The 57,671-nt window shown below is 35.1% G+C and carries 56 protein-coding genes (2 of these 56 cut by a window edge); 15 read left to right on the top strand and 41 right to left on the bottom strand.

Features of this window, described 5'->3' with window-relative positions; translation table 11 throughout:
- Together ACFSJT_RS04650 and ACFSJT_RS04645 are read right to left on the bottom strand one after the other, a co-directional pair.
- Nucleotides 1–286, bottom strand: the start of a protein-coding gene (locus ACFSJT_RS04650) for a hypothetical protein (RefSeq protein ID WP_378319055.1). Its footprint begins 413 nt before the window's first position; only the first 286 of its 699 coding nucleotides appear in the window; the start codon lies at nucleotides 284–286; its stop codon lies off the left edge, out of view.
- Nucleotides 287–393: 107 nt separating this feature from the next.
- Complete coding sequence (locus tag ACFSJT_RS04645; RefSeq protein ID WP_378319054.1) at nucleotides 394–1,062, bottom strand: NAD(P)H-binding protein; 669 nt, start codon at nucleotides 1,060–1,062, stop codon at nucleotides 394–396.
- A 65-nt stretch (nucleotides 1,063–1,127) separates the two neighbouring features.
- Here ACFSJT_RS04645 and dinB point away from each other — a divergent pair, with 65 nt between their 5' ends.
- Nucleotides 1,128–2,234: a DNA polymerase IV gene (gene dinB / locus ACFSJT_RS04640; protein WP_378319053.1), complete on the top strand. Its 1,107-nt coding sequence runs from the start codon at nucleotides 1,128–1,130 to the stop codon at nucleotides 2,232–2,234.
- A gap of 93 nt (nucleotides 2,235–2,327) precedes the next feature.
- Here the strand turns inward: dinB and ACFSJT_RS04635 are convergent, their stop codons facing one another.
- Complete coding sequence (locus ACFSJT_RS04635; protein WP_378319052.1) at nucleotides 2,328–3,473, bottom strand: methionine aminotransferase; 1,146 nt, start codon at nucleotides 3,471–3,473, stop codon at nucleotides 2,328–2,330.
- A gap of 206 nt (nucleotides 3,474–3,679) precedes the next feature.
- Here ACFSJT_RS04635 and ACFSJT_RS04630 point away from each other — a divergent pair, with 206 nt between their 5' ends.
- From ACFSJT_RS04630 to ACFSJT_RS04620, 3 genes are all read left to right on the top strand, one after another.
- Nucleotides 3,680–4,339 carry a succinate dehydrogenase cytochrome b subunit gene (locus ACFSJT_RS04630; RefSeq protein WP_378319051.1) on the top strand — a complete coding sequence of 220 codons (660 nt, stop codon included), beginning with the start codon at nucleotides 3,680–3,682 and terminating at the stop codon, nucleotides 4,337–4,339.
- A gap of 13 nt (nucleotides 4,340–4,352) precedes the next feature.
- The gene (locus tag ACFSJT_RS04625; protein WP_378319050.1) at nucleotides 4,353–6,356 is read left to right on the top strand and encodes a fumarate reductase/succinate dehydrogenase flavoprotein subunit; all 2,004 of its coding nucleotides are present in this window, start codon (nucleotides 4,353–4,355) and stop codon (nucleotides 6,354–6,356) included.
- An 82-nt stretch (nucleotides 6,357–6,438) separates the two neighbouring features.
- Nucleotides 6,439–7,185 (top strand): succinate dehydrogenase/fumarate reductase iron-sulfur subunit, encoded by a 747-nt coding sequence (locus tag ACFSJT_RS04620; protein ID WP_378319049.1) that lies wholly within the window; start codon nucleotides 6,439–6,441, stop codon nucleotides 7,183–7,185.
- A 58-nt stretch (nucleotides 7,186–7,243) separates the two neighbouring features.
- Here the strand turns inward: ACFSJT_RS04620 and ACFSJT_RS04615 are convergent, their stop codons facing one another.
- Nucleotides 7,244–8,053 carry an NAD-dependent epimerase/dehydratase family protein gene (locus ACFSJT_RS04615; protein ID WP_378319048.1) on the bottom strand — a complete coding sequence of 270 codons (810 nt, stop codon included), beginning with the start codon at nucleotides 8,051–8,053 and terminating at the stop codon, nucleotides 7,244–7,246.
- Complete coding sequence (locus ACFSJT_RS04610; protein ID WP_378319047.1) at nucleotides 8,046–10,457, bottom strand: M28 family peptidase; 2,412 nt, start codon at nucleotides 10,455–10,457, stop codon at nucleotides 8,046–8,048. Before ACFSJT_RS04610 ends, ACFSJT_RS04615 begins: the two co-directional genes overlap by 8 nt.
- Before the next feature lie 213 nt (nucleotides 10,458–10,670).
- Here ACFSJT_RS04610 and ACFSJT_RS04605 point away from each other — a divergent pair, with 213 nt between their 5' ends.
- The gene (locus tag ACFSJT_RS04605) at nucleotides 10,671–11,141 is read left to right on the top strand and encodes a CBS domain-containing protein (RefSeq protein ID WP_378319046.1); all 471 of its coding nucleotides are present in this window, start codon (nucleotides 10,671–10,673) and stop codon (nucleotides 11,139–11,141) included.
- Between the two features lie 65 nt (nucleotides 11,142–11,206).
- On the opposite strand, the gene ACFSJT_RS04600 is transcribed toward ACFSJT_RS04605, so the two are convergent.
- From ACFSJT_RS04600 to ACFSJT_RS04580, 5 genes are all read right to left on the bottom strand, one after another.
- The gene (locus ACFSJT_RS04600) at nucleotides 11,207–11,554 is read right to left on the bottom strand and encodes a DUF2116 family Zn-ribbon domain-containing protein (RefSeq protein WP_378319045.1); all 348 of its coding nucleotides are present in this window, start codon (nucleotides 11,552–11,554) and stop codon (nucleotides 11,207–11,209) included.
- Between the two features lie 62 nt (nucleotides 11,555–11,616).
- Nucleotides 11,617–12,519 (bottom strand): histone deacetylase family protein, encoded by a 903-nt coding sequence (locus ACFSJT_RS04595; RefSeq protein ID WP_378319043.1) that lies wholly within the window; start codon nucleotides 12,517–12,519, stop codon nucleotides 11,617–11,619.
- A gap of 5 nt (nucleotides 12,520–12,524) precedes the next feature.
- Nucleotides 12,525–14,591, bottom strand: coding sequence for a methionine--tRNA ligase (gene metG, locus ACFSJT_RS04590; protein WP_378319042.1), 2,067 nt, complete (start codon nucleotides 14,589–14,591; stop codon nucleotides 12,525–12,527).
- A gap of 105 nt (nucleotides 14,592–14,696) precedes the next feature.
- A complete protein-coding gene (locus tag ACFSJT_RS04585; protein WP_378319041.1) occupies nucleotides 14,697–16,343 on the bottom strand; it encodes a DUF1501 domain-containing protein in 1,647 nt (548 codons plus the stop codon).
- A gap of 7 nt (nucleotides 16,344–16,350) precedes the next feature.
- Entirely contained in the window at nucleotides 16,351–17,886 is a 1,536-nt protein-coding gene (locus tag ACFSJT_RS04580; protein WP_378319040.1) for a DUF1800 domain-containing protein, read from the bottom strand.
- Nucleotides 17,887–17,985: 99 nt separating this feature from the next.
- Here ACFSJT_RS04580 and ACFSJT_RS04575 point away from each other — a divergent pair, with 99 nt between their 5' ends.
- The 4 genes from ACFSJT_RS04575 to ACFSJT_RS04560 all read left to right on the top strand — a co-directional run bounded on the left by ACFSJT_RS04575 (nucleotide 17,986) and on the right by ACFSJT_RS04560 (nucleotide 21,456).
- Entirely contained in the window at nucleotides 17,986–18,882 is an 897-nt protein-coding gene (locus ACFSJT_RS04575; protein ID WP_378319039.1) for a S66 peptidase family protein, read from the top strand.
- 2 nt (nucleotides 18,883–18,884) lie between these two features.
- Nucleotides 18,885–19,244 carry a YraN family protein gene (locus ACFSJT_RS04570; protein ID WP_378319038.1) on the top strand — a complete coding sequence of 120 codons (360 nt, stop codon included), beginning with the start codon at nucleotides 18,885–18,887 and terminating at the stop codon, nucleotides 19,242–19,244.
- A gap of 94 nt (nucleotides 19,245–19,338) precedes the next feature.
- Nucleotides 19,339–20,463, top strand: coding sequence for a helix-turn-helix domain-containing protein (locus ACFSJT_RS04565; RefSeq protein WP_378319037.1), 1,125 nt, complete (start codon nucleotides 19,339–19,341; stop codon nucleotides 20,461–20,463).
- A gap of 78 nt (nucleotides 20,464–20,541) precedes the next feature.
- Nucleotides 20,542–21,456 (top strand): NHL repeat-containing protein, encoded by a 915-nt coding sequence (locus ACFSJT_RS04560; RefSeq protein WP_378319036.1) that lies wholly within the window; start codon nucleotides 20,542–20,544, stop codon nucleotides 21,454–21,456.
- A 568-nt stretch (nucleotides 21,457–22,024) separates the two neighbouring features.
- Here the strand turns inward: ACFSJT_RS04560 and ACFSJT_RS04555 are convergent.
- Both ACFSJT_RS04555 and mfd read right to left on the bottom strand, forming a co-directional pair.
- Nucleotides 22,025–22,867: a helix-turn-helix domain-containing protein gene (locus ACFSJT_RS04555; RefSeq protein ID WP_378319035.1), complete on the bottom strand. Its 843-nt coding sequence runs from the start codon at nucleotides 22,865–22,867 to the stop codon at nucleotides 22,025–22,027.
- Between the two features lie 172 nt (nucleotides 22,868–23,039).
- Nucleotides 23,040–26,405, bottom strand: a complete 3,366-nt coding sequence (gene mfd / locus ACFSJT_RS04550; RefSeq protein WP_378319034.1) for a transcription-repair coupling factor — start codon at nucleotides 26,403–26,405, stop codon at nucleotides 23,040–23,042.
- A gap of 154 nt (nucleotides 26,406–26,559) precedes the next feature.
- On the opposite strand from mfd, the gene ACFSJT_RS04545 reads away from it, so the two are divergent.
- Nucleotides 26,560–27,909, top strand: a complete 1,350-nt coding sequence (locus ACFSJT_RS04545) for a dihydrolipoyl dehydrogenase family protein (protein ID WP_378319033.1) — start codon at nucleotides 26,560–26,562, stop codon at nucleotides 27,907–27,909.
- A 24-nt stretch (nucleotides 27,910–27,933) separates the two neighbouring features.
- On the opposite strand, the gene ACFSJT_RS04540 is transcribed toward ACFSJT_RS04545, so the two are convergent.
- Complete coding sequence (locus ACFSJT_RS04540; protein WP_378319032.1) at nucleotides 27,934–28,728, bottom strand: tryptophan-rich sensory protein; 795 nt, start codon at nucleotides 28,726–28,728, stop codon at nucleotides 27,934–27,936.
- Nucleotides 28,729–28,801: 73 nt separating this feature from the next.
- A complete protein-coding gene (locus tag ACFSJT_RS04535) occupies nucleotides 28,802–29,944 on the bottom strand; it encodes an aminotransferase class V-fold PLP-dependent enzyme (RefSeq protein WP_378319031.1) in 1,143 nt (380 codons plus the stop codon).
- Nucleotides 29,945–30,100: 156 nt separating this feature from the next.
- On the opposite strand from ACFSJT_RS04535, the gene ACFSJT_RS04530 reads away from it, so the two are divergent.
- Complete coding sequence (locus ACFSJT_RS04530) at nucleotides 30,101–30,532, top strand: TerB family tellurite resistance protein (protein WP_378319538.1); 432 nt, start codon at nucleotides 30,101–30,103, stop codon at nucleotides 30,530–30,532.
- Between the two features lie 29 nt (nucleotides 30,533–30,561).
- Here the strand turns inward: ACFSJT_RS04530 and ACFSJT_RS04525 are convergent, their stop codons facing one another.
- The 5 genes from ACFSJT_RS04525 to fbp all read right to left on the bottom strand — a co-directional run bounded on the left by ACFSJT_RS04525 (nucleotide 30,562) and on the right by fbp (nucleotide 35,006).
- Nucleotides 30,562–32,100 carry an ATP-binding response regulator gene (locus tag ACFSJT_RS04525; protein ID WP_378319030.1) on the bottom strand — a complete coding sequence of 513 codons (1,539 nt, stop codon included), beginning with the start codon at nucleotides 32,098–32,100 and terminating at the stop codon, nucleotides 30,562–30,564.
- A gap of 4 nt (nucleotides 32,101–32,104) precedes the next feature.
- Nucleotides 32,105–32,599, bottom strand: a complete 495-nt coding sequence (locus tag ACFSJT_RS04520) for a Rab family GTPase (protein WP_378319029.1) — start codon at nucleotides 32,597–32,599, stop codon at nucleotides 32,105–32,107.
- The gene (locus ACFSJT_RS04515) at nucleotides 32,586–33,410 is read right to left on the bottom strand and encodes a cell envelope biogenesis protein OmpA (RefSeq protein WP_378319028.1); all 825 of its coding nucleotides are present in this window, start codon (nucleotides 33,408–33,410) and stop codon (nucleotides 32,586–32,588) included. Before ACFSJT_RS04515 ends, ACFSJT_RS04520 begins: the two co-directional genes overlap by 14 nt.
- A gap of 18 nt (nucleotides 33,411–33,428) precedes the next feature.
- On the bottom strand, nucleotides 33,429–33,782 hold the full coding sequence (locus ACFSJT_RS04510) for a fructose 1,6-bisphosphatase (protein ID WP_378319537.1): 354 nt from the start codon (nucleotides 33,780–33,782) through the stop codon (nucleotides 33,429–33,431).
- A gap of 219 nt (nucleotides 33,783–34,001) precedes the next feature.
- Nucleotides 34,002–35,006, bottom strand: coding sequence for a class 1 fructose-bisphosphatase (gene fbp / locus ACFSJT_RS04505; protein ID WP_378319027.1), 1,005 nt, complete (start codon nucleotides 35,004–35,006; stop codon nucleotides 34,002–34,004).
- A 181-nt stretch (nucleotides 35,007–35,187) separates the two neighbouring features.
- Here fbp and ACFSJT_RS04500 point away from each other — a divergent pair, with 181 nt between their 5' ends.
- The 4 genes from ACFSJT_RS04500 to ACFSJT_RS04485 all read left to right on the top strand — a co-directional run bounded on the left by ACFSJT_RS04500 (nucleotide 35,188) and on the right by ACFSJT_RS04485 (nucleotide 40,002).
- Nucleotides 35,188–35,667, top strand: coding sequence for a GNAT family N-acetyltransferase (locus tag ACFSJT_RS04500; protein WP_378319026.1), 480 nt, complete (start codon nucleotides 35,188–35,190; stop codon nucleotides 35,665–35,667).
- Nucleotides 35,668–35,685: 18 nt separating this feature from the next.
- On the top strand, nucleotides 35,686–36,939 hold the full coding sequence (locus tag ACFSJT_RS04495) for an aspartate kinase (protein WP_378319025.1): 1,254 nt from the start codon (nucleotides 35,686–35,688) through the stop codon (nucleotides 36,937–36,939).
- 52 nt (nucleotides 36,940–36,991) lie between these two features.
- Nucleotides 36,992–38,797, top strand: coding sequence for a GNAT family N-acyltransferase (locus tag ACFSJT_RS04490; protein WP_378319024.1), 1,806 nt, complete (start codon nucleotides 36,992–36,994; stop codon nucleotides 38,795–38,797).
- A 161-nt stretch (nucleotides 38,798–38,958) separates the two neighbouring features.
- Entirely contained in the window at nucleotides 38,959–40,002 is a 1,044-nt protein-coding gene (locus ACFSJT_RS04485; protein ID WP_378319023.1) for a carboxypeptidase-like regulatory domain-containing protein, read from the top strand.
- Between the two features lie 72 nt (nucleotides 40,003–40,074).
- On the opposite strand, the gene ACFSJT_RS04480 is transcribed toward ACFSJT_RS04485, so the two are convergent.
- The 22 genes from ACFSJT_RS04480 to ACFSJT_RS04375 form a co-directional block, all read right to left on the bottom strand.
- The gene (locus ACFSJT_RS04480) at nucleotides 40,075–40,515 is read right to left on the bottom strand and encodes an arsenate reductase ArsC (protein WP_378319022.1); all 441 of its coding nucleotides are present in this window, start codon (nucleotides 40,513–40,515) and stop codon (nucleotides 40,075–40,077) included.
- Nucleotides 40,516–40,533: 18 nt separating this feature from the next.
- Nucleotides 40,534–41,031 (bottom strand): GNAT family N-acetyltransferase, encoded by a 498-nt coding sequence (locus tag ACFSJT_RS04475; protein ID WP_378319021.1) that lies wholly within the window; start codon nucleotides 41,029–41,031, stop codon nucleotides 40,534–40,536.
- 5 nt (nucleotides 41,032–41,036) lie between these two features.
- Entirely contained in the window at nucleotides 41,037–41,522 is a 486-nt protein-coding gene (locus ACFSJT_RS04470; protein WP_378319020.1) for a DUF6428 family protein, read from the bottom strand.
- Between the two features lie 27 nt (nucleotides 41,523–41,549).
- Nucleotides 41,550–41,873 (bottom strand): ArsR/SmtB family transcription factor, encoded by a 324-nt coding sequence (locus ACFSJT_RS04465; protein WP_378319019.1) that lies wholly within the window; start codon nucleotides 41,871–41,873, stop codon nucleotides 41,550–41,552.
- An 81-nt stretch (nucleotides 41,874–41,954) separates the two neighbouring features.
- Complete coding sequence (locus tag ACFSJT_RS04460) at nucleotides 41,955–42,326, bottom strand: TM2 domain-containing protein (protein ID WP_378319018.1); 372 nt, start codon at nucleotides 42,324–42,326, stop codon at nucleotides 41,955–41,957.
- Between the two features lie 65 nt (nucleotides 42,327–42,391).
- A complete protein-coding gene (locus tag ACFSJT_RS04455) occupies nucleotides 42,392–42,778 on the bottom strand; it encodes a VOC family protein (protein WP_378319017.1) in 387 nt (128 codons plus the stop codon).
- A gap of 15 nt (nucleotides 42,779–42,793) precedes the next feature.
- Nucleotides 42,794–43,252, bottom strand: a complete 459-nt coding sequence (locus tag ACFSJT_RS04450) for a DUF1801 domain-containing protein (RefSeq protein ID WP_378319016.1) — start codon at nucleotides 43,250–43,252, stop codon at nucleotides 42,794–42,796.
- A gap of 19 nt (nucleotides 43,253–43,271) precedes the next feature.
- Nucleotides 43,272–43,787, bottom strand: coding sequence for a DUF4199 domain-containing protein (locus ACFSJT_RS04445; RefSeq protein WP_378319015.1), 516 nt, complete (start codon nucleotides 43,785–43,787; stop codon nucleotides 43,272–43,274).
- Nucleotides 43,788–43,968: 181 nt separating this feature from the next.
- Nucleotides 43,969–44,385, bottom strand: a complete 417-nt coding sequence (locus tag ACFSJT_RS04440) for a response regulator transcription factor (protein WP_378319014.1) — start codon at nucleotides 44,383–44,385, stop codon at nucleotides 43,969–43,971.
- A 25-nt stretch (nucleotides 44,386–44,410) separates the two neighbouring features.
- Nucleotides 44,411–45,028 (bottom strand): HD domain-containing protein, encoded by a 618-nt coding sequence (locus ACFSJT_RS04435; protein WP_378319013.1) that lies wholly within the window; start codon nucleotides 45,026–45,028, stop codon nucleotides 44,411–44,413.
- Nucleotides 45,025–45,966, bottom strand: a complete 942-nt coding sequence (locus ACFSJT_RS04430) for a 2-hydroxyacid dehydrogenase (protein WP_378319012.1) — start codon at nucleotides 45,964–45,966, stop codon at nucleotides 45,025–45,027. Before ACFSJT_RS04430 ends, ACFSJT_RS04435 begins: the two co-directional genes overlap by 4 nt.
- Before the next feature lie 97 nt (nucleotides 45,967–46,063).
- The gene (locus ACFSJT_RS04425; protein WP_378319011.1) at nucleotides 46,064–47,293 is read right to left on the bottom strand and encodes a hypothetical protein; all 1,230 of its coding nucleotides are present in this window, start codon (nucleotides 47,291–47,293) and stop codon (nucleotides 46,064–46,066) included.
- Nucleotides 47,290–48,585, bottom strand: a complete 1,296-nt coding sequence (locus ACFSJT_RS04420; RefSeq protein WP_378319010.1) for a WD40 repeat domain-containing protein — start codon at nucleotides 48,583–48,585, stop codon at nucleotides 47,290–47,292. Before ACFSJT_RS04420 ends, ACFSJT_RS04425 begins: the two co-directional genes overlap by 4 nt.
- Before the next feature lie 79 nt (nucleotides 48,586–48,664).
- Complete coding sequence (locus ACFSJT_RS04415) at nucleotides 48,665–49,753, bottom strand: Gfo/Idh/MocA family protein (protein ID WP_378319009.1); 1,089 nt, start codon at nucleotides 49,751–49,753, stop codon at nucleotides 48,665–48,667.
- Between the two features lie 70 nt (nucleotides 49,754–49,823).
- Nucleotides 49,824–50,189: a cupin domain-containing protein gene (locus tag ACFSJT_RS04410; RefSeq protein WP_378319008.1), complete on the bottom strand. Its 366-nt coding sequence runs from the start codon at nucleotides 50,187–50,189 to the stop codon at nucleotides 49,824–49,826.
- 16 nt (nucleotides 50,190–50,205) lie between these two features.
- A complete protein-coding gene (locus tag ACFSJT_RS04405; RefSeq protein WP_378319007.1) occupies nucleotides 50,206–50,601 on the bottom strand; it encodes an acyl-CoA thioesterase in 396 nt (131 codons plus the stop codon).
- A 176-nt stretch (nucleotides 50,602–50,777) separates the two neighbouring features.
- Nucleotides 50,778–52,127: a magnesium transporter gene (mgtE, locus tag ACFSJT_RS04400; protein ID WP_378319006.1), complete on the bottom strand. Its 1,350-nt coding sequence runs from the start codon at nucleotides 52,125–52,127 to the stop codon at nucleotides 50,778–50,780.
- A 61-nt stretch (nucleotides 52,128–52,188) separates the two neighbouring features.
- Nucleotides 52,189–53,055: a 16S rRNA (adenine(1518)-N(6)/adenine(1519)-N(6))-dimethyltransferase RsmA gene (gene rsmA, locus ACFSJT_RS04395; RefSeq protein WP_378319005.1), complete on the bottom strand. Its 867-nt coding sequence runs from the start codon at nucleotides 53,053–53,055 to the stop codon at nucleotides 52,189–52,191.
- Entirely contained in the window at nucleotides 53,048–53,362 is a 315-nt protein-coding gene (locus ACFSJT_RS04390; protein ID WP_378319004.1) for a DUF4286 family protein, read from the bottom strand. The genes rsmA and ACFSJT_RS04390 overlap by 8 nt, the downstream gene beginning before the upstream one ends.
- A gap of 62 nt (nucleotides 53,363–53,424) precedes the next feature.
- Nucleotides 53,425–55,212: a tetratricopeptide repeat protein gene (locus ACFSJT_RS04385; protein WP_378319003.1), complete on the bottom strand. Its 1,788-nt coding sequence runs from the start codon at nucleotides 55,210–55,212 to the stop codon at nucleotides 53,425–53,427.
- A gap of 187 nt (nucleotides 55,213–55,399) precedes the next feature.
- Nucleotides 55,400–56,671, bottom strand: coding sequence for a serine--tRNA ligase (serS, locus tag ACFSJT_RS04380; RefSeq protein WP_378319002.1), 1,272 nt, complete (start codon nucleotides 56,669–56,671; stop codon nucleotides 55,400–55,402).
- Between the two features lie 247 nt (nucleotides 56,672–56,918).
- Nucleotides 56,919–57,671, bottom strand: partial view of an Ig-like domain-containing protein gene (locus ACFSJT_RS04375; RefSeq protein WP_378319001.1) — the final stretch only. Its footprint extends 1,395 nt past the window's final position; only the last 753 of its 2,148 coding nucleotides appear in the window; the start codon falls outside the window, past its right edge; its stop codon occupies nucleotides 56,919–56,921.

Genomic DNA, 57,671 nt, shown 5'->3' with positions numbered 1-57,671 from the left:
CATTCCATTTGCCTACTATAAAGCTTGTAGGTTGAATATTTCCTTGTAGGGTTTGTTCAATTTTAAAGCCAGGTAGCGGTTGATAAGTTCTTTTAGAGGCTATTGGAAAAGCAGTTTCTCTGTATTTTTTAAAGGCTTTTTCACTTTCTGGTTTTGTAGTCAGTAATAGAATATCCAATATTTCTCCTTTTTTTAGGTTGTAGGATTTGATATTGGATTGTGCAATAAGACTTGTTGTTAATAGACAGGTCAAGAAGAATAAGATGAGATTTTTTAATAACTTCATTGTTTGATTTTTTAATGATTAATAATTTTCAAACAAATGTAGAAGCTGTTATGGAAATTCATTAATTATGGAAGCTTAGAAAGATACGGATACGGTATATGAACCAATTAGACACCATTTTCCGCATAAATTCCTTTGATTTCATCAGAAGTTATTCTTTTTCCGTTGAATTCATGATTAGCTAACCATATCATAGCTGAAACGATCGTTTCAGGACGTATGGATCGATATTTTTTTAATCCACCGATTAATACTGGATTTATGAATTTCATAAACTGTTTAAAAACATATTCGCCTAATCTCTTTTCATCTCTATCACCACCGATCAAAGATGGTTGAAGTATATGAGTTTTGGGAATATCAAATTCTAAAACGGCTTCCTCCATTTCTCCTTTAGTTCGATTGTAAAAAATAGTACTATTAGAATTTGCGCCCAATGATGAAATTACAATAAAGGTGTTGATTTTATTTGTTTTACATAACCTAGCTGCACTAACCGGGATTCCATAATCGACATTATGATATAATTCTTTATCAGGAGTTTTGGCGTTGGTTGTTCCTACACAGCAATAAACTTCGTCCGCGGTAAATTTATCAGCGTGATCTCTTAATTGAAGCATATCAATAAGATGTTCTTCAATTTTCGGGTGTTCAATACCAATACTCGACCTGGAAAACAATTTGATTTTATGGTATCGATCATCGTCCAGTAATTTCCGTAATAAAATTCCACCTGTTAGCCCAGTGGCTCCTAAAATAATTGCTGTTTTGGACATAGTGAATTGATTTATATGTAAAGGTATGTAAAGAAGCTATAAATTTGTAATCAATTTTATTTTCTTTGGAAGAATCAGTAGCACATAGAAAGATTATACACGTAGATATGGATGCATTCTATGCTTCTGTAGAGCAATTGGACAATCCTGATTTAAAAGGAAAACCACTTGCCGTTGGAGGAGGGGGAAAACGTGGTGTAGTCAGTGCTGCCAGTTATGAAGCTCGAGTTTACGGAGTTAGATCAGCGATGCCTGGTTTTACGGCAAGAAAATTATGTCCTGATATTATATTTGTAAAACCGAGATTTGACCGTTACAAAGAGATTTCTTCCAAGATCAGAAAGATATTTTTTGACTATACCGATTTAGTAGAGCCATTATCGCTGGATGAAGCATATCTGGACGTTACTCAAAATAAAAAAGGAAATCCAAGCGCTACGTTGATAGCACAACAAATAAGACAACGAATTTTTGATGAAGTAGGTTTAACAGCTTCAGCCGGAATATCGATTAATAAGTTTGTAGCCAAAATTGCTAGTGATTATAATAAACCCAATGGTCAAAAAACCGTAAATCCCGAAGAGGTAATTGAGTTTTTAGAAGATTTGGATGTCAAAAAATTTTATGGAGTTGGAAAGGTGACTCAAGCCAAAATGTATGCCATGGGAATTTATACAGGTAAAGATCTTAAAGCAAAATCAGAAGAATTTTTGACTCAACATTTCGGTAAAGCCGGGAGGCACTATTATCGTATCGTTCGAGGCATTCATCTTAGCGAAGTTAAACCTAATCGAGAGCGTAAGTCCCTGGCGGCAGAACGAACATTTAGTAAAAATATCGCTTCAGAAATTTATATGCTTGAGCGATTAGAAAGCATTGCTGAGGAGTTGCAGAAACGCTTAAAAAATAATAAAGTCGCGGGAAGAACGGTAACACTGAAGATAAAATATAGTGATTTCACATTGCAAACCCGAAGTAAAACGCTGCCTTATTTTGTAAATGATGCAGACATATTGCTGGAGACAGCAAAAGAATTGTTGTATCAAGAGAAAATGAAGAACTCTGTACGACTACTCGGGATTTCACTTTCTAATCTTAACACGGGTCAGGAAAAGAAAAAGGAAAAAGAAGAAAAAGAGTTTGAAGTAGTACAGTTGAGGTTTGATTTTTAGAAAGAAGAATTTCTCAGTCATCCCGAATAGAGTCGATGGGTTTTCAGGTAATTTATATTTTGATTTGGCTCGTTTTGCCGGTATGCCATAGAATTATACACGACATAATATATCTCCCGCCCGTCTCAACGTATCATCAGTCTTGGCAAAACAAAATCGAAGCACCTTATTATCTTGCCGATTCAAATTAAAAACCGATACAGGAATCGAAGCAATGTTATGTTCTTTGGTTAACCTTTCGGCGAAAGCTACGTCTCCTTCATTGGTAATTTCAGCATAATTCAACAACTGGAAATAAGTGCCAGCAGCTGGTGTAAAGGTAAAACGGGAATCCTTAATACAGGACAAGAACAAATCACGCTTTTCCTGATAAAAATTAGATAATGACAGATAGTTTTCTGGAGTTTTTAGATATTCAGCAAGCGCATATTGCATAGGATGATTGCTGCAAAAGACATTAAACTGATGTACTTTTCTAAATTCTGCCATTAATTCTTTAGGCGCCAGGCAATACCCCATTTTCCATCCTGTGGTATGAAATGTTTTCCCAAAAGAAGCTGTAATAAAAGCACGTTCTACTAACCCTGGGAACCTCGCAGCACTTTGATGTTCTACATTATCAAAGATAATATGTTCATACACTTCGTCACTCAACAAAATAATGTCGGTATCCTTCAATAATGTTTCTAATTGCAGCATATCTTCTTTAGAGAAAACTGAGCCACTGGGATTGTGAGGAGTGTTGATAATTACCATTTTGGTTTTGGGCGTGATTTTTTCCTGAACTTCTTTCCAGTTGACTGTAAAATCAGCAGTTTTAAGCTGTATCGGAACGATCGTTCCTCCAAATAATTCGACAGAAGGTTCATAACAATCATAGGCCGGTTTAAAGATAATTACTTCGTCACCTGGATGAATACATGTTGCAATAATTGTAAAAATAGCCTGTGTAGCACCAGAGGTGATGGTTACTTCAGTTTCTGGATGATAGTCTGAAGCATGAATTGAATTCGTTTTTTCGGCAATAATGTCTCTAAGCGATAACAGACCTGGCATTGGCGCGTATTGATTATACCCCTTATGCATGGCATAAGTTACCAAATTGATCAATTCTGGACTGGCTTCAAAGTTGGGGAATCCCTGTGACAGGTTCATAGCATTGTATTCATTTGCCATTTTACTCATCACTGTAAATATGGTAGTAGAAACCTCTGGAAGTTTAGAATTGATATTTTGCATGGCTTAAAATTAGGATATTTATAAAAAACGGCATCATTTTTTGTTTAAAGTTACCTGCTGATTTCAAACGATTTCGCATTAAATAATAAACAAACCGGTTTCTCTTTTTTAAATTCATTATAAATACGAGATAAACAGATCAAAATGTTGGTAAAAAGTTACATGAGCCTTACTTTTGTTCTGCAAAATTTTAAACATTTTAAATAATGGGTGGATTGATAAAATCTTCAATAGCTAGAAAAGTTGCCATGGCACTTTCGGGACTTTTCTTAGTATTTTTCTTATTACAGCACTTTAGTATCAATTTTACATCAGTTTTTAGCCCCGATTTATTTAATGAGATATCTCATTTTATGGGTACAAATCCTGTGGTTCAGTTTTTACTGCAGCCTATTCTAATATTTGCTGTTGTGTTTCATTTTGTAATGGGATTTGTATTAGAAGTTCAGAATAACAAGGCACGAGCAGTCAAGTATGCAAAATATAAAGGCAGCGCTAATGCTCCTTGGGTATCAAGAAATATGATATACTCAGGTTTGGTAGTCTTGGCTTTTCTTGGGTTACATTTTTACGATTTTTGGGTTCCGGAGATAGTATATAAATACGTTGAAACGAATCCAGAGGTTCCTACGAGATATTATGAAGAGTTGGTGCACAAATTTGAAAACCCTGTGCGTACATGGTTATATGTACTTTCCTTTGTGTTTTTAGCATTACACTTATGGCATGGCTTTGCTTCATCATTCCAGTCTGTAGGGTTTAATAATAAATATTCGGTGGGAGCAACGAAATTTGCCAAAGCATTTGCAGTAATCATTCCTTTGGGTTTTGTTTTTATTGCAATTGTTCATCATTTTAATCATTAAAATACCACATATTATGTCAATTTTAGATTCTAAAATACCTGAAGGGCCACTGGCAGATAAGTGGACAAAACATAAAAATACAATCAATCTTGTGAATCCAGCCAACAAACGAAACATCGATGTTATCGTTGTGGGAACTGGATTGGCAGGAGGTAGCGCAGCAGCAACATTGGCAGAGCTTGGATATAATGTAAAAACATTTTGTTATCAGGATTCTCCACGTAGAGCACATTCTATTGCAGCGCAAGGAGGAATCAATGCTTCTAAAAACTATCAAGGAGATGGTGATTCTGATTATCGTCTATTCTACGATACCGTTAAAGGAGGAGATTATAGATCCCGTGAGGCAAATGTGTACCGTTTGGCTGAGGTTTCTGGTAACATTATAGATCAATGTGTAGCTCAAGGAGTTCCTTTTGCTCGCGAATACGGAGGATTACTTGATAATCGTTCGTTTGGGGGAGTATTAGTATCCAGAACTTTTTATGCAAAAGGACAAACAGGACAGCAATTATTGCTGGGAGCTTATTCTGCAATGAACCGCCAGATCAATCGCGGGAAAATACAAGCTTTTAATCGTCATGAAATGTTGGATTTGGTAAAGATTGACGGGAAAGCACGTGGAATTATAGCTCGTGATCTGGTTACGGGTGAAATTGAAAGACATTCTGCTCATGCGGTCGTGTTGGCTACTGGTGGTTATGGAAATGTATTTTTCTTAAGTACCAATGCTATGGGGAGTAATGTAATGGCAGCCTGGAGAGCACACCGAAGAGGAGCTTTCTTTGCGAATCCATGTTTCACTCAGATTCACCCTACTTGTATTCCTGTCTCTGGAGAAAGCCAGTCGAAACTAACGTTGATGTCTGAGTCCCTAAGAAACGATGGTCGTATTTGGGTACCAAAAAGGAAAGAAGATGCAGAAGCTATACGTGCTGGTAAATTGAAACCAACGCAGTTATCAGAAGAAGAGAGAGATTATTACTTAGAACGTCGTTATCCTGCTTTTGGTAACCTAGTGCCTCGTGATGTTGCGTCAAGAGCAGCAAAAGAAAGATGTGATGCCGGTTTTGGAGTCAATAAAACAGGCGAAGCAGTATATTTAGATTTTGCTGCGGCCATAGAGCGCTACGGAAAAGAAAAGGCATTAACTTCTGGCATCCAGAACCCAACCAAAGAACAAATTACCAAGTTAGGAGAAGAGGTTGTAGAGGCTAAGTATGGTAACCTGTTTCAGATGTATGAAAAGATCGTAGATGAGAATCCGTACAAAACTCCTATGATGATTTATCCTGCAGTACATTATACTATGGGTGGACTATGGGTAGACTATAATCTACAAACAACAGTTCCGGGGTGCTATGCTGCCGGTGAAGCTAATTTCTCTGATCACGGTGCTAACCGATTGGGTGCTTCTGCTTTGATGCAAGGTCTTGCAGATGGATATTTTGTACTTCCATATACGATAGGAGATTACCTGGCAAATGACATTCGTACCGGAGAGATTCCTACAGACACCCCTGAGTTCGAACAGGCAGAAAAAGAGGCAAAAGAGCGAATCGAGAAGTTAATGAATGCTTCGGGAATTAATTCTGTTGATTATTATCATAAGAAATTAGGTAAAATCATGTGGAATAAATGCGGAATGTCTCGTAATGAAAAGGAATTGAAAGAGGCAATCGAAGAAATTGCAGCTTTAAGAGAAGATTTCTGGAAAAATGTCAAAATTCCGGGTGATGCTAATGGCGTTAACCAAGAGTTAGAAAAAGCAGGAAGAGTTGCTGATTTCTTAGAACTTGGAGAGTTATTTGCTAAAGATGCATTAACAAGAAATGAATCTTGTGGTGGACATTTTAGAGAAGAATACCAGACCAAAGATGGTGAGGCATTGCGAGACGATGAAAACTTTAAGTTTGTGTCTGCCTGGGAATACAAAGGTGAGCCAAAAGATGCAGTGCTGCATAAAGAGCAATTGGTATATGAAAACATTGAATTAAAAACACGTAGTTATAAATAGTTGATGGTCGATAGTTGATAGTTTACAAGGATCCATGAGATTTTGAACTAGCAACGCAACCGACAACTAAAAACTAAAATATATGAATCTTACACTAAAAATATGGCGTCAAAAAGATGCTGAGTCAAAAGGGAAGATGGTAGATTACCCTATTTCTGGAATTGAGGGAGATATGTCTTTTTTAGAAATGTTAGACGTGTTAAACGAAGAGCTGATCAGTAAAGGAGAGGAACCTGTTGTATTTGACCATGACTGTAGAGAAGGGATTTGTGGTTCTTGTTCATTGCAAATTAATGGAGAGCCCCATGGGCCTGATCGCCTGGTTACTACTTGTCAATTACATATGCGTAAATTTAATGACGGAGATACTATTTATATTGAGCCATTCAGGGCGAAAGCTTTTCCGGTAGTTAAAGATTTAATGATTGACAGGAGTGCCTTTGATAGAATCCAACAAGTTGGAGGATATATTTCTGTAAATACTTCGGGAAATACAATTGATGCTAACGCGATTCCTATTCGTAAAGAAGACGCAGATGAGGCAATGGATGCGGCAACTTGTATTGGTTGTGGAGCCTGTGTTGCAGCTTGTAAAAACGCCTCGGCCATGTTATTTACATCAGCAAAGGTATCTCAGTTTGCCTTATTACCTCAAGGTAAGGTAGAGGCTACAGAGCGTGTTATGGCTATGGTAAATCAAATGGACGCAGAAGGTTTTGGTAACTGTACCAATACCGGTGCCTGTGAGATTGAATGTCCTAAGGGAATATCTCTAGAGAACATTGCACGTATGAATCGTGAATATTTAAAAGCTGGCTTGAAAGGATAAATATCAAGTTTTTCAATAGTATAAAAACCGAAGTATTGATACACTTCGGTTTTTCTAGTTATAATTTGTGAATAAACTTGTAATTCAAACTTTCAACAATTTGTCTTGATTCAATAATTTTCCCTTTAGAGGGAGTTTCAAAATCATAATCAGGCGCCGGCAATCCCATTTGCTTGCAAACCTTACTATAGTATACAGCTTTTTCTGGATGATCAGGATAGGATGCATTAAAAACATGAGCCCAGCTTTTTGTTTCAATGATTTTTTTGATAATACCAATACAGTCGGTGAGATGAATAAGATTTACAGGTGCTTCTGGATTTTTGATATTATTTCGCTTAGACAACATGGTTGCTGGATGCCTGTTGGGACCAAATAATCCTGCAAAGCGAAGAACGGTAGTTTTAAATTTTTTTTGATTTTGTAGTAATTGTTCTACTTCCATTAGCTGTTTTCCGGCATTAGAAGTAGCATTAGGCAACATTTCTTCTGAAATTAAAGGAAATCCTTCCAGATCAACAAAAACCGACGTAGAGCTTACAAAAATCACTTTTTTTATTATTGAATTTTCGATATATGGAATAAGTTTTTCTATTTTGGCTACAAAATTAACCTCTGGATTGCGTCGAACTCCTGGTGGAATATTAATGATCAAGGTATCACTTTCAGACAAAAAAGAGTCTACGTTTCCTAATGGTCCCTCTTCGGTTACAACAATTTGGTAGGCGATTATACCATTTTCAGAAAGATTTTTTAATTTATTCTTAGAAGTTGTAGATCCTTTTATCGTATAATTATCTTCAAGAAAAGCTTTGGCCAAAGGTAGTCCTAACCATCCAGTGCCTAGAATGCTAATTGGTTTATTCATTAATAGTTGTGGTTTCAAAGGATGTTGTATCTGTCACTTTTTCCTGATATTTTTGCAAAACAAAACTTTTTTTAACGATAACAGCGTCATTTACAACAAAAGGTCTGGGTATCATCTTCTCATCCCTTTTAGGAATAGAGAAATGTTTACTTTTTAATAGGTCATATGAGGATTCATACATAACAAATTTAGGTAGAGAATCCTTATGCAACTTCATGCGTAGCTCTAAAGGCTCATTATCTGTAGTTAGATAGGTAAGCAAGTTTTGGTTCCACCTTTTGGTGTAGGCATTATATAGATTGCCGTCCTTATGTTTAAAATTTGTAGCGGTCTCCCCGTTTACTTCTAATTGATCAAAATTAAATAAGGTCTCTGTATACAGATCAATTCTATTAATTTCTCTTTGCGGTACAACACAGAGATCAATATATCTTGAATTATTAATTATAGTATCATTACTCCATTCTATTTTTGGTTGTTTTATATCTTTAACAGGGGCCTGATTGGCATAGGTATATGACTTTCCGTATTTACTTTGTAATGTATAAGCAAATGTCTTACCAGACCTGTTTTTGGATATTTCAGCATTATAAGCCGCCACAATATTTTCCTTTTTGTCAATATAATTTTGAGACCAGGGATCAAGTATTTTATCGTAAGTGGCCCAAATTGCTTTATTTTGATCTGTATCTAGAATATACACCAAACTATTTGGTTTCTGTCTTTTTTTGGTAAAATCTGATTTTGCATGCGCCGAAACGAGGAAAACTAATGTAAGTACTAAAGCGATGTTTCCCAATAAGTTTTTTCTCTTATAAAAACCAAATACTGGTAATAAAGCTCCGAATAGTAGTACTGATAATACCGCTGAAACGAAAAGTATTTTAAGACCTAATGCTACAGGAAAAGAAGTAATAAAAGGAGATAAAATAAAAATACCAGGTAACCCCAAAAAGGTCATGAGATAAGGATTTGGTTTTTTTTGCCGAATTAATACAAACAAAGAAAGTAATCCAAAAAACAATATGATAATAAAATAACTAGCTCCTTTTAAGTATAAAGCAGCCAGAATTGAAATCATGAGCCACATGAACAGGGGTGCAATTAGAAGGCTAGGCAAATTTTCACTTTTTTCAAACCTCGCATAAACTTTTAAACAAATGGCAAATGATAACATTATGAAAGTAGTAATATACTCATAGCCATTATAGGTGAACCCTTGTTGGATTTCATTATATTGAGGATAAATGATTTTAAGAAGTTCCCATAAACCAAAGGTTAGAAACCCTGCCAGATTTATAGCAAGTAAGAAAACTCCAAAACCTTTAATGACTTGCTTAAAATCAATTCGATAAGCAGTTCTTCCATAAAGTAGGAGACCTATAAATAAAATAGTCGCAATAATGAGTAAGGGAAATATCCAACTAAATGGATATTTAAACAGCTTAAAAATTGGAGTACTGAAGTAAATGTAATCTCGATCCGATTTCAGATCTGCAAGATCTACCTCAGAAAAGTAGGAGAGCAGCGGCATCAGGTAGCTTCCTTGATGTTGTAATGTCTTAAGGTCTAAATTTTGCCAGGTATCGTTTGCAGTGTGGTAATCAAAATGATCATCAATAAAAGCAAAATTAAAGCCCTCGATATTTCCTTGTTCTCTAAATACGGTAAGATCAGTATCATTAGGAAGCATTTTATAGATACTGTAAGCTAAAGAATTAGTGTTGGGATATGGTACCCTTGCGTTAACAAATTCGTTGATCATTTTTCCATTCTTGCCATTCGTTTCTATAAACATGTATGAATTGCCACCACTTCCTCTAGCTTCAAAATTAAGTGCTAAGCCTACGTTTTTAGCAAAAGGATGCTTTTTTATAAAAAAATCCGCTCCGTTAAGCCCTAATTCTTCACCATCGGTAATCAAAATAATGATATCATTCTTTGGTGTTTTATGGGTTGCTAAATATGCTCTTATCCCTTCTAAAATAGTTGCAACGCCACTGCCCGCATCACTAGCACCAAAAGAAGAATGAGGTGAACTGTCATAGTGAGACATTAATACCAAAGACTTTCTGGATGTACTTCCTTTAATTAAGGAGATGATGTTTTCTGGTTGACTTACTCTTCCTGCTTTAGAGATAGAGGTGCCTTTCTGGATTTGTGGTTCCAGCCCCATTTTTTTTAACTCATCTACGATGTACTTTTGTACTTTTTTATGGGCCGTGCTACCCAAATAATGGGGCTCTTTGGAAATATTTTTTACATGTTCTAATGCACGTAAGGTAGAAAACTCTTGAGCAGGCGTATCAAGATCACTAATTCGATGTGATTTGGTGCTGTAAAAAGTATAGAATAAGAAGAAAATTATGAGGAGAAATGTTAGTAATGAGGGAAACTTTCGCATATATGTGTATTGGTTTAGGATAAAGGTAAGAAATAAGCCACAATTATTAAATCTATCCTAACCGAAATGAATTTTCTTTGCCAAACCTTTTACAAATCTTTTGATCGGAAGAAAATAATTATGAGTGTCGTAAAAATTCTATAAAGCAAAAAGCTTCCTTGAATAAGTTATTGAAATTCACTATATTTAAGATTCACTAAATCAATACATATTATGGGAATAATGAGTTTTCAGGGGGCTCGCTCTAAGACGAAGAAGCAGGATGAGACTCCTATTAAGGTTTCAGATTACATGACAAGAGATTTGATTACATTTACTCCTAACCAATCGGTAATGGAAGTCATTGAGGCGTTGGTAAAGCATAAAATATCTGGCGGTCCGGTAGTAGATCATAGCAATAAGTTGTTAGGAATTATCTCTGAAGGAGATTGTATAAAACAACTTAATGAAAGTCGATATTACAATATGCCAATAGACGATGCCACAGTTGAGAAATTCATGGTGAAGGATGTTGAGACCATCGATGGTAATCTCAATATTTTTGATGCTGCAAATAAGTTTTTACAGACCAAAAGAAGACGTTTTCCCATCATTGAAGATGGCAAGCTTGTAGGTCAGATTAGTCAAAAGGATGTCATGAAAGCAGCTTTAAAAATGAAAGGCCAAAATTGGTATGGTAAATAACGATAGAAATAGTATTAATACAAAAAGAAACGTATGATGCTCATAGATTCATACTTTTTTTTATTTCAATTTCTTTTCACAAGGGCATAGAAGTCATTTTCTAGCGGTAAATATCCCTGATCGTATATAAAATAATAGATATTCCCAGTTTTGGTAGTATATATACTGGTAAAATGTTGAAAATCGAATCCTTTTGCGATAAGCTTTGTTTTGGTAGTTTTGGTTTTATCCTTTGGGTTTAATTCTTCAAGAATACGGTAATTCTTACGCAGCAAATTGTTGATGTTTCGGACCAGATTTTTACTGTCTTTATTTAGTTGATTATTGAAAGCATTGCGACAATAATCACTACAAAATTTTTTATCTACCCGCCCAATAATTTTGTTACCACAAACAGGACACTCTTTTTGCATAAAAATGTGTATTTAGATTCGAATATACAATAAATATCCGTTTACAAACGATTAAAGATAGATTAGAAGAAAATATCTTGTGCCAACCTAAAGGTATTAGCATGAGCATCTACAATAGTTTTGATGTCTGGCGAATATCCACCGCCCATAGAGCACATTACTGGAATTTTCTGATCTTTACATGTTTGTAGTACAAACCGATCCCGCTCTTTACAACCAGATACGGTACAGCCTAATTTTCCTAATTTATCAGTGCTTAGGATATCAACACCACATAGATAATAGACAAAATCGGGTTGTTGATCTTCGATAAGCCTGGGAAGTGTATTTTTTAATATTTTTAGATATTCCTGATCATTAGTTTGGTTTGGCAGTTCAATATCCAGATCTGATGTTTCTTTCTTGAAAGGGTAATTGTTGGCTCCATGCATAGAAAAAGTGAAGACTGCAGGATCATTCTCAAATATTTCAGCAGTTCCATTACCCTGATGCACGTCCAGATCTACGATGAGAACCTTACCGGCCAATTTTTTTGCGAATAGATAGCGAGCTCCAATGGCCTGATCATTAAGTAGACAAAATGCTTCACCCCGATTAGTATATGCATGATGCGTACCCCCGGCAATATTCATGGCTATACCATATTTTAGCGCATATTCTGAGGCCTTTATAGTTCCGTCGGCAATAATAACTTCACGATCAATCAATTGTTTAGACAAAGGGAATCCAATTTTTCGAGCAGCTTTTTTTTCTAGAGAAAGATGGGTAAGACTATTATAATATTCCTTGGTATGTACTGCCAGAATATAGCTTGTATCAGGGATACGAGGAGTAAAGAAATTTTCATCTGTGCAAGTACCCTCATGCATGAGTTGTTGCGGCAGTAGTTCATATTTGATCATCGGAAATCTATGGCCTTTTGGCAAAGGATGCGCATAGATTTCATGATGGGCTATTTTGAGCATCTCAATTAACTAATAATTGAACCAGAATTCACGCCCTCTTCATCCGGATTTAAAAAGACCAGTTTGCCTTCTGGTGTTTCTGTCATAAGGATCATGCCTTCGCTTTCTACACCGCGTAGTTTTCGCGGAGCAAGATTAACTAAGACAGTTACTTTTTTGCCTATTACTTCTTCTGGAGCAAAATGTTCTGCAATACCTGAAACGATCGTTCTGATATTGATTCCCGTATCTACTTTAAGCACCAATAGTTTTTTGGCTTTCGGCATTTTTTCTGCTTCAATGATCGTCCCCACACGAATATCAAGCTTGGTAAAATCTTCAAAACTTGCGGTTTCTTTTTGTGGATCTATAGTTTTGTTTTCGGCCTCATTAGCTTTTTTGGTAGCTTCCAACTTATCTAATTGTTTTTGAATTTCAGCATCTTCTATTTTAGAGAACAATAATTCTCCTTTTTCGATTTGATGTCCTGCCGGAAGTAATACTTCTTTATTAGCAATATCATTCCATTTTGTCTCAACTGAGCTTGACTTGATCGACAGGCTATTTTTCAGCTTTTCTGAGGTAAATGGTAAAAACGGCTCTGATAGGGTAGCCAAAGCAGCAGCGATTTGCAAAGCCACATACAAAACAGTATTTGTACGTTCTTCGTCGGTTTTTATGGTTTTCCAGGGTTCTTCGTCTGCCAGGTACTTATTTCCTAACCGAGCAACATTTAGTAATTCCTGGCTTGCTTCTCTAAATCTGTATCGCTCGATAGCACTAGAAATGACTGCCGGGTATGCTTTAAGTTCTGTCAAGGTCTTTTTATCTATTTCAGATAAGTTACCTGGAGTAGGTACAACACCGTTATAATATTTATGAGTAAGTACCACAACTCTATTAATAAAATTACCAAAGATAGCAACCAACTCATTATTATTGCGTGCCTGAAAATCTTTCCATGTAAAATCATTATCCTTGGTTTCTGGGGCATTGGCTGTAAGAACATAGCGCAAAACATCTTGCTTTTTGGGAAAATCTTCCAGGTATTCATGTAACCAAACCGCCCAGTTTTTTGAGGTGGATAATTTATTACCTTCGAGGTTGAGAAACTCATTGGCTGGTACGTTTTCCGGCAAGATATAACTTCCTTCAGCCTTTAGCATACTTGGGAAGATGATACAATGAAAGACTATATTATCTTTACCTATAAAGTGTATCAATTTGGTGTTTTCGTCCTTCCAATAGGGTTTCCAGTCTTTTCCTTCTCTTGCTGCCCATTCTTTGGTTGAAGAAATATATCCAATAGGCGCATCAAACCAGACATACAAGACTTTTCCTTCTGCTCCTTCTACAGGAACGGGAATTCCCCAATCTAAATCTCTTGTTACTGCTCGTGGGCGTAATCCATCATCCACCCACGATTTGATCTGACCATAGACATTAGTTTTCCAGTCTTTTTTATGTCCTTTAAGCACCCATTCTCTTAAAAAATCCTCGTATTGGTCCAAAGGTAAAAACCAGTGTTTTGTTTGTTTAAGAGTAGGCTCTGCCCCTGAAATTGTAGATTTAGGATGTATTAGATCTGTGGCATTAAGTGAGCTACCGCATTTTTCACATTGATCGCCGTAGGCTTCTTCATTTCCACACTTAGGACAAGTACCTACTACAAATCGATCAGCAAGAAATTGCTCAGCTTCCGGATCATATAATTGTTCTGAGGTTTCCTCGATAAACTTACCGTCTTCATAGAGTTTTTTAAAAAACTCTGAGGCAGTCTCGTGATGAATAGGAGCAGAGGTTCTTGAATAATTATCAAAAGAAATTCCGAAGTCCTCAAACGACTTTTTGATAATCGTATGATACTTATCAATAATTACTTGCGGTGATACTCCTTCTTTTTTTGCACGCATAGGGATCGCAGCACCATGCTCATCACTTCCACAGATAAAAGCAACATCATTACCAATGATTCTAAGATAACGTGAATAAATATCTGCTGGAACATAAACTCCGGCCAAATGACCTATGTGTATAGGACCATTGGTATAAGGCAATGCCGCTGTAATTGTATATCTCCCCTTTGTGCTCATAACTTCTAAAAATAAGGCACAAAGGTAATAAAAACAGCTACAAAACATAACCACTAGTTCACCCAAATATTTTAAGGTTGTCTAGTGGTTATATGATTAACTAATCTAAGAGATTATAATTGATTTGCTGTAATCGCCATTATTGGTTTTGATCTGATACACATAAGGCCCTGTACTTAACCGGGTGTTCGCAGAATCTTTTACATTAATGACCATATTTACTCCTTCCATCAACATTTCGTTTGCCAAAGTGGCTACTTTTTGGCCGACAATATTATATAAAGAAACGTCAATATGTGTTGTTTGCGGAGTAACAATGTTGATAAAAGTCTGGCTATCGCTATAGGTTGGGATATGACTTAAACTTTCTCCATCACTAGGAATATTGGAGGTTGTGCCAGAACAGTTAAATCCTAAATCAAGAGATTCAAAAGGACCCCCATCTGTATCTAATAGTGACCTGCCTACTAATCCTTCGTCTACACATAACCAATCTTTCATTACGGTAGCATATACCTGTCTGAAATCTACGGTATTGGTAACATTTCCACCACGTGTTAAATTATTTAAATCAGGATGCTCACCTACAAAACCACTTCCGTTAAGAGCAGGTCCAAAAAACATAGTGGGTGCTGCAGTACCGTGGTCGGTTCCCAAAGAACCATTTTCCCTAAATCTTCTGCCAAACTCAGACATGGTCATGGTGAGTACTCTACCAGCCCAATCCTCAGATTGGTCTGCTGCCAGATCTTTGTAAAATGTGCTTACGGCTTCAGAAAAAGAAGTGAGCAATTGCTGGTGTCTTTGTATTTGGTTATTATGCGTATCAAATCCTCCTAAGGTCACTAAATATACTTTGGTGCCTAAACCACCTCTTATTAATCGAGAGATAATACGAAATTGTCTTCCTAAACTATCATCTTGATAACTACTATCGGTATATTCTGGAGATCTCTCATAGGCAGCACTAATCACCTCGGCATAATCGAAGGTAGTATTGGTTGCTTCTCTTAAGAATCTAAGTTTCTCTCCGTACGTACAGTTTTCATCGACTCCGTCAAGGTTATAGAACGTTTCGTTTTCTATGATTTGTAATAATCTCCTGGGATCGGAAACGGCAAAAGAATAATCACTTTCTGGTCCTTTAAAGATTAAATTACCAATACTCCCGATCTGAAGAGAAGGAGGACTTGGTGGCGGATTAAAGAAGTAGTCTGGATAAATTTCCCCAAAATATCTTCCCATAAAACCAGTACGGTCGTCTTCCTGAAGATTGGTATTGGCATAAATATCGGATCCCTTGAAATGTGACAACGAAGAATTTTCGTATCCCACACCATGAACAACCTTCATTTGTCCTTCACCCCAAACACTTTCCAGCTTATTCATGGGTTTGGGCATAGCATAATCATCGCTAAGATTAATAAATTCACTTGGAGGTATTCGTATTAAAGGTCTTGCATTGGCATAAACATCATAGTCGTATACAGGTATAATCGTATTGAAACCATCATTACCACCCTGTAATCTCACAAGAACAAGAATATTTTCATTAGTAGATTGACTAAGTGCAATCGACAAAGGAGAAGGTCTTGATACAGATAATGGTGTATTTGCCAACATCATAGATCCACCTCCTACAAGACCTAGTGCTTGTAGAAAGGATCTTCTGTTCCACGTTTTATGCTCATCGGTATTACAATTACCGTTTTTATCTAGTTTTATATTATGATTGTGATTTGTTTCGCACATAGCAGTATTATTTAAGTTGAAATTCAGGGATGTCTACGATATAGTTCAGAAATGCAAAAAATTGTTCTGATACTTCAGTACGATCTAGTCTCCAGATAGCAGGATCTACTGCATCTGGTTCGTAATATGTAGGCGGAAAGGCATCAATATCCTTAAAAACACCTGAAATTTCGTTATAAATCACATCATCATCGATTCCTCTCGGGAAAAAGTAGTTCACTAGAGCCCTTACGACAATATCAACTTCTGGACCACTTAAACTTGGATCAAGATTTCCATCAGCATTAGTGCCTATTGGTAATCCTACGACAAAATCTCTAAACTGCTGTTGGTTCTGCATCCAGGCACGGTTGATAAGAAAACGTGCACTTTCCCAACGACCTATAAGTAAATCCGGACTAATCCAATCCTCATCACCTTGCCAACCTTCAACATCTATAGGATTTAAAACATCTTGTCCTAAAACACGAACTGTATTTCTGATGTAATCATTAACATCCATAGCCGGAAGGGTAAACCCTAATTCATTGTAAAAACAAATCATTAGATCACAAGGACTTTTGATAATAGCACCAATAGCTTCTTGATTAAAAAAGTGTTCGCTTTTAAAAAGTTGACGCAATACAGGGGCGATTTGAAAGTTGTTATCAATAAATGTTTGCGCCATTTGAGCGACAATAGTTTCACTACAAGTAGGACTTACAAAATATGCATATAGTTTAGAGCATATAAAAGTGGCTACCAAGTTAGCCCTCTGTTGGAATAGTATGTTGATTACATCATCATAAGTCCAGTTTCCCGATTGTCCAAAAATAGTTTTGCTTTCATTGTTAAATTGTGCCGGGTTAAACAAAATGTCACCCCAGGGGATGTCGTTGGTATCCACATAACCCGTTAAGGCTTTTGCGGTCTCCTGTATGTCATCTTCGGTATATCCATTATCAACACCAAGTGTAAATAACTCATAAAGTTCTCGAGCATAATTTTCATTGGGCCTATTTCTAACATTTTCGTCACCGTTAAGATAGACCAGCATAGCATTACAGATGCCAATGTCATATACAAAGTCCCTAAAATTTCCTCCGGCATGCATTTGAAGAAGATTATAGTATTGCGATTGATAGGCAGGGCTTCTGTAAGTTCGATCTTCAGTAACAAAATGATTACTCCAGAACAACGTAAGGCGTTCTCTAACCTTATTTTGGATAAGATCGTTAATCATTTGCTTTTTTCCTTCTCGTCTGTAAAATCCGGTATCATTATCAGGGTTAGCCTCTTCGGCGGCCTCGAATTGATCCCTGTTCCAAAAACCCCAAACCGGCGGTGGTGTGGTGTTAAGGGCGAGTGCTTCATCAATGAGAGCATCAACAAGCGCAGCAGGATTATTTTGAGATAAGGCATTAAGAACTTCGGTTTTAGACGCACCAAAACCGATTCTGCGATATAGATGATTTATCTTAGTAACATTCCAAGGATTTTCTGGAGAAGGTACATAAACATCCAAAGAATCTAGATTACACGAAGTATCAGATATCATAGGCATAATAGTTTTATTGTAGATTGAGGGACAATTTCATCACAATATAATAGTTTATAACGAAAGTCTTTGTTAATTAGTATTACAATTTTGAAATTTTAAGATATGTTTACCCCTGATTTTGTTAAAGCTGGAGATAAAATAGCTATAGTTTCTACTGCTAGAAAGGTTGATTTTAAAGAGATTGGAGAGGCTATTCACTTACTCGAATTATGGGGTTTGAAGGTGGTAAAAGGTTCAACAATAGGCATAAAAAAGAAACAGTTTGCAGGGTCTGATAAGGAACGAAGAGACGATTTTCAGCGAATGTTGGAGGATGATGAGATTAAGGCTATTTGGTGTGCTAGGGGTGGGTATGGTACGGTTAGAATTATTGATGATATCGATTTTTCTCGTTTTCAAAAGAAGCCAAAATGGATCATCGGGTACTCAGATATAACTGTGTTGCACTCACATATTCATAATTTTGAGATCAAGACTATACATGCACCAATGCCTATTGATATTCATAAAGGCACCAAATCGTCTATTGATTCTTTAAAAGAAGTTATTTTCGGAAATAAAATCGAATATACAATCCCTGCTTCAAAAAAGAACATTTTGGGAAGTTGCACTGGACAACTTGTTGGTGGAAACTTATCAATGTTGTATTCATTATGTGGATCAAAATCATCCTTGGATACCACGGATAAGATTTTATGTATTGAAGATCTTGATGAATATTTATATCATATCGATCGTATGCTCCAAAATTTAAAACGGAATAGATATTTTGATAATTTACAGGGATTAATTGTTGGTGGGATGACCAAAATGCATGATAATACTATTCCGTTTGGCAAAAAGGCAAAAAAAATAATTCTGGATAGTGTTCAAGAATATAATTTTCCGGTAGCATTTAATTTTCCAATGGGGCATATTGAAGATAACCGTGCACTCATTTTTGGTGCAGAAGTTTCTTTGAAAGTTACCAAAAACGAGGTAAAATTTGAGTATATATAAATATGGCAGAACATAATACACTTGGAAAAAAAGGAGAGAAACTGGCAGTTGATTTTCTTAGTAAAAAAGGATACGATATTTTAGAAAAAAATTATAGATACTTAAAGTCTGAAATTGATATCATTGCCCGGTTAAAAGATACAGTGGTTGTTGTCGAAGTAAAGACTAGAAGTACACCAGAATTTGGTAACCCGCAGGACTTTGTAAAACCTAAACAAATACAATCTTTGGTAAGGGCTATTAATCACTATATCGAGGATAATGATCTCGATGTCGAGGTACGTTTTGATATCATAGCAATTATCCAGAATACGTTGGGAACCAATATTGAACATCTTGAGGATGCCTTTTATCATTTTTAATAAAAACAATCATTATAAGTGTATGATTGTATACGTTCACACTAAAAATAACTCGTAAAACAATAGCTTTGTATAAATAAACGAACTCTTTGTAATGCAATCATTTGATTTTATAGATTTAATCCTATTCCTAGGGATAAGTCAAGGTGTTTTTTTAGCAATTACCATACAGATTCTTAAAAATAAAAATAGAGCCGCCAATAGAGTATTATCTTTAATTTTGTTAATAGCATCATTAATGCTTACCGGAAGACTTATATACCCGAGACATTATGATAGTGAATGGTTTTTTAGAATTGCAATTTTTGTAGATACCTTGATTTTTGTATTTGGCCCACTGTTATATTTATATTTTAGGAGATTGGCATTCAAAGAAACCCCTAATTATCGTTTACACTTTTCACATTTTGTTTTTGCCATAGCGATGCTGTTCTATTATTTCTGGACATTAAGCTATAGTCATGAAGAGTTTATCATATTAGGGCGACAAGGCAAGCTTAATATCATATTTTTCTGTATTGAAACATTAGGTATATTGTTTAACTTCTTTTATAGTTATCGGTGCTATCAATTAGTCCAGGTTTATCGGAAAGAAGAAAGGCAAAATCTGTCGTATTCACAAAATCTAACACCTTTTTTAGTAAGTTTTTTAGTTACCGTTACAGTATTTGTGGCATTATGGCTTCTAAGTTATATTATGGTCTATTTTCTAAAAATTTATACACCTATCATAAGTTACAATTTGGTATGGATTTCTATTCCTGTATTTATTTATGTTGTTGGATTTTACAGTTTAAAGCAGCCAGATATTTTTAGAATGCCATTAGCCAAAAAAGAAATCACAAAAAATAAAGAAAGACTTGACAGAAAAAGTATTCAAGAGTTGAACGACAAACTGGAAGAACTAATGGTCAATGAAAAAGTATATTTAGATCATAACCTCACTTTGGTAAATTTGGCCAAAGAATTGAATACTTCTACAAATAATGTTTCTTGGTTGTTGAATAACATTCATCATAACACCTTCTATGATTACGTAAATAAATATCGTGTGCAAGCCTTTGTTGAAAAAATACACAAAGGAGAGCATCATCGCCATACCCTTTTGGCATTATCCATGGATTCAGGGTTCAATTCGAAATCAACTTTCAATAAAGCCTTTAAAATGGTGAAGAACGTTACCCCTAGCAATTATATTAAGCAGCTAAAAGTTTCCTAAAAGAGTTTTAGAGTATACATACGGTCGATTATAGCATTGGGGTATTTGATATTTGGTGAAACTTTAAAATGAATATCAATGAATCAATTATCAAATTATTTAATCAAAATTTCAAAAGGCATGCTATTGACATTAAGCATTTTTTTGTCTCTTTTTGTATTAGTTTCTTGCCAACCAGGTGAAGTACCTGAAATAGTCACAACTGTAGAAACTGTAATAGAAGGTTCTTTTTATGACGGACTCGCGTTGGATAAACAAGGAAACTTATATGGTTCTGACTTTGTAGGAAACACCGTTTACAAGATGACACCATCTAGAGAGGTTACAGTTTTTGCCAATGGATTTGTTACTCCAAACGGAATAGGCGTTAATAAAAACAACGAAATCTATATTTGTGATCATTTTGGAAATACCATCTACAAATATACCAATGACGGAACGCGCTTGGATAGTATTCCTGCTACCACACCCGCTGGAATTAAGAAAGTTCCTGGAAGTGAAGATATGTTGTTTGTAGAGTATAATACAAACACTATCAATTTGCTAAAAAACGATGGTAGTATAGAAAAACTATTTGAAGGAGTGCCTATTAACGGACCTGCGGGTATTGCTTTTGACAAAAAAGGAAATACATATATCGGAAATTTCCTTGACAGAAAAATCTACAAATATAAAGATGGTGCCGTTACTTTTATTGCCCAATTACCAGAGGGAGCCTCTGGAGGAAATTTTTTAGGTTTTCTTACTTTCGCAAAGGGAAACCTGTTTGCTACTCAATTAGGCGAGCATAAGATCTATAAAATTAATCCTAATCAAGAGAATGACTTTGAAGTATTTGCAGGGAGTATACAAGGAAACACAGATGGAGAACTCTCAGAAGCTACTTTTAATTTTCCTAATGGAATTTTGGCAAGTCCAAATGGTAAGGTTTTATACGTGTCAGATGCGGGAACTAGTAATTTAAGGATTATAGAAAGTAAAGTGAAATATTGATAATCTTTAAACCCGGATTATGCATTAAAACTTCGTTATGAAGGTTGAAAACGCAATAAAACCTAGTATTTTACAAGTTTTTGCATAGCATCGCTCTGGTTAAACTTGAAAATGAAGCGGAGCGTTATGTTTTGAAGCGGTTTCAAGCTGTAATACCTGCCTGCCGGCAAAGGCAGGGACTTTTTAATGCAAAATCCGGGTTAAACAACTAACAACACTAAGTTCATCAATCAGAAAGTAGAATACGGCGTATGATATGTTTTATTGGCTAATTTTTAAGGGAATTTAGTTGGATAATCCGGGTAATTTTTTAACCCGGATTTTTTTGATTAGCGTTTTATTTTTTGATAGTTTTCAACAACAAGGAGCTCTGCCAAGGCATAGGCGAATTTAAATAGTGCTGATATCGAATCACTTTTATTCATTGGTACAGATATTGAGATATTGAGATATTGTATTCAGGTAACAAAATAAATACAAATGTGCTTCTGGTGGCAGTACTTACAGTTATCAGGTCGTTAAATAAGATTTAATATCATCCTTGTTGAATAAGCAGGTATAAAAATGGCTATTGTTGCTCGATTTCCTTCTGCTTTGCTTTCACCATCTGAGCAACTTTATAAAGCAAAATGATTTCTAAGATAATTGTTGGGGTCAACAAAACAAAGCCAACAATTGCCAGAATTATGGTCACCATAAAAGCATAGGTAATGATTTCAAAAACACCTGTTATCGTGGCAAGATTTCCTATTCTCTCTTTAAGACGTAATACAGATATTCCAAAAAGTATTCCGATAACTCCATAGGTTACCGCTTCTGCTCCCAGTACAATTTCTAAATCAAACTCTGCAACGTATAAAGAGAGAATATCATAAGTGTAAAACAAGACCCCAATGATTATAAAAATAAAAGAAGTAATGCGCAACAAATAATTTTTGAAGATTTTTCCGGTTAGAACGAATCCTCGTGTAAACAAAATAATTGATGCCAGCATGATAAGTTTTAAAGTAATGTACACCCACTGACTAGTAATCATACGATCTTCAAAATAGCGATAATATTCTACGGCAAATTCTGCAAATCCCAACACAAAATAAACAATACCACTAACCCAGGCTAAGGTTAATTGCTTCGTTAAAAAACTTGCCTCTTTGGTATCATCAACTTCTAATAGAAAGAGTTTTTTGAATTCCTGGCTTACTTTTGTGCCTTGCGTTTGGATTTCTTCCAGATCATAATCCAAAGCCGATAAAATAGTTTTGATGGTATAACTTCGAGGAGTTACCTCACCAGCTTCAATTCTTTGAATGGTTCTAACACTTATATTACATTGCTCTACGAGTTCTTCTTGTGTAAGTCCTTTTGATTTTCTGAGTTCAGAAATTTTCTGACCTAATTCTGGCTGTTTCATGATTTTCGAGTTTTTAGTTTCATTCTGGTGATCACTAGAACTTGTTTTCATTTTCTTCAGCAATATTAGTTTTCAGAAATAGGTTCTCAAATATTTTTACTCGTCTTTAACCCGCCATTTACCCGTCACATCAGTAAATACAGATGTTTTCAAAGATTGAGTTACATTTAATCTACGTCTCTGTTTCAATCTTTTTTGTTGGTTTTAATGGTGCTAAAGCGTTCAAAGCTTTATCTACCGAGTCGATCTTTTCGAAAGTTAATAATAATCTTAAACCATTTCTGGTTTGTTTTTCTTTCATTTTACATGTGCCCGGATGTTGTTGTACGAATTGAAGTACTTTAGAAAAAGCAGGACTTTGATAAAAAGCGGATTGTTGATCACTTATAAAATAACCAATTAGTTTGTTTTGCTTGAGTATAATTCTTTCTAATCCAATTGAAGTGGCAATCCATTTGATACGAACAGAATTGAGCAAATCAACAGCTTGATCAGGCAATTCTCCAAAGCGGTCTGTGAGTCGTTTTTCATATCCCTGCAATCCTTCTTCGTCTTTTATGTTATTGAGTTCGGTATATAGATTTAATCGCTCTGTAATGTTATTGATATAGTCATCTGGAAACAATAATTCAAAATCTGTATCGATCTGGGTATCTTTAAGAAATACCTTTTCTTTCGAATCATCCTCATAAAGTGTTGCAAACTCATTTTCTTTAAGCTCTTCGATAGCTTCATTTAAGATTTTTTGATAGGTATCAAAACCAATTTCATTAATGAAACCACTTTGCTCTCCGCCCAAAAGATCTCCTGCACCTCGTATTTCGAGATCTTTCATCGCAATATTAAAACCACTACCTAGTTCTGAGAATTGCTCAAGAGCAGTAATACGTTTACGGGCATCTTCGGTCATTGCAGAATAAGGCGGAGTAATAAAATAACAAAAGGCTTTTTTATTGCTTCGTCCAACACGGCCACGCATTTGATGTAGATCAGAAAGTCCAAAGTTATTGGCATTATTGATAAAAATGGTATTTGCATTTGGTACATCTAATCCACTCTCCACAATGGTTGTAGAAATCAAAACATCAAATTCTCCATTCATAAACGAAAGCATAAGGCTCTCTAATTTTTTTCCTTCCATTTGCCCATGACCAATTCCTATTTTGGCATCAGGAACAAGTCGTTGTACCATGCCTGCCACTTCTTTGATATTTTCAATTCTATTATGAATAAAAAACACCTGTCCGCCGCGTTGAATCTCATAACTTATTGCATCTCGAATCGTTTCTTCGCTAAACCGTATCACATTGGTCTCAATAGGATATCGATTTGGAGGGGGAGTGGTAATCGTAGATAAATCACGTGCCGCCATCAAACTGAATTGTAAAGTTCGAGGGATTGGTGTTGCAGTTAAGGTGAGTGTATCCACATTTTCTTTTATGGTTTTGAGTTTATCTTTTACAGAAACTCCAAATTTTTGTTCTTCATCGATTACCAACAGCCCAAGATCTTTAAATTTTACATTTTTATTGACCAATTGATGTGTGCCAATAATAATATCTACTTTACCCTTTTCTAAATCTTCAAGCGTTTCTCTTTTTTGTTTTGCTGTGCGGAAACGATTTATATATTCTACCCTTACCGGAAAATCTTTTAATCGTTCTCTAAATGTTTTTGCATGTTGAAAGGCTAGAATTGTAGTGGGGACTAAAACCGCAACTTGTTTACCATTATCTACCGCTTTAAATGCAGCTCTTATGGCTACTTCGGTTTTACCAAAACCTACATCCCCGCAAATCAAGCGATCCATAGGTCTTTCGCTCTCCATATCGGCTTTTACAGCTTCGGTAGCCGTGCTTTGATCAGGGGTATCTTCATAAATAAAGGAAGCTTCGAGCTCATGTTGCAAATAGCTGTCTGGATCATATTGAAAACCTTTTTGCAATTTCCGCTTCGCATATAGTTGAATAAGATTAAAGGCAATCTCTTTGACCCTGGTCTTGGTCTTTTGCTTTAACTTTTTCCAGGCTTTAGAACCTAATTTATAAATCTGTGGAGTCTTACCATCTTTACCGTTAAATTTTGAGATCTTATGAAGCGAATGAATACTCAGATATAATACATCTCTTTCTCCATAAATCAATTTAATAGCCTCTTGCTTTTTACCGTCAACATCGATTTTTTGTAAGCCACCAAATTTTCCAATCCCATGATCAATATGAGTTACATAATCACCTACTTCGAGATTAGTAAGCTCTTTAAGGGTAATGGCTTGTTTTTTGGCATACCCATTCTTAAGATTAAACTTGTGATAACGTTCAAAAATCTGGTGGTCCGTATAGCAGACTATTTTTTGTTTGTGATCTATAAACCCCTGGAAGGCCGAAAAAACAATAGTTTCATATTGTTTTACATCTAAATCTGCATCATCAAAGATATCATGAAACCGCTTGGCTTGTTGATCGCTTACACAAAAGATATAATTTTTATATCCTTCTTCATGATTTTCATTTAGGTTTTTGATGAGCAGATCAAACTGTTTATTGAAGGAAGGTTGAGGTTTGGTGTCAAATTTTATAGCATAATCGACTTTGGTCAAGGGGCGATTGGCAATCTCTACCAAAGTAAAATCCAGTAGCTGTTTTCTGATTAATTCAGAATTTGCAAAAAGTTCTTCTGGCGTACTATGTTTGATGTCTTCGGAAAGCGTTTGAAAAGCCTCCTTTGCTTTTTCAAAATTCTTATCAATTCTGGCAGAAAGCAGATCGATGTCCTTGGCAAAAACAACGGTTTTTGAAGCTATGTATTTTAGAAAACTCTCACGAGTTTCTTGCATGGCTTTGTTTTCGACATTCGGAATAACACTTATTTTCTTGATTTGATCCGTAGATAGTTGAGTTTCGACATCAAAGGTTCTAATGCTGTCTACTTCATCCCCAAAAAATTCGATACGATAGGGTTCATCATTACTAAAAGAAAATACATCTACAATACCACCACGAACCGAAAACTCCCCTGGTTCGGTTACAAAATCGACTCGTTTAAAATGATATTCAAACAACACCTCGTTCACAAAATCCAACGATAGTGTATCATTAACACCAATTTTTAAAGTGTTCTTTTCAAGCTCTTTTCTGGTGACTACTTTTTCAAAAAGCGCATCGGGATACGTAATAATCAGCGCCGGTTTTTTTCTAGAATTGATACGATTGAGTACTTCTGCTCTAAGCAGTACATTGGCATTATCCGTTTCTTCTATTTGATAAGGACGGCGGTAGCTTCCAGGATAAAAAAGTACATTTTTATCACCCAACAATTGCTCCAGATCATTGAGGTAATAAGCCGCTTCCTCTTTGTCATTAAAAATACATAAAAACGGTTTGTCCGCCGTTTTGAAAAGGTTTGAAATAGCAAAAGATAACGCAGATCCTAGTAGTCCTTGTAGGTGTACTTTTGCTTGAGATTGGGCAATGGCTTTTTCTAGTTTCTGTAAATGCAGAGACTGTGAAAAGGTTTGCGAGATTAAGGTTTGACTCAAGTAATTAAGAATTTTAGCGCAAATATACTATCATTCTTTTAATTATGATAACACTCTAAATACTGATCAAGTGCTAAATATTTTGTAACGCGTTAATTAAACTATCTTTTGTTTAGTATTTTGACATCAAATCTTTAAACAATAAGCATCTTTTATGGAAATAGAAGAATTTGACGTTTTTGTTATCGGTAGCGGGATTGCAGGACAAACCGTAGCCAAGGCGTGTGCCGAAAATAATCAAAAGGTTGCTATTGCTGACAAAAGAGAGTTTGGAGGAACCTGTGCAAACCGAGGATGCGATCCAAAAAAAGTGATTTTAAGCATCGCAGAAACGCTAAAAAGAACTCAAGATCTAAAAGGGAGAGGAATTACAAAGCTTCCTAAATCTAATTGGAATGATGTAATGAAATTCAAATGTGAATTTACTGATGCCGTTCCGCCTAGTACAGAAAAGAAGCTTTTAGATATGGGTGTTACCTTATATCACCAATCGCCAAAATTTATCGATGCTAATACACTCTCTGTCGAAGGTAAGACGGTGAAGGCAAAAAAAATAGTAATTGCTTCAGGCTTAACTCCCAGGCCCCTTGATATTGAAGGTGGATTGCTAGCTTTGGTAAGCGATGATTTTTTGAAATTAGATCAATTGCCTGAATCTATGATTTTTATAGGAGGTGGTTACATAGGAATGGAATTCGCTCACATGGCAGCAAGATTTGGGGTAAAAGTAACGGTCATTGAATCTGGCAAAAGACCATTATCAATATTCGATGAAGATATGGTAGGATATCTCTTAAAGGCGTCTAAAGATTTGGGGATTGAATTTATTTTTGATGCAGAAGTTACTGCTATTGAAGAATTGAGGAAAAATAAAAGAGTATATTTCTTGATAGATGGAAAAGAAAAGAACAGTAAAGCAGAAATGGTTTTTAACACCACAGGCAGAGTGCCATCGCTCAAGGATTTAGATTTAGAAAAAGCAGGAGTAACTTTTACTGAAATGGGAATAGAGGTAAATGAATTTTTACAGAATCCAAGTAACACGAATGTGTATGCTTGCGGTGATATTTCGGCTAATGCCAAACCCTTAACCCATTTTTCTGGCAAAGAAGCAGAAATTGTAGCCTATAATCTACACCACGGAAATCATAAAAAAGCAAACTTCCCAGTCACACCTTCAGCAGTATTTACATTACCAAATATCGCCTCGGTTGGATTATCTCAAGAGAAAGCCAAGACGAAATATAATAATATTAGAATCATAAATAGAGATGCTTCTGGTTTCTATAATGCTAAGCGAATTAACGAAAAAATTTATGCTTATAAGATTATCGTAAACCAAGACAATCATAAAATCATTGGAGCTCATTTGATAGGTCCGGAAGCTGCAGAAGTCATTAATCTCTTTGCAATGGCTATTTATAATGAAATGACTGTTGAAGAAATTAAAGAAATGATCTTTGTCTACCCTAGTTGGGGAGCAGATATTCAATATATGATTTAGAAGAATACAATATAATCGATTAATCTATCGAAAGCGCTCAAGCAATTTATTAAAAGGATTGGTTTTTCTATTCAAATACCCATGAGTACCTGAAACTATTATAAGAATTATTGCACAGATTAGTGCTGTAATGGCGATATAGTCTATTGAATCTTTGTGACGCATATAAATAGCAATGAGCGCCCAGGCACCAACCAGAGCAAATTCTCTCATGTTTTTCATTACTATCATTAGTATATTGATGACCATCGCTATAACAATCATAGCAACTGTCCACCCTTCTTCAGAAAGTGTAAACCCATTCCAATCAATTTTAACCAAATAGGTAGCAATATTCGCTATTGTAGCCACAGCAATCCATCCGGAATATAGGCAAATAGGCCACCAGACAAATAGAATGATACCTATGGGAGCATCCCAACGTTCCATATTAGTGTTGAGTATAACCTTTATGAGCGAAATCAATATTCCGATCATAATTAAAACTGAAAGTCCTGTGTACTCATAAACAAAAGCAATCACCCAGCATCCATTTAAAAGATTAGCAATACAAAACCAATATCCAGTTTGCTCAATAAACTCTGAGTTTTTTGGACTGAAGAACGCTTTTCTGATTTGATAGACGGCATAACCAATAAGACTAAGAAATATGAGTCCCCAAATGGCGAATGCATATCCAGCCGGGGTGAAAAGATTATCATAGGAATCGCTTAATTCGCCGATAGTAGTATTGTTGAAGCGCAAGGCTTGAGATAAATAGTTTACTATTAAGACAAATAGAACAGAAATGAAGTTAATTATCGCCAGAGTTTTTTTCATTGCATGCTTCTTAAGAAAATAAAGATAGATAAAGTGTTTTGTTTTTTTAATCCAAAAGGGTGAATTGTTGTCTCTATTCAAAGCAGCTGATCAAACGTTCAAAATCATCTTCAGAATTATATACGTTAGGAGAAATCCGCATCGCATTTCCTCTATAGGAAACAATAATATTTTCTTGTTTCAGCCTTATTTTTATGTTATCGATATTCATATGCTTTGAAAAATACACACCGATCAAATGATGTGCCCTGTGATGATCATTTTCTATTAAACAACCTAATTCGCGTAGTTTTTGGACTGAATCGATCGAGATTTTTTTACAATAAGTTTGTATCTCAATAGGAGTCCACTCAATCAATTGTTCGATTGCTCTTATAAGCATAGGCGTGAGCACAAAATTACTGGCTTCTCCTACAGCATAACGCGTGGCTTTTTCCTGGTAGCGCTCTTCGTATTGAGTAAGGCGAGAGAAATCCTGGCTATTATAGCGATTCATCCAGCTATGCTCGATAGGAGTTCCATCATTAAAAGCATCACTATAATATGCCATTCCGGTAGAATAGGGGCCCAACATCCATTTGTATCCCCCACAGACCAAGGCATCTGGTTGTAATTCTTTTATCGAAAATGGCAAAGCACCAATACTTTGAGTGCCGTCGATCACTAGCATCGCGTTTACGGATCTTGTTTTTTCTCTTATGGCTTTTAAATTGAACAAAGTACCATCTGCCCAATGTACATGGCACATAGAAACCACCACCGTTTTCGACGTGATGGCGTCTAGTATTTTCTGATTCCATAAGACAGCTCGGTTTTCAAATTGTTTGGGTGGTCTTATTACTTTAATAATAGCTTCCTTTTTTTTGGCCACTTCTTTCCAGATGTATACATTACTGGGGAATTGCTCATCGACCAGAATAATTTCATCACCTTTGGTAAGTGGTATATTATTTGCCGCGTTGGCAATACCATAGGATACCGAAGGTATGCTTACCGTATTTCTATAATCCGGAGCGTCTATTAGTGTGGCAAAACGTTGTTTTAGTATTTCGACTTGATTAAAGAAATCTTCAGGTAAGATTTCATTAGGTCTAGCCTTGCGGATCACACTTTTTAATCCAACTTCGGTAACCGATTTTAGTTGCGGTGACATATAAGCCCCATTTAGATAGGTAATGTTTTCAGAAAGGTCAAAAAGATGTTTTTGGTGCTGCATAGAGACAGGAATTTATACTAAAATGACAGGATCTATTTTATAGTTAAAACCCTTACATTAAAATTAGGAATTATTTTATCCAAAAAAAGGATTATTATAAATTTTAAAAGGAGTAGAGTTTGGTTATATTTGCGGCAAATTAAACAAAAGTACATGATGTCAATATCTGATTTATTTGATAGTGGTTTTCAGAAGCGAAATCAAGATCATTTTGCAGCAATCGTTAGAGTAGCCATGAGTGATGGTGTTATTACTGATGAGGAAAGAGCTTTTCTGGATCGATTGGCCCACAGACTTAACATTTCCGAAAATGATTATAAGGGAATTTTGAAGAGTTATCAGTCACATCCTATTAATCCTCCTTATGATTATGATAGAAGGTTAGAGCGATTATATGATTTGGCAAGAATGGTATATGCCGATAATATTAAAGGTGACGATCAGGTAGAGTTATTAGAAAAATTAAGTATTGGTTTAGGTTTTAACCCAGAAAATGCAAAATATATTGTAGACAAGGCACTCAACCTAGTAGAAAGAGGAGTAGATGGAGATACCTTTGCAGACGAAATCAAAAATATGAACAGATAGTTTTGGTGATGATCAAGAGAAAAGGCTGCCTAATCGGCGGCCTTTTTTGCTATCTGTTTTATAATTTTATAAAGCAATTCTTCTTGCTCAAAAGGCTTGGCAATAAAATCATCCATCCCTGATCGTATACATTTATCCCGAGCATTATGATCGGTTTTACCAGAGAAACCAATAATCGGGATTTCAGAGATAAATTTATCTCCGTAATTATTTCTAATCATCTGGGAGGCTTTAAACCCATCAATTTTTGAAACCGTAAGATCCATTAAGATCAAATCATATTGACGTTTTTCAATATAATTAATGGCCTGTTCGCCATTAATGGCAATATCTACAAAATAAGTTCCTTGAGAGATTAATATTTTCATGATAAGATATTGGGTAATTTCTTCATCTTCTACCAGAAGTATTCTAAACTTCTTTTTGTTGGGAGGCAATGTGTATTTCTTTTTCTTTCGTCCGATTGTAGTTTTTGTAACCTCAAATTTAAAAGGAAGTTTTACATAGAAAGTAGTTCCTTTATCAGGCTCACTGGTCACTTTTATTTCTCCATTAAGAAGATCAACCAGATTTTTCACAATCGCAAGGCCTAAACCGGTTCCAGAAATTTGTTTGTCATGATCAAAACGTGTAAATCGTTCAAAAAGATAAGGGATATTTTCTTCTAGAATTCCCATTCCTGTATCTTCAATTTTGAAGGTGAGGCTTAGTTTATTGGTACGTTGATAATTTTTTGAAATTGTAAATTTAATTTTTCCTTCTTCAGTAAATTTAAAGGCATTATTCAGAATATTGTTCAGTATTTGGTATACGCGAGTTCTATCACCAATAAGATATTCCTGAATATTTGATTCTACATAAGTCTCAAAAGATATTTCTTTTTCTTTAGCAGCTTTAGAATAAGTTTCATCAAAGCCAGCAATAAGATCCCTAAAAGCGAAACGTTCTTGTACAATTTTTAAGGTACCGGATTCAATCTTAGCAATATCAATCATATCATCGATAAGTGAATTAAGATGACGGCTTTCTCGTTTTATGATTCTGGCCAATTCTTCTTGCTCAAAAGTTAATGGAGTTTTTTCTAAGACCTGGACAAAACCTAAAATACTGGTCAATGGAGTTCTAATCTCATGATTGATGTTGGCAATAAAACTATTTTTGAATTCTTCTTTCTCTAAAAGATACTTGTTTCTTAACTCAAGTTCTTTTGCCAGAAGAATTGATTCGTTCTTCTGTTGGGCAATTTGATTGACCTCTTTGTATTTATTGGTATAATCGTAAAGAAAGATGGTAATTTGTTGGCCATTTGGTTTAATCGTAAGGTCACAAATTCTTTCAAGTTTTCCTTCTTCCAGATGTATACAAGGGAAATTCAATTCTTTTTTGTCGATAAAATTTGAGTCTTCAAGGGTTCTCAATACCTCAAAAAAGGGATGAGTATCATAGATTGATATCCCTTTTGACCAATTAAAAAGAGTAGTGTCTGTTTCTTCAATTATTCCTTGATAAGAAACCTTGGTTACCTGAACCTGAGGATTGAATTGAAGTTTATCTTTTGGATCCTCCATTATATTAATTTATCATTTCAACAGCCAGATCTGTAAAGAAATCCTGAACATTTTCATTGGTTTTTGCACTGGTTAGGCAATCAAATAGAATGCGCTGTTCTTCAAGTCTTTTGGATGCTTCATTTTCGTTTACGAGATCTAACTTATTACCAATAACCTTGGTAACAACTTTGTTATAGTTGTTTTTTAGATAGTCAAGATCGCTATTCAGATTTTTATAAGTATCTTCTCTGGTAAGATCAAATACATAAATAAAAGCATGTGATCCTAAAAGATAAGATTTTCGGGTATCTTCTACGGTGTTTGAGTGCCCTTCTGTGTCCCAAATGATCATAGACAATTCCCTGCCATCTGGTAATTGTATTACTTTCTTTTTTATTTGGACCCCTAGAGTGACTTTGTATTCTTCAGAAAATTCGTTGTCAATAAAACGTCTGAAGAGAGACGTTTTTCCGACACCAAAGTGTCCCAAAAGCACTACTTTTTTAGACAATTTCATCTGCAAAATGTTTTTTTAGTTTTTGTGTAAAAAGTTTGTTGTTTTCTAAATCTCTATTAGAAATGTGGTTGGTCGCAAAATCTAAAATCTGATCTTCTAAGACTTCTTTAAACATTATGGTATAGGCCCCGGAAATTACGGCCGCGACATAATACGAATAAAAATTCTGAATATGTATAGTGTACAATTCATATTCGATTGTCTCTAGATCCTGGCCTCCAGCTTCAAAAGCGTCTTCAACAAAACTTTTGATTGCCGTAAGCATACCCGAAATCATTTCTTTGTCTATAGTCCCGTCTGATAACGGACTGTAGTCGGCGATCAGTATACCTGAGTTTTTTTCTATGACAAACATCTGAATGAGCCTTGGTTTTGCATAGTCAGAAAGGGCAAGATCTCCTTCAGACACTCCTTGTGCTTTTGCTTTCGTTTTTCTAAACCAGTTTTTGAATGAAAATGCTTTTTTGGTCTGCCTGCTTATATTTTCGCTAAGCAGTTTCATCTCATGAGCGATGTATTTCTTAATCATCTTACCGATGATCGGGAATAATGCTTCGACCACAGCATCCTGCGAGTTTTTTATTTCTTCTTTTAAAGCTTCGGTAATGGTTGGACCTAAAGTTTTAGGAATTTCCTGAACAAATTCATTTAATTTGTCGTCGATAATAGGATCTACCTTGTGGGAGAGTTCTTGCTTTTGATGAACAATTTTGCTAAGTTCTTCTACCTTTTCGGCAATCGAATCAGTATACTCTTTTTCTTCTGTGAGAAGAAGTTCTTTAAGAATTTTAAGTTTATTCTGATCTTCCATAGCCTTTGGATAGATGGATTATTTTTGGCTTATTTTTTCGCCCAAAGTGATCAGAAGGTCTCCAAGAGTTTTTTTATCAACTTTTTTTGAATCAAGGATTTCTGCTTTATCAGCAAGATTGTCTTCTAACTCTGTAATTCTAATATTAATATCAGTACTTAGATTGTCAATCGCCTGGTTTAATTCTTTGCTCGTGTCTTCTATATAATCTCTTAATTCTTGTCTTTTTGCAGCGATATCCTTTTTTACCTTTTCGAACTCAGAGTTGTATGCGGCAATGTTTTCTCCAAAAATAAGATTCTTAATCGCCTCGATTTTTGATGAAGGATCATTAGAATTTTGCTCCTGAACAGCTTTGTTTTCTTTGGCCATTTCAATAGATTTATTTAGTTGCGTTATTGAGTTCTTCATAAAATTAACATAAAAATGTTAAAAACAAGATTTTGATGTGGCATAAAGTGTAAGTCATCCACATTAATCTAATATAGATTAAAAAAGTGCTACGCTAATTCTAAAAACTTAGGGGTAAGTATACTTAGGTTGTATAAAGATACAATTATTTTTTATGTCTAAGCAAAACTAAGATGTTCGCTATTTAGTCTTTTTCATAAAAGACTCAACCTTTTGTACCATATTTTTACTACCGCATACAAAAGGAGTACGTTGATGAAGTTCTGTAGGTTTGATATCAAGTATTCTTTTAAATCCATCACTTGCTTTTCCTCCTGCTTGTTCTGCTAAAAAAGCCATAGGATTACATTCATACAATAAACGAAGTTTTCCGTTTGGAGATTTTGAGGTACTTGGATACAGGTATACCCCACCTTTAATCATATTACGATGAATATCACTTACCAAAGATCCAATATACCTAGAAGTATACGGGCGGTCTTCTTTTTCTTCCTGGCAGTATTTGATATAATCTTTTATCCCTTGGGGAAAGTGAATATAGTTACCTTCATTAACCGAGTATATGTTACCATCTTCAGGGAATTGCATGTTGGGATGTGATAAATAATAGGTCCCTAATGCTGGATTCAGTGTGAAACCGTTTACTCCGTGTCCGGTTGTATATACAAGCATGGTAGAGGTTCCATAAATAATATAACCAGCTGCGACCTGTAAATTGCCTGGCTGTAAAAAATCATCCAGAGTTACTGGTGTTCCTGTAGGGGTTACTCTGCGATAAATAGAAAAAATGGTTCCAACAGATACATTGACATCAATATTTGAACTACCGTCCAGAGGATCCATAAGCACTACATAGTTATTGCGATGATCATTTTTCTGCCCTTTTATGGTAATAAAATCATCATTTTCTTCAGAAGCAATTCCACAAACAATTTCTCTATTGGTCAAGGTATTAATGAAAGTCTCGTTGGCTAATACATCTAATTTTTGCTGGTCTTCACCCTGTATATTGGTATCGCCTGCAGCTCCTGTAATATCAACTAATCCTGCTTTATTTACCTGGTGATTCACCATTTTTGCTGCCAATCGAATCGAGTTAATCAAACGAGAAAGTTCACCGCTTGCATAGGGGAAATCCTTTTGGTTTTCTATAATAAATTCTCCTAAGGTTTGATTTTTTCTCATCGTTGATGGTGAATTTGATTTGGTGCAAAAATATTATTTTTTAAATAACTATAACGTTTTCGGAAGTTTAAATTTGGAAACCTTCTTAAGTTTTATAAAAAGATAAATAAGTGAAGTATAACATTACAAAATTGTCGGGTTTCTAATACCTTTTTTATAGTTTTGATAAATTTTTAGAGTTATGGGTTTTTTAATACGAGATGCGGTAGCAGATGATATGCCCCAGGTACTAGAATTAATTCGGGAGCTGGCAGTTTTCGAAAAAGAACCAGATGCAGTAGAAGTAACTGTAGAAGAACTAGTGAGCGAAGGTTTTGGTGAACATCCACTTTTTCATTGTTTTGTTGCTGAGGTAGATAACGAGATAGTTGGGATAGCTTTGGTTTATTATCGTTTTTCGACCTGGAAAGGACGTTCAATTCATCTTGAAGATCTTATTGTCAAAGAATCGATGCGCGGAACCGGTTTGGGAAGTGCTTTATATTCCGAAGTAATGAAATATGCAAAAGCAAAAGGAGTACGCAGAGTAGAGTGGGTAGTGCTGGATTGGAATCAAAATGCGATAGATTTCTATGAAAAAAGCGGAGCTACATTATTAAAGGATTGGTATCTGGTACAAATGAGTCAGGAGGGAGTTCGTAAATTTGTTGCTAATTTATAATTCTAAAAAGGAGCTCGAATGAGAGTATTTAAATTTGGAGGAGCATCTGTTAAAGATGCAACGGCAGTAAAAAATGTAACCAAGGTACTTGAAATCACCGGGTATTCTGAATTGCTTGTGGTTGTTTCTGCCATGGGAAAAACCACCAATGCCTTAGAACGAATTGTAGAATCATATCTTTTTGGCAATGGAGATCTTAAGGATTTGACAAACAATTTGAAGAAATATCATTTTCAAATTCTGGATGAGCTTTTTGATACCAAACAACATTTAGTTTTTAAAAGGGTTGAAAATTTGTTTGACGACCTAAAAACTACACTAGAGAGGAATAAGTCAACACAATATGATTATATTTATGATCAAGTAGTAAGTTACGGAGAACTTATTTCATCAACTATTATTAGTGACTATCTAAATGAAACGGGATACAGAAATGAGTGGCTCGATGCACGTGAGTTGATCAAGACCGATGCTGTCTATAGAGATGCCGAGGTTGATTGGGAAAACACTCAAAAACGTATCGTTAAAAAAGTAAATAAAAAAAGTCTCACCGTTACCCAAGGCTTTATAAGTTCTGACAAAAACAATTTTACCACTACATTGGGTAGAGAAGGGAGTGATTATACAGCCGGTATTTTTGCCTATTGCCTGGGAGCCGATAGTGTGAGTATATGGAAAGATGTTCCTGGGGTACTTAATGCAGATCCACGTGTTTTTAAGAATACGCAACTACTATCTCATATTTCTTATAACGAAGCGATAGAATTGGCTTTTTATGGGGCTTCGGTAATACATCCAAAGACAATTCAGCCCTTACAGCGTAAAGAGATTCCTTTGAATGTAAAATCGTTTTTGCATCCTAACTCTGAAGGTACTTCAGTAAAAAAAGGACAACCACTAGATCCCTATACACCTTGTTACATTGTGAAGAAAGATCAAATATTGGTTTCCCTTTCTTCGCTTGATTTTTCATTTATTGTAGAGGATAATATCAGTGAGATTTTTAGCCTTTTTCATGAGCATCACATCAAAGTAGATCTGATACAAAACTCGGCCATTAGTTTTTCGGTATGTTTGAATGATAAGTTCGATCATTTTGAAGGGCTTTTAGGCAAATTAAAAGCAAAATTCAAGGTCACCTATAACACCAATGTATCTCTTTATACGATACGTCATTTTACCGAAAAAGCCATTCAATCTCTAGAAAAGGACAAGGATATTTTATTGAAACAGATCACACGAGAGACCTATCAAATGGTTGCCAGAGATTAGTATTTCAATTCAAGGATTTTGCTATATTTGCAGTTAGCACAAATTGTATTTAATGCCCATAATCACAGCAAGAGAAATAGCCACGGGGCTCAAATTAGACAAACTTGGTTTTGTAGGTACTCTTTTAGGTTGGCTAATTCTTAAGGTCACTAGATTGTCCAAGGTAAATCGGCAGTACGATAAGATAAGTCATCTTAACGACTTAGATTTTTTGGTGCAGGCTCTTGAAATTCACGGTGTAAAATATGAGATTCCAGAAGAAGATCTAAAAAGACTTCCCAAGGATGGTGCTTTTATTACACTCTCTAATCACCCATTGGGGGGACTTGATGGTATTTTATTGCTCAAATTAATGTTAGAACATCGTTCTGATTATAAAATCATCGCCAATTTTTTACTACATAATCTCCTGCCTTTAAAACCCTACGTGATGCCGGTGAATCCTTTTGAAGATAGAAAAGAGGCTAAATCAAGTCACAAAGGTATCAAAGAGGCAATTTTACATCTTAAAGAAGGAAATCCCCTTGGTATTTTTCCTGCAGGTGAAGTTTCAACCCTAAAAGAAGGTAAAAATTACGTAGATAAACCATGGGAACCCAGTGCGATGAGACTGGTCCAAAAAGCGAAAGTTCCTGTGATTCCCATATATTTTCATGCAAAAAATAGTAGGCTTTTTTATCGTCTGGCATCTATTAGCAGTACCTTAAGGACAGTAAAATTACCCAGTGAATTGTTTTCTCAAGAAAATAAAGTGATCAAAGTTCGAATAGGGAATCCTGTTTCGGTAAAAGATCAAGAGGAACATACAAACCTTGAAGATTTTACCAATTTCTTACGAAAGAAAACCTACATGTTGGCAAATCCTTTTGAGAAAAAGACGTTACGCGAGTCTATACCAAATTTGAAAATACCAAAGTCTCCTAAACGAATTGCAGGAGAAGCAAACTCACAGATCATAGAGTCTGAATTGCAGTTTTGTCGGGATAATGATAAACGGCTTTTGATAAGTAAAAATTACGAGGTTTTTCTGGCTCAGAAAAAGTTTATACCTAACATCCTAAACGAAATAGGAAGATTAAGAGAAATCACCTTCAGAGCAATCGGAGAAGGCACTAATAATTCTATTGACCTTGATAAGTTTGATGACTACTATCACCATATGTTTTTATGGGATAGTGGTGCAAAAAGACTGGTTGGTGCTTATCGTATGGGCATGGGGTCTAAAATATATGCTGATTTTGGAATCAATGGATTTTATCTTCAGGATTTGTTTCGTTTTGAGCCCGAATTGCATAGGATGATGAGTCAATCTATAGAAATGGGTAGAGCGTTTATTATTAAAGAATATCAACAACGGCCAATGCCCTTATTTTTATTATGGAAAGGCATTGTGCATTGTACTTTGCGATTTCCTGAACATAAATACCTTATAGGTGGAGTTAGTATTAGTAATAAGTTTAGTAGTTTTTCTAAATCTCTAATGATAGAGTTTATGAAATCTCATTATTACGATCCTTATGTGGCTCAATATGTGCACCCAAAGAAAGAATTTAAAGTAAAGCTGAAGGACGCAGATAAGGACTTCGTATTTGATGAGAGTAAAAGTGATCTTAATAAATTTGACAAGATTATCGATGAGGTAGAACCGGGAAGTCTTCGTATCCCCGTATTGATCAAAAAATATATCAAACAAAATGCAAAAGTAGTCGCATTTAATGTGGATCCGTTGTTTAATAATGCAGTAGACGGATTAATGTATATTAGAATTGCTGATTTACCAGAAAGTACTGTAAAGCCTGTAATGGAAGAATTTCAGGCAGAATTGGAACAAAAGTACTTTAAGAATGGAGATAAGTAAGATAATCATTATTTTTTTGGTTAAATAATTCTTCAAAGATTTTCTAACCTTTTTCAAATCAAACAGGAAATATACAGAGCATATTAATGAATTATTAATTAGTAAAATATTATCATTCAATCTAGAATTCAATGTTTATTTTTAGTACAAAATACTTCTCAATGAATTCTACTAAACTGACCTGTTTTTCATCATTGGTGATTCCTCTTTCTCTAATCTTTATTCATTGTACATCTACATATGGACAAATAAAGATCAAAGGAAAAATATATGATGATTTCACCAAAAAACCTATCGCAGGAGTCGTGGTTTATTTGGATGGTACCTCAAAGGGTACAGTTAGTAATGCTAATGGTATATATATGTTAGAAGTCGAAAATAATACCACCTCTTCCCTAATCATTTCACATTTAGGATATCAGACGATTAACTTAACTGCTGAAATGATTGAAGCAGGAAAACACAAAGAAATCTATTTAAAAACACAATTGGAAGTTTTGGATCCTGTACTCCTAGAGAATGATACTTGGAGTAGGGAAAAGAAAATGAAGTACTTTAAGGACGAATTTATCGGAAAGCATAATCAAAAGGCGAAGTTTCGTATTGAGAACGAAGACGACGTTAGTTTATATTATAAAGCCTCAGAAAATACTTTGTATGCAAGTTCATGGGCGCCCTTAAGATTAAAAAACTATTTTTTGGGGTACAATATAACCTATGATCTTAAAGAGTTCAGAATAAAATTTGATTCTAGTAATGATAAGAAGATTATAGCCAATTCGGTTTATTTTGTTGGTACAAGTTTCTTTTCTGAGCTAACTCAGAATAAAAAGCAAAGTAAGTACCGAAAAAGAAGAAAAAGGGTATATAAAGGATCTGTCTTACATTTTATGAGGTCATTAGCAACAGATAAATTGAATAAAAATAAATATGAATTCTTTTCAAAAGGTACTGTAGTTCCAAGACCAAAATATATTTTAATTGAAACTGAAAATAAAATTACAAAAGTTAAAATGAATATAAACAGAATAGGGATTTTATATAGAAAGCAACAAAAAAGTTTTATGGTAGCCAAAACTAATGAAAGTTATTTTAATATCGATAGTTATGGTAATTATAGACCCCATGATATGCTCTTTTTTGGCGGACACATGGGCAATCTGAGATTGGGAGAGTTGCTACCTTTGGACTATAATATAGAATGAAAATTAAAGGAATACTTTCTAACAGTATTCTTGTACATATTAATTGTAAAAGTAAAGACTTAATCTGACAATTTATAATTGATTTTTTTTACTCAGAGACTTTACTACTTTTTCTTCAACAAAATCTTTACAATATTCTTTAATCTGATTTCGTGTCTTGATAAATGCTGCATGGATTTCCTCCTCGTTACCCACTACTTTTGAGGGGTCAAAGAAGTTAAAATGTAATCGTTCTGCTTTGCCGGGGAAGATAGGGCATCGTTCTTTGGCATTGTCACAAACCGTAAGAATATAATCAAATTCGATATTGAGATATTCATCTAAATTATTAGAAGTGTGGTTAGAAATATCGATTCCATCCTCTTGCATAATTGCGATAGCTTTAGGATTGACTCCATGAGTTTCTACTCCAGCGCTATAAATGGTTGCCTGTTCTTTGGCAAAATATTTCAAATAGCCTTCTGCCATTTGACTGCGGCAAGAGTTTCCTGTGCATAACACTAAAATTTTCATATATGTGATATTTTGTGATTATGTGATTAATTTGCTTCTTCGTTCTAATATCGTATTGTCGTACCAAATATCGTTTAATTTACCAACTTTTTCGCGATAACCAATTTCTCTAAACCCCAAAGATTTGTGCAAAGCAATGCTAGGAGTGTTTTGACTGAAAATACTAGCCTGCAAGGTCCAAAAGCCTTCTTTTTCACTTTCGTTAATCAGCGCTGATAAAAGTAGTTTTCCTATACCTAAATTTTGATATTTCGATGTTATATAAATACTAACTTCGGCAACTCCTTTGTATACCTCTCTTCTTGAAGTAGGGGATAATGAGGCCCAACCAACAGTTTTGTCTTTAGAAACAGCCTTAATTCTACAAGATTTAATATGTGTTGCATTCCAGGCTTTCCATGAAGGGACTTTAGTCTCGAAGGTTGCTATGCCTGTATCAATACCTTCTTGATAGATTGCTGAAATAATTGGCCAGTCATTTTGAGTGAACGATGTTATTTGAATCGTGATATTCATTTTTTTTAACAGCATCCGCTTCCCGGAGCACAAGCATTGGTTTCTGCTTCCACATTTTCTGGCACTCCACAAGTCTCTTTGGCTTTACAATCGGTAGGTTGTACTGCCAATTTTATGATAAGCTCTTTCTCCTTAGCCAGAAAGCCGGTAATATGTAACTGTGTGGTATGAAACATAGTATTTCCATACTCAATTTTTACCGGCGCATCCATTTCATAACTTTTCATTGTACCCACTTTTCTCAGGATTCCCAGTGCCTTATAAGAACTCATATAATCTGGTTTGCCTAACTCGTTTGGACTTTCCCAAAGCTGGATGACGGTTTCTTTCCATGAATCGGTCCCTGCACCACAATCAACAGCGTCTATGGTAAGGTGTTTTACTTCGGTGATATGATAATTGGTGCCTACTAGCATGCCAGGGGCATATTCAAACAGCAAAGATTTATCTTGGTGCTCTGCTAAAAGGGTGATAAAATCTGATGTATTCATAGTTTTGATGTTTATAGGCTACTTTTGCTAGCAGCAATTGTGTTTTGTGGTATTAAAAAATGAGTTTAAAAGTTCTTGAAGCTCGTTCCATCGATCAATATTAATACAATAACACATACTTTTACCTTCGATCTCTCCTTGAAGTAAACCAATACCTTTTAATTCTTTAAGATGTTGAGAAATGGTAGCTTGTGCCAATCCAATTTCTTCGACCAGATCATTACAAATACATGCGTTTTGCTTACTGATATGTTGTAAAATGGATATACGTGCAGGGTGGCCTAATACTTTGAAGAATTGAGCCAGTTCGTTTTGTTTTGTATTAAATATTTGAGTTTTGGTGATTCCCATTTTGTATTTATATATCGCAATATTACGATAATAAAATAATATAAAAAAGTCAGATATAATTTTTCTGACTTTTTTAACTTTTTAGAACCAAGGTTTTTTACCCACCTGGTAGGTTTGATAGAATTCCTCATCAGATTTTGTGAGGTACATAATACCTTCGATAACACCAACTATCCATGAGATCGAAGAAGTAATACCGCAAGTAAAGATCCCAAGCAGACCTAAAATAAGCATGATAACACCTTCTTTGGTATATCCTAAAATAAATTTATGTATTCCAAGAGTTCCTAAAATGATTCCAAGAATTCCCGCTAGCATTTTCTTGTTTTCCTGAGAACCTACTATTTCTTTGGCTCCTTCTTTAAACTCATTAGCAGTCTCTTTTACATTTTCTGCAGCTTCCTCGGCTCCTTTTTTTAGGTCGTCTCCCAGATTGTTGTTTTCTTCACTCATGTTGTTTTATTAATTGATTAATTTGCAGAAAAATACAAAAAAAATGTTTCCCAAGATCAAGTTGGTTATAAAAAAGCTTGATCTAAAGGTTCCCAGAGTTCGATTTTATTTCCTTCGGGATCAACAATCCATCCAAACTTGCCGTACTCATATTCCTCGATTTGACCAACAACAGTTACACCTTCGTCTTTTAACGTCTTAAGTAATTCCATGAGATTTTCTACTCTAAAATTCATCATAAACTCCTTTTTACTGGGTGCAAAATATGTAGTGTCATTCTTAAATGGACTCCATTGTGTAGAGCAATCTTTTCCTTCTTTATCCTTCCACCAGAAGGTGCACCCATAATCATCTACAGGAAGCCCCAAATGTTTTCCATACCATTCTTTTATTGCTTTTGGGTCTTTTGTTTTAAAGAAAAAACCGCCTAATCCTGTTACTCTGTTTTTCATGATTGTTTTTTATTTTCATTTCTTTTTTATACGACTTTCGTATAAGAAGATCCATTCTTGTGCTGTCATTTTAGAGGCTAATTCTCCGATAAGTTTTAACGGAATTTGATCTATTTTTTTAAACCGAATACAACTTTTTCCCATATCCAATTTTGTTTTAACATGCTTTGGATATTCGTTAACAAACCAATTCATCAATTCTTGATCGGCATAAATACCACTATGGTATATAGCAATAAAATTCTTTTGTGATGCTATATTCATAAAGGGCAGTGGTAGTTTAGGGTCACAGTGATACCCATCGGGATAAAGGCTATGAGGTATCACATATCCGATCATTCCATAATTTATTTCTTCAGAAAAACCTTTAGGAAGATTGTCCTTAATTACTTTTCTAAGGGCCCTCATTATAGGTTGACGTTCTTCGGGAATTGCCTTAATATATTCGTCTGGTGTTTGAACTTGATATTGCATGATATTGTGGTTTGATTTATTAGGCAATTGGTTTACGTTGTAATACTAATGCCGAAATCAGTGAAATTATAAATCCGATAATCAATACCGTGGCAAACATGAGAAAAAAGTTCATAAAAGTATTTGAAAATAATTCTTTTTGGGCTTCTAACTTTTCGAATTCAATTTTAAACTCGGCTTCAGACAAAGAATTTCTCATTTCCTCGACGTAATGAGAATAATATTCAGTAACAAAATCTGGATTGATGTATTTAATGTAGATTACGTCCAATATCCCGAAAGCCAAAGCAGCAATTAAAGAAATAAGAACCCCTATAAGCAATGCTTTTCCGAAGGAAACTACTCCATTATTTTCTGTATCTCTAAAATGTTTGATTCCGAAAAAAATAAAAAGTAAAGACACGACCATACTGGTATATCCTATAATTTCCTGTATTGAGTAGTCCAAATTTTTACCCAGATACCATCCTGCTAATGCCAACAGACAAATGGTAATGGCACTATAGATTCCGTAACGTATAATTGTATTTTTCATACTGTGAATTTTTTAGAGGTTTGATCCAAAGGTAGGTTGAGATTGATGATCAGGACTCATACTAAAGTATGAAAAGTATCCAACTTTGGTATGATAGGTACCTCGATTACCCTCGGTATGACGAAAACTTTTAAAAATAGTTGAAAACTATATTAGTAATACTACTGTGTTTTTGAGTGAACTAACTTTTTATAATTTGGAACTCTTTGGCTATCTGTATGGCTTGGGTACGCCGTTTGGCATCTAATTTTATGAGAAGATTGGAAACATGTGTTTTTACAGTGCTTTCTGAAACAAACAATTTTTCTGCAATCTCTTTATTGGATAATCCTAAAGCTACTTCAGAAAGTACTTCATATTCTCGTTTACTTATTCCTAATTCTTTAATCTTTTTGTAATTTACTTTACTAGAAGCACTTTTCTCTTTGTGTAGAATTCTCTTATTTATAATGACCCCGATAATAAAGAAAAGGATTGCGATTATGGCGATTATAGTCTCTATGTAAGAGTCTCCCGTAAGTAAACTGTATTTGCTTAATTGAAAAAGAGCTAATAATGCTGCGACCAGGGATGCAAAAATTAAAATTGTTTTCCTCACTCTATAAATTTAAAAAAACTCTCTCTTACTTAGACAAGAAATCTATTTCTCGTTTCATGTTTTTTTTGGCTTGGGCTTCAAATTTTTGATAAAAATGCTCTGTTTTAAAGATTTTAGGCATGTTCAAAAAATGCTCAAGCACTTTAATTCTTCCTTTACTGTACATAAAAGCTGGGTAGTACTTATATTCTTTTCGTACATTTTTGAAATAGACTTTATAGTTTTCCCAATCACTTCCTAAAATAGAAAGATCGGCATCTGTAAAAAAATTTATATCTTCATTTTTTGAAATAGTATGGCTTTTTGTAGCTAAGATGATTTCTTTACAAAGTTCCACCCTGTCATTTTCTATGCCTAGTGCTCTTAATATCGCTTCGGCCTTGACCGCACTTTGTTGTTCATTATCTTTTTTGAGAACGTTGTATACATAATCATGATAGAAAAGTGCAAATAACACCATATCCCAATCTGTGATTTGATCCTTAACATTGATTAATCTTTGATAAAGATATTCAAGGTGTTTTAGATTATGATAATAACGATTCTTTTTGTTGTATTTATTTTCAATTTCTTTCCATAATAATTCAATTAGTTTTGAATCATTTGTGTATTTCGATAGTAAGGATGTAAATACGTCTTTCAACAAAATGCTTCTTTTATTTTATTAACAATAGTTTGTGCCAATTTTTCTTTAGATTCTATGGTCCAACCGGCTACATGTGGGCTGAGAATCACGTTATCCATTTTAAGTAACTCTTGAAAGGCCTCTGGCATATCTTTTTCTGAATTGAATAGATCTTCAAACGATGATTTCTCGTATTCCAGAACATCTAAGGCAGCACCCAATATTTTTCCTTTTTTTAGTGCATTAACAAGATCTGAAGTTACTACGCTTTTTCCTCGTGCGGTATTGATCAACCAAAATGGTTTTCTAAACTTTTCAATAAAGGCTTCATTAATCATTCCTATAGTTTTAGGAGTTTCAGGAGTGTGAAGACTTAACACGTCAGTTTTTACAAAGAGTTCGTGAAGATCTACTTGGGGAGCATCACTATTTCCAACGTTACCAAGAATATCATAGCAAATTACTTCTACATTAAATCCGCGAAGTTTACGAGCAAAGGCTTTTCCCATATTTCCATAACCAATGATCCCAACTGTTTTACCATCCAGTTCCATACCACGATACTCTTCGCGAAGCCATTTTCCTTGTCGTACGCTTTGATCTGCTTGATTCAATTTGTTGAACAACGATAAAATCATACCCAGGGCATGTTCAGCTACGGCATTTCGGTTTCCTTCTGGAGCGTTAAAAAGTTTGATTCCTAGTTTTTCGGCATAATCAATATTTATATTTTCGAGCCCGGCACCTACGCGACCAATAAATTTTAAGTTTTTAGCACTATCCAAAAAAGTTTTGTCAATTGTAAATCGGCTACGAATGATAATTCCATGATAATTTGAAATTTTAGCTTCAATTTCAGTTTTAGATGAATCGTAATCTTCATCATTTTGAAAACCAACTTCCTGGAGTTGATTTAGTAATAAGGGATGATTGGTATCTAGGTGAAGGATTTTCATATAGAATTATATTAATTTCAAAATTAAGTATTTACCCTTTATTTACTTGCAAGACGATTAGAAAAAAGATAGGATTAAAGAAGATGAAAAAATATGTTTAGGGTTTATTGAATACTCTTATGTACTTGTCTCTTATTCCATCAAACAGTATAAAAAGCCTGGTTTGATCATTACTCAGGATAAATTCGTTGAAGTGATCACGATTTTCATCAATGCGACCAATTATTTCCCAATTGGTTTCAGTTCTGCCATATATATTTATACTATATGTGTCTTCAGAATATTCCTCATAATCAGAACTTATTAAAAGTATTGTGCCGTCATTGCTTACCTTTATAAGCGGATTTTCAAAAAACGTAAGAGAAACATCATTTTCTTGTTTTATCCATTGGTTATTCTCTAACGTATACCATAAATACTGGTATTTTTGAAACCTATTAGAAGAGGATATAAAGAGTGATGTATCATCCTTACCGATACTTACATGTGTTCCTAAATTTTGATAGGGAAGGTCTCCATTAATATCATCTCCCAACTGTTGCCAGGTAGTATCGATATATTTGAAAACTTTTACTTGACCTGCATCTGGCCCATTATCATAATTATATACATTGGCTACGGTAATTATGGATCCATTGTTGTTTATGCTAACATTATTCCAATAAAAATTGGCACCTCTGTCATTGATGGCAATTTTATTTTTGATAGTGATAGGATTACCTTTTGGTACCCATCCTTCATTTTTCCAGGAGTATACTTGCACTTCTGCATTACTATTTACAAGAACAGGGGATGAGATGGCCAGAGTTTTACCCTCTGCACTTAGCTTTAGATTATGTAACCAACCTGTAGTATCAGGTTTTCTGGCGATCATAGTGTCATTTACCAGAGTCCAGTATTCGCTTTTAAGATCAAAGGTTTGTATTTGTTGTTGGTCATGAGCCAAATTTCCGGCCACAATTCTGGTTGCATCACTATTCGTGCTGTAGGTTTGGGCATTGGCAAAATAAATGCTGTCTTTAGTTTTGTTTCCAAAAGGATACCAAATAGTATCCCGAAGCTCGAATGTGATTATTTTTTTTGGAAGCAAAGTCGTATCCAATTTTTGAGAGTAATCGGTAATAACTATTTTTTCACCATTATTACCAATATTCATTTCTTTTAAATCACTTCTGTTTTCTTTTGAATATAAATGAATAGTTTGTCCTATCGGTTGCCATTTTGGAGCATCCCTACTACCAGGATTTTTACCAGTGCAGCATAGCATAACCGTTGTGACAATTACTAAGAGTAACCATTTTTTTAGGATGGATATAAAGCGTTTCATTCAGAATCATTTTTAAAGATTTTTACTTCACCAAAAGTATTGTAGTTTTTATCCATGTTGCTATTACCTATAATCACCATGGTAGCATCCTCATTTATGTCTACAGCATTTGGAAAATCTAAATATGCTTTTTCTAATTTGATTCTTTCTCCATCTAACTGCCACTTATCGTCGATCAATTCAAAAATCGATACAAAATTGTAGTCTTTTGCTCCTCCATCCAGATCAGATCCATTGCTTGTTACCGCCAGGCGATTTCCGGATTGACTCAGTTTTACTTTGTAGGCAAAATGATCCAAATCCATTCCGTATATAGTGTTTCCAACTTGTTCCCATTCAGTATTGGCATTAAGGGTAAACACCTGTACGTGACCATTTAATAATATATTACCTCGTTTACTTTCGTTTGTGTATTTGGATACTTGTGTATTGGCATAGCCTATTGCAATACTGGATCCGTCTTTATTTATTGCAACTGTATTTGCGGGAAGATTATAACCTCTATGATCATAGTTAATAATATTACCTTTGCGTTGCCACCTACCGTCGATCCAGGTATATACTATTACATTACCTTGAGAATAATCTGAACTGATGACAAGTGATAACCCATCACCACTAAGCTCAAAAGTTTTACCGATTTGGCCTTCGTGATGTATTCGATGTCCTTCAAAATACGGCGTTCTTACGGTTCCTTGAATAGGATTACCTAATATTTCCCAAGTATTCTTGTTATTTAAGGTATATATGGTGATGCTACTATTGATTTCCCCTGCGGGTTCATTATGCGGGGCTCCTGAAGCCAGTGTTTTTCCATCGTCGCTTAGGCTTATATGATATCCAAACTCATCATATGCATTTGCACCATTAAGATATTGACCCAACTGTACCCAATCTTTATCTCGATATTCAAAAGTTCTAACTTGTCCAGAATTGTCACCATTTGCCTTGCTGTGTGTAGCACCAACTGCAATGATGTTGCCATTAGCGCTCATTGCTATGGTTGATCCAAAATGTTCATAAGGTTCTAATCCTTCGATATTTTTTCCTAAAGGAATCCATTTATCATCTTGGTTTTGAAATACCCTGACATGTCCTGCTCCAATACCATTATTGTCATTGTAAGGGGAGCCAACAGCAATCACAGATCCATCACTATTCATGGCTGTAGCCATTCCACTATAATCCCCTGGAGCTGCTGAGTGTATATCTTGTCCAATTTGCTTCCAATTTGTGCAGGAGGTAGTAAGTGTAACGATACTTAAGTAAATGATGAATATGGTTTTCTTCATAAATATTTATGTTTTGTACTAAAAGTGTTACTTAAGGTTATGTAAGAAATACTAAATTTATAAAGGGAATCAGTAGATTTTAGGATAAAGATAAAGTTTTTCCTGATTTGGCAGCTTTGTATATTGCTTCTACGATTTTAATGTCTTTCATTCCTTCTTCGCCAGGAACCAGAACAGGAGTATCATTGATAATAGATACGGCATCATCATCCATTTGTTTGGCTTGTTGGTTTCTTATAGGAATAGTAAGCAATGTACCATCGCTTGTTTTGCCTTGCACTCCTGAATACATAGAGAAAGGAGCGAGAGTATACCACCCCTTTTGACAATCAACGTATAATTCGTGCATTGATTTACCAACACTAGTTTTACCGTATGCCATTGCACCTGATGGAAAATCAAAGGTGAAATGAGTAGTTTCATCCGTTTCAGTAAAAATCTCAGGACGTGTGGTCATTTGTTTTGCTGAAACCGAAATGGGCTCCTCACCGGTAGTATATCGGGCAGCATTAAGTGCGTAAACCCCAAGATCATACATAGTACCTCCTCCCAGTTCTGCATCTAATCTCCAGGTTCGAGCCGGGTTGCCAACGTTGTATCCTATTTCTGCTCTTACGGTTTTAATAGTGCCGTAAGGTTTTGTAGTTGCCCATTTTATGACAGTTTGAGTATTGGGCTCATGTTGCATGCGATAACCTATTGAAAGTTTCACCTTGTTTTTAATGCAAGCGTCTATAATAGCCTGACACTCGGCTTCGGTTTTTGCCATAGGTTTTTCGCACCAAACATGCTTTCCTGCATTAGCCGCATTAATAGCATATTTAGCATGCAATCCTGTAGGAACTACGATATAAATCACATCGATATCTGGATTGTTTGCAATCTCATGCATGGTATTGTAGTTGTACACATTTTTATCGGGGATGCCATATCGTTTTTGCCATTTAGGGATTTTCCAGGGACTTCCAGTCACAATTCCAGTAAGTTTACAATGTTTGGTGATTTGTAAGGCCGGAGCGAGTACAGTAGCACTATAATTTCCCAGTCCTACCAGACAAACACCAATTTGTTTTGGATTTGCCTGAGCATATAGACTCGAATAGGGGAACAGGCTGTAGCCTAGTAATAGACTACTGTTTTTTATAAATGTTCTTCGATTTAAACTCATAACTCTAAGTTATCATTTAAACTTTACGATTTATGATTGTTTCGTTTCTAGAATCTCAGCAATTCATACTTTAAAGATCAATGTATTGAGAAACAGTGCGTTCGCTGTCTACCTCACCCGTATGTTTAGTGCTGGCTTTTTCAAAAAGTAAAACGTGTACTTCCTCACCATCTTTTGTAGAAGGGCAATGCTCCACTCCCTTTGGGACTACAATAAGTTCACCAGCCTCAACTTTTACCGTTTTGTCTCTGAATTTCATATACAAAGTGCCTTTTACGACCTGAAATAATTCGTCTTCATTATCGTGCTTGTGCCATATAAAATCACCAGATAATTTGGCAAGGTATATTTGATGATCATCTACCATTGCAATACGATGTGGATGCCATTGCTTGTCAAATTTTGATAATTTTTCTTTGATATTGATCGCTTTCATAAATACTGCGTATAATTTACAGAAACAAGTTACTTATTTCATCTGTGATGCGAGTAGGTCTTAACGTTTCTTTATGTAGCAAACACCACATTGTTTTTGCTGTGACCAGGACTTTTTTGGTGTCTGAATTTATGATTTTAGTATGGCGCTCACTTTTCACACCTTTGTGATGATCGATCCAGGTTTGTATCGTGATATTCTCATTTTCGAAGGCTGGGTGGTGGTATTCTATAAAATGATTAAGTACAACCCAGACAAAGGTATTTCTGATATTATTATCGGTTTTCGATTCCCAGTGTTTTTTGGCTACATCTTGAACCCATTGAAGATATACCACATTATTTACGTGATCCATATCATCTATAGCAGATTTTGGAACGGTAAATTGATATTCAAAGATCTTGGATTTCATTTAAATTTTCAAAGATTATATGGTTAAGATCACTACTTAAAAACAAGGAACCGACACTCTTTTATCTTAAAAGTACAATAATGCTGATCATAGGCAGTGATTGAAACGGCAGCTTTTACAAACTTTAACAAGTGGTTTGTAAAACTATAGTGAAAAGCGCGGTGCTTGCAGCCTGCCTAAAAGTCTAACATCACTTTAGCAATATAAAAGAATAAAAAGATCCCAAAAATATCGTTGCTGGTAGTAATAAAAGGTCCAGTAGCAATTGCCGGGTCTATGCCCCTTTTATTTAGAATTATAGGCACAAAGGTACCTATTAATGCAGCTACGATGATCACACATAGCAAAGATATGGCAATGGTAAGGCTAAAATCAATTTCCATATGGGTTATAAACCCAAATATGATCACCAGAACTCCTAGCGTAACTCCACTTATAAGACTTAAACCTATTTCTTTGACCAGACGATTAAACAAACTTCCTTTAACATTATCATTTGCAATACCCTGAACAATAATAGCCGAAGATTGAACTCCAACGTTACCTGCCATTGCGGCAATAAGTGGAGTGAAGAAAAATAGTTCTTTATATTTGGCAAGAGCTTCTTCAAAACCTTCCATAATAAAAACACTTCCCAGTCCTCCAAAAAGTCCAAGAATAAGCCAAGGTAATCGTGCTCTGGTTAATTCCCAAACGGTATCATCTGCTTCTACATCTTGTGAAATACCTGCAGCCATCTGATAATCTTTTTCGGCTTCCTCTTTAATAAAGTCTACAATATCGTCTATAGTAATCCTACCCACAAGTACACCCTCATGATCTATGACAGGAATTGCTTCAAGGTCATACTTTTGCATAATACGAGCGACTTCTTCCCCTTCGGTATCTACATTTACTGAATCTACTTTTGGAATATAAATATCACTAATATGTGCTTTGGTAGGGGCGGTAAGTAAATCTTTTAAAGATAATCTTCCTTTAAGTTTATCCTCTTTATCAACCACATAAATTGAATGTACTCGTGTAACATTTTTTGCCTGTCTGCGCATCTCACGAACACACCCTGCTATAGTCCAGGTTTCTTTTACCTTTACCAATTCTTTGGCCATCAGACCACCCGCAGTATCTTCACGATAGGCAAGCAGTTCCTTAATATCTTCTGCATGTTTTTCATCTCCAATTTCGGCGATTACCTCTTCTGCTAGTTCGTTAGGAAGTTCTGCTATGACATCAGCAGCATCATCGGTATCCATTTCTTCCAGCTCTTCTGCAATTTCTTTTACAGAAAGATTGTCTAAGATACGTTCACGAAAATCCTCTTCAAGTTCCATAAGAGCTTCAGAGGTCTTCTCACTATCTAATAGCTTAATGATATAGGTAGCTTCAGATAAGTTGAGTTCGCTAATGATTTCTGCGATATCAGCAAAGTGGATTTCATTGAGCATATCGCGTAGACGAGCATCACCTTCTATCTCTATAAGATGTCCTACTTGCTCAATAAGTTCTGTTGTAATCTCAAACGGCATAATTGCTCATTATTTTATGATCCCTGGCACAAACGCTCACAAAGATAACCAAAGAATTTAATTAGTGAGACTTTGATTTTTGAATGAGAAGAGTCAATTCTATAAACTCATCAACAGATAATTGTTCGGGACGTTTGGTAAGAATATCAAGGATTTTAATTTCTTCGCTAAGCTGAAAGGTTTTTAAGCTGTTTCTTAGGGTTTTGCGTCTTTGTCCGAAAGCAGTTTTTACCACAGTAAAGAACAATTTTTCATTGCACAGAAGCGTATAATCTTTTTTTCTGATCAATCGCAAAACACCACTATCCACTTTTGGTGGCGGATTAAAAACTCCAGGAGGTACTGTAAATAAATATTCGGCATCATAAAAGGCTTGTGTGAGCACAGAAAGAATGCCGTATGCTTTACTTCCTTCTTTTTCACAAATGCGTTGTGCCACTTCTTTTTGAAACATCCCAGTGAATTCTGGAATACGATCTCTATTTTCTATAGCTTTAAATACTATTTGAGTAGAAATGTTGTAGGGAAAATTACCTATTATGGCAAATTGATCGGTAGCGAACAAAGTACTCAGATCAAATTTTAAGAAATCAGCCTCTAACACCTCAAAAGAGTTATGTTCTCTGATTGTTTCATTGTGCTCAAGGCGAAAACTCGTATTGAGATACGCTATAGATTCGGCATCAAGATCCATAGCCACAACATGCAGATCTTTTTGCAGGATATACTTGGTAAGAACTCCCATCCCAGGGCCGATTTCTATAACATTCTTATACCCAGCGAGGGTTAATGTATCTGCTATTTTTCTAGCGATATTTTCATCTTTTAAAAAATGCTGACCCAGATGTTTTTTGGCTCTTACTATTGTTTTTTCTGAATTATGAATCGCATCAGGAATGTATTTTTTATTCTTTTTGTACTTAGCCATTTCGTTCGCTCACAATTTCTAACTCGGTTCTGAAGGCCACAAATTTTCCCGCAAAGCGTTCTGTCTCTTTACGAAGACGATCGGCATCTTCGTCATAATACCTTTGTAGCGTTTCTTTATCGCTTGTGGTATATTGAACAGAATATGTGATGCCACCCATTTCTTCTTCCACCAAAACTTTTGTCATCAAAGCTTTGCTGAACTTTCCTGTAGATAACATATCTGGTATGTGTTTATTTTGCATCCAATCGAGCCATAGGTCATGAACGGATTCTTCAATATTTATAGTGACGTTATAAATGTACATTTCGATAGTTGTTTATGAAGACAAAGGTAGTAAACAAACAACTACTGACTGCCTACTACACACTAATTAATCGCATCGCCACGCAACGTTCGATATTTCTTTCTGGCATCAACAAAATAAATACTATCTGCATGATTAAAAATAATCTTCTCGTACAATTCTTTTGCCCTTTCAGGTTCTCCTAGCTCATTTGCATAGAGCTCTGCTAACCAGTAATAAGCATCATCTACCAAAATATCATCCCCATAGAATTCAATAATTTTTAGGTAATTTATTTTGGCTTTCTCGTATTGTTTTTCTTTTTCAAATAGTCTGGCCTGGCGCAAAAAAGCTTCGTCTTCTATTTTTTCCCCCTTATGTTGTGTTAAAATCTTTTCATAGGTTGCGATAGCGTCTTCATTTTTATTCTGAAATGCAAGTAAATCAGCTTTGGCAAAAATTTTAAGTGCCGTTTGCGTAGAATCTTCAAGAGAGTTATCGCTTATAATGAGGCTAAGCTCCATCGCATCATTGGCAATAAGTTGAGAAGTCGAAGATTTGAGAACATCAAGCTGTGTTTGTGCCCAGGCAAAATCCCCTTTATAATAACTTGTTTTTGCTACTTTGAACCTGGCATCCTGAGCTAGAAAATTGTTTTTTAAGGCATTTTGTACTTGTGTATAATAAATTAATGCTTGATTAAATTTTTGATCTAGTACCAAAATGTCTGCTATTTTCATCTTAACCCTTGAAGATTGAAATCTTGATAGACGTTCTCTATCTATTAACTCTTTTAAGAAAGTAATTGCTTCTTGTTTTTTGTCCAGGTTAAAAGCCAAAAAGTGTGCATAATCGACTTGTAGGCCAATAGTTTCACGAGACTTTCCATATTCTTCGAATACCGTGTTATACTGTTGCACAATGGCTTTGTACTCTTTTTTATTAGCATTATCGACTTTTGCTTTCAGAATAATTTTATGTGCTGTAAGCTTCATGTCCTTAGACACAGGAGTTTCCAGGATATAATTAAGGATCTCTGTAGCCGATTTGATATCTTTTTCGGCAATTGCAATTCTAGCCAAATCAATAATACCTTGTGGACCGACATCATTACGTTTGTAAATGGCTTTTTCATGAATAAAGGCTTTTTTAAACTCCTTTTGCTGTATAAAAAGCCAGCTTAGCATTTCATTATATAAAATATCAGGATTTTGCTGAAGTCTTTTTATTAGTAATTTCCTGAAAATTGTGTTGGCCTCATTCGTAGCATCTTCTTGAATATAATCGCTAAAATTACGTTGAACGACATTAATATAGTTAGGTTGTAACTGTAATAAAGATAGGTAACTATCAAACATTTTTTCAAGTTTTCCTTGCTCGCCATAAATTTTGGCAAGTTGTACATTAAAGTTTGCTCTGGGGTTATCCAGCATTCCTTTTTCATAAACTAATGCAGCCTCATCCAGAAGACTATATTTTTCAAAGGTTTGAGCAAGAGAGTAGGCATGATTTGAATCATTATTTTTATACGTTTCTATAGCTTTATCATAGTAGATTCGAGCTTGATCAGATTTTCCCTGTAAATCGTAGTGATGCCCTAGTTCTACCAAAAGCTGAGCATTGTAAGGGGCCTGTTCTATTCTTTTTATTAAAACTTTTTCTGCTTTATCGAATTGTTCTAATTGCTGATAGGATTCTACCAAACCGAGTAAATAATTGATTCGGCTGGGAGTTTTATTATACAACTTTTGATAGATAGACAGCGCTTTTTCATATTGCCCCTGTTGCATATAGTTTTTTGCTAACTGTTCTGACTGCCCAACAACCGAAAAAGTTAAAAACAAGGTAATATAAATAAGAATAATACGCATACTACACGTTTTTTTGTAAAGATAACTTTTTAAAGCGACAAAGTTACAATGAGGCTAAGCCACAAAGTAATAAACCTTCTCATAGAGAAATCAAAACCTATTAAAAATAGCATACAATTGTATGATTTATGAAGTATTTAAGCTGAACTTAAAAACCAGATACTTTGCATCTTTATTGCTTCAAGAACTAATCTATATATTCAAACCCACAATATGGAACTAATACCTCAGGAATTTTGATGCCTTTAGGTGTTTGATAGTTTTCCAGAATACCGGCAAGTACTCTGGGAAGTGCTAGAGAGCTTCCATTAAGCGTATGAGCTAATTGATTTTTACCGTTTTTATCTTTAAAACGTAGTTTTAAGCGATTCGCCTGGTAGGATTCAAAATTTGAGACTGAGCTAATTTCTAACCAGCGATCCTGTGCAGTAGAGAATACTTCAAAATCATAGGTTAGGGCAGCAGTAAATCCAATATCACCTCCACAAAGACGCAAAATACGGTACGGTAATTTTAGTTCTCTTAGGATATTTTTTACATGTTCTACCATTCCGTCTAATGCCTTATAAGAATTTTCAGGCTTTTCGATACGTACAATCTCTACCTTATCAAATTGATGAAGGCGATTCAAGCCACGTACATGGGCTCCATAAGAACCGGCTTCTCGTCTAAAACAGGGAGTATATCCTGTGCAACAAACAGGTAGTTCACTTTCCTGAAGCAGATCATCTCTAAACATGTTAGTTACAGGAACCTCTGCAGTTGGAATAAGATATAGGTCATCTCCAGTTACATGATACATTTGTCCTTCTTTATCGGGCAACTGTCCTGTGCCATATCCTGAGACTTCATTAACCAAATGCGGAACCTGATATTCTTTATAACCGCCTTCTGTATTTTTATCCAAAAAATAACTAATTAGAGCTCTTTGCAACCGGGCACCTTTTCCTTTATATACCGGGAAACCAGCTCCAGTTATTTTCACACCCAATTCAAAATCTATGATGTCATATTTTTTGGCAAGCTCCCAATGCGGTAAAGCACCTTCTTCCAGTTTAGGAATATCACCTTCTTTAAAGACTTCTTCATTATCCTCATCACTCTGGCCATCGGGTACAGAATCATGAGGAATATTAGGGATAGTATACAAGACCTCAATCAATGCAGTTTGTAGACCGGTAAGTTTGGTAGCTAGTTCTTTAGAACTTTCTTTTAACTGTGCAGTTTTTTCTTTTAAGACGTTAGCTTTTTGTACCTCTCCGTTTTTGAACAATATTCCTATTTCTTTAGAAAGGGTATTAGAATCGGCAAGGATGTTGTCTAATTGTGCTTGTGTTGCCCTACGATCTTCGTCTAAGGTAATCACTTTGTCCAGAATAGGAGCTGCATCAAAATTACGTTTTTCAAGGGCCTTGATATAGGCTTCTTTGTTTGCTATGATCTTTGATACTACTAACATGATGTCTTTTTTGGGCGATTGCCGGGCTATGCGTTATATCTTTTTTATAATTTTACCCTGAGGTTCTCGAAGGGTAAAATTATAAAAAGGATGTCACTGCTATCCCTATCGCGATGAGGGAGCAAATTTAAAGAAAAGTGTTGTTTTTAAAAGAGTATTCTAGTAATATTAATTAGGGTTTTACAGGTGAAATTTTATTTATGCAAAAAGTTCTATACCAGGATACAACTTTTTGCTTTTTTAGATACTAAAAAAAGAAATCTTCTAATCTGTATCCACCCGGAGTGAAACCAGCTTTGTTTATAGCTTCTACATAATCAGATTCTTCGTAATAGTCTTTTTTATATTTAATTACTTGATTTAAATATTCTGGATAAGAAGATATCCCCTCATACAAAGACAACTCTGCTAAGGCCACCTCCAAGGTATTAGTTTGAACAAAATTGTAGAAATTGGTGTTTTCCAATTCTGTAGGTAAACTAGGTATAACTACTTCAGTAGTTTTTTGACTATCGAATATAAGATTCCATACAAATTTTGGGTTATTTCCGCTGTCTCCTAATGAAACTTTACCAACGGTATGAGAAGTACCTGTTGTTACGAATGATATTTTTTGATTATTAATAAGATTGAAATCAATTGACCATTCTGGCCTTATATATGAAGCTAGAGGACTGCCAGATCTTTCTGTGATATAATCCCCTATAGCTATTTCATGTCTATAAGAATGAAACGAATTTATTAAAGGATATCCAATAGTACTGCTTGTGAGGTTTGGAATTCCATAATTTCTGTAAATCTCATGAAATACGTTATTATTAAAGTCATCTACACTCTCGAAACCTAAAATTTTGATGGAAACATTTTCAGCAGAAAAAGCATCAAAGGACTTAAATTCGACATTTGGAGTATCAAAATTGGCGATATCCAAAACAAAATCATTTACAATTGGGGTATTCACCTTTTGATATTTATAGGCCGTTCCATCATTAGATGGGAA

This window comes from Aquimarina celericrescens, assembly GCF_042682765.1.
In the GTDB taxonomy this organism is placed as follows: Bacteria; Bacteroidota; Bacteroidia; order Flavobacteriales; family Flavobacteriaceae; genus Aquimarina; species Aquimarina celericrescens.
The sequence above is the reverse complement of the archived record's forward strand: the minus strand, read 5'-3'. Positions and strand labels throughout refer to the sequence as shown.

What these genes read in the sequence shown, in the direction of transcription:
- ACFSJT_RS04495 (WP_378319025.1), top strand. Translation starts at nt 35,686, where the DNA reads ATGAGAGTATTTAAATTTGGAGGAGCATCTGTTAAAGATGCAACGGCA.
- ACFSJT_RS04560 (WP_378319036.1), top strand. Translation starts at nt 20,542, where the DNA reads ATGAATCAATTATCAAATTATTTAATCAAAATTTCAAAAGGCATGCTA.
- ACFSJT_RS04410 (WP_378319008.1), bottom strand. Translation starts at nt 50,189, where the DNA reads ATGAAAGCGATCAATATCAAAGAAAAATTATCAAAATTTGACAAGCAA.
- ACFSJT_RS04585 (WP_378319041.1), bottom strand. Translation starts at nt 16,343, where the DNA reads ATGTGCGAAACAAATCACAATCATAATATAAAACTAGATAAAAACGGT.
- rsmA (WP_378319005.1), bottom strand. Translation starts at nt 53,055, where the DNA reads ATGGCTAAGTACAAAAAGAATAAAAAATACATTCCTGATGCGATTCAT.
- ACFSJT_RS04520 (WP_378319029.1), bottom strand. Translation starts at nt 32,599, where the DNA reads ATGAAATTGTCTAAAAAAGTAGTGCTTTTGGGACACTTTGGTGTCGGA.
- ACFSJT_RS04565 (WP_378319037.1), top strand. Translation starts at nt 19,339, where the DNA reads ATGCAATCATTTGATTTTATAGATTTAATCCTATTCCTAGGGATAAGT.
- ACFSJT_RS04475 (WP_378319021.1), bottom strand. Translation starts at nt 41,031, where the DNA reads ATGAATATCACGATTCAAATAACATCGTTCACTCAAAATGACTGGCCA.
- ACFSJT_RS04480 (WP_378319022.1), bottom strand. Translation starts at nt 40,515, where the DNA reads ATGAAAATTTTAGTGTTATGCACAGGAAACTCTTGCCGCAGTCAAATG.
- ACFSJT_RS04615 (WP_378319048.1), bottom strand. Translation starts at nt 8,053, where the DNA reads ATGAATAAACCAATTAGCATTCTAGGCACTGGATGGTTAGGACTACCT.
- ACFSJT_RS04645 (WP_378319054.1), bottom strand. Translation starts at nt 1,062, where the DNA reads ATGTCCAAAACAGCAATTATTTTAGGAGCCACTGGGCTAACAGGTGGA.
- ACFSJT_RS04575 (WP_378319039.1), top strand. Translation starts at nt 17,986, where the DNA reads ATGTTTACCCCTGATTTTGTTAAAGCTGGAGATAAAATAGCTATAGTT.
- ACFSJT_RS04425 (WP_378319011.1), bottom strand. Translation starts at nt 47,293, where the DNA reads ATGAAACGCTTTATATCCATCCTAAAAAAATGGTTACTCTTAGTAATT.
- serS (WP_378319002.1), bottom strand. Translation starts at nt 56,671, where the DNA reads ATGTTAGTAGTATCAAAGATCATAGCAAACAAAGAAGCCTATATCAAG.
- ACFSJT_RS04555 (WP_378319035.1), bottom strand. Translation starts at nt 22,867, where the DNA reads ATGAAACAGCCAGAATTAGGTCAGAAAATTTCTGAACTCAGAAAATCA.
- ACFSJT_RS04470 (WP_378319020.1), bottom strand. Translation starts at nt 41,522, where the DNA reads ATGAATACATCAGATTTTATCACCCTTTTAGCAGAGCACCAAGATAAA.
- ACFSJT_RS04630 (WP_378319051.1), top strand. Translation starts at nt 3,680, where the DNA reads ATGGGTGGATTGATAAAATCTTCAATAGCTAGAAAAGTTGCCATGGCA.
- ACFSJT_RS04460 (WP_378319018.1), bottom strand. Translation starts at nt 42,326, where the DNA reads ATGAGTGAAGAAAACAACAATCTGGGAGACGACCTAAAAAAAGGAGCC.
- ACFSJT_RS04540 (WP_378319032.1), bottom strand. Translation starts at nt 28,728, where the DNA reads ATGAAAAAAACTCTGGCGATAATTAACTTCATTTCTGTTCTATTTGTC.
- ACFSJT_RS04500 (WP_378319026.1), top strand. Translation starts at nt 35,188, where the DNA reads ATGGGTTTTTTAATACGAGATGCGGTAGCAGATGATATGCCCCAGGTA.
- ACFSJT_RS04610 (WP_378319047.1), bottom strand. Translation starts at nt 10,457, where the DNA reads ATGCGAAAGTTTCCCTCATTACTAACATTTCTCCTCATAATTTTCTTC.
- ACFSJT_RS04415 (WP_378319009.1), bottom strand. Translation starts at nt 49,753, where the DNA reads ATGAGTTTAAATCGAAGAACATTTATAAAAAACAGTAGTCTATTACTA.
- ACFSJT_RS04490 (WP_378319024.1), top strand. Translation starts at nt 36,992, where the DNA reads ATGCCCATAATCACAGCAAGAGAAATAGCCACGGGGCTCAAATTAGAC.
- ACFSJT_RS04530 (WP_378319538.1), top strand. Translation starts at nt 30,101, where the DNA reads ATGTCAATATCTGATTTATTTGATAGTGGTTTTCAGAAGCGAAATCAA.
- ACFSJT_RS04595 (WP_378319043.1), bottom strand. Translation starts at nt 12,519, where the DNA reads ATGCTCAAAATAGCCCATCATGAAATCTATGCGCATCCTTTGCCAAAA.
- ACFSJT_RS04405 (WP_378319007.1), bottom strand. Translation starts at nt 50,601, where the DNA reads ATGAAATCCAAGATCTTTGAATATCAATTTACCGTTCCAAAATCTGCT.
- ACFSJT_RS04485 (WP_378319023.1), top strand. Translation starts at nt 38,959, where the DNA reads ATGAATTCTACTAAACTGACCTGTTTTTCATCATTGGTGATTCCTCTT.
- ACFSJT_RS04580 (WP_378319040.1), bottom strand. Translation starts at nt 17,886, where the DNA reads ATGCCTATGATATCTGATACTTCGTGTAATCTAGATTCTTTGGATGTT.
- metG (WP_378319042.1), bottom strand. Translation starts at nt 14,591, where the DNA reads ATGAGCACAAAGGGGAGATATACAATTACAGCGGCATTGCCTTATACC.
- ACFSJT_RS04515 (WP_378319028.1), bottom strand. Translation starts at nt 33,410, where the DNA reads ATGGAAGATCAGAATAAACTTAAAATTCTTAAAGAACTTCTTCTCACA.
- ACFSJT_RS04620 (WP_378319049.1), top strand. Translation starts at nt 6,439, where the DNA reads ATGAATCTTACACTAAAAATATGGCGTCAAAAAGATGCTGAGTCAAAA.
- ACFSJT_RS04445 (WP_378319015.1), bottom strand. Translation starts at nt 43,787, where the DNA reads ATGAAAAATACAATTATACGTTACGGAATCTATAGTGCCATTACCATT.
- ACFSJT_RS04455 (WP_378319017.1), bottom strand. Translation starts at nt 42,778, where the DNA reads ATGAAAAACAGAGTAACAGGATTAGGCGGTTTTTTCTTTAAAACAAAA.
- ACFSJT_RS04420 (WP_378319010.1), bottom strand. Translation starts at nt 48,585, where the DNA reads ATGAAGAAAACCATATTCATCATTTACTTAAGTATCGTTACACTTACT.
- ACFSJT_RS04430 (WP_378319012.1), bottom strand. Translation starts at nt 45,966, where the DNA reads ATGAAAATCCTTCACCTAGATACCAATCATCCCTTATTACTAAATCAA.
- ACFSJT_RS04450 (WP_378319016.1), bottom strand. Translation starts at nt 43,252, where the DNA reads ATGCAATATCAAGTTCAAACACCAGACGAATATATTAAGGCAATTCCC.
- ACFSJT_RS04605 (WP_378319046.1), top strand. Translation starts at nt 10,671, where the DNA reads ATGGGAATAATGAGTTTTCAGGGGGCTCGCTCTAAGACGAAGAAGCAG.
- ACFSJT_RS04465 (WP_378319019.1), bottom strand. Translation starts at nt 41,873, where the DNA reads ATGGGAATCACCAAAACTCAAATATTTAATACAAAACAAAACGAACTG.
- ACFSJT_RS04535 (WP_378319031.1), bottom strand. Translation starts at nt 29,944, where the DNA reads ATGCAGCACCAAAAACATCTTTTTGACCTTTCTGAAAACATTACCTAT.
- ACFSJT_RS04625 (WP_378319050.1), top strand. Translation starts at nt 4,353, where the DNA reads ATGTCAATTTTAGATTCTAAAATACCTGAAGGGCCACTGGCAGATAAG.
- ACFSJT_RS04570 (WP_378319038.1), top strand. Translation starts at nt 18,885, where the DNA reads ATGGCAGAACATAATACACTTGGAAAAAAAGGAGAGAAACTGGCAGTT.
- ACFSJT_RS04385 (WP_378319003.1), bottom strand. Translation starts at nt 55,212, where the DNA reads ATGCGTATTATTCTTATTTATATTACCTTGTTTTTAACTTTTTCGGTT.
- ACFSJT_RS04390 (WP_378319004.1), bottom strand. Translation starts at nt 53,362, where the DNA reads ATGTACATTTATAACGTCACTATAAATATTGAAGAATCCGTTCATGAC.
- ACFSJT_RS04545 (WP_378319033.1), top strand. Translation starts at nt 26,560, where the DNA reads ATGGAAATAGAAGAATTTGACGTTTTTGTTATCGGTAGCGGGATTGCA.
- ACFSJT_RS04510 (WP_378319537.1), bottom strand. Translation starts at nt 33,782, where the DNA reads ATGGCCAAAGAAAACAAAGCTGTTCAGGAGCAAAATTCTAATGATCCT.
- ACFSJT_RS04600 (WP_378319045.1), bottom strand. Translation starts at nt 11,554, where the DNA reads ATGCAAAAAGAGTGTCCTGTTTGTGGTAACAAAATTATTGGGCGGGTA.
- mgtE (WP_378319006.1), bottom strand. Translation starts at nt 52,127, where the DNA reads ATGCCGTTTGAGATTACAACAGAACTTATTGAGCAAGTAGGACATCTT.
- ACFSJT_RS04635 (WP_378319052.1), bottom strand. Translation starts at nt 3,473, where the DNA reads ATGCAAAATATCAATTCTAAACTTCCAGAGGTTTCTACTACCATATTT.
- fbp (WP_378319027.1), bottom strand. Translation starts at nt 35,006, where the DNA reads ATGAGAAAAAATCAAACCTTAGGAGAATTTATTATAGAAAACCAAAAG.
- ACFSJT_RS04525 (WP_378319030.1), bottom strand. Translation starts at nt 32,100, where the DNA reads ATGGAGGATCCAAAAGATAAACTTCAATTCAATCCTCAGGTTCAGGTA.